General features: G+C 51.1%; 73 protein-coding genes and 5 tRNA genes (1 of these 78 cut by a window edge). 31 read left to right on the top strand and 47 right to left on the bottom strand.

Translation table 11 applies throughout. The annotated features are described in order from the left end of the window. From OGX67_RS23265 to OGX67_RS23110, 32 genes are all read right to left on the bottom strand, one after another. Positions 1–117, bottom strand: partial view of a packaged DNA stabilization gp4 family protein gene (locus OGX67_RS23265; RefSeq protein ID WP_343362046.1) — the 5' end (the start) only. 345 nt of this gene lie to the left of the window's left edge; only the first 117 of its 462 coding nucleotides appear in the window; its start codon is at positions 115–117; the stop codon falls past the left edge of the window. Then, positions 98–346 (bottom strand): hypothetical protein, encoded by a 249-nt coding sequence (locus OGX67_RS23260; protein WP_286527509.1) that lies wholly within the window; start codon positions 344–346, stop codon positions 98–100. Before OGX67_RS23260 ends, OGX67_RS23265 begins: the two co-directional genes overlap by 20 nt. 39 nt (positions 347–385) lie before the next feature. After that, positions 386–1645: a P22 phage major capsid protein family protein gene (locus OGX67_RS23255; RefSeq protein WP_286527508.1), complete on the bottom strand. Its 1260-nt coding sequence runs from the start codon at positions 1643–1645 to the stop codon at positions 386–388. A 20-nt stretch (positions 1646–1665) separates the two neighbouring features. Further along, positions 1666–2556: a scaffolding protein gene (locus tag OGX67_RS23250; RefSeq protein ID WP_286527472.1), complete on the bottom strand. Its 891-nt coding sequence runs from the start codon at positions 2554–2556 to the stop codon at positions 1666–1668. Positions 2557–2644: 88 nt separating this feature from the next. Further along, on the bottom strand, positions 2645–4852 hold the full coding sequence (locus OGX67_RS23245; RefSeq protein WP_286527598.1) for a portal protein: 2208 nt from the start codon (positions 4850–4852) through the stop codon (positions 2645–2647). Further along, on the bottom strand, positions 4852–6348 hold the full coding sequence (locus OGX67_RS23240) for a terminase large subunit domain-containing protein (protein ID WP_286527469.1): 1497 nt from the start codon (positions 6346–6348) through the stop codon (positions 4852–4854). Before OGX67_RS23240 ends, OGX67_RS23245 begins: the two co-directional genes overlap by 1 nt. After that, positions 6326–6814, bottom strand: a complete 489-nt coding sequence (locus tag OGX67_RS23235; protein WP_286527466.1) for a DNA-packaging protein — start codon at positions 6812–6814, stop codon at positions 6326–6328. The genes OGX67_RS23240 and OGX67_RS23235 overlap by 23 nt, the downstream gene beginning before the upstream one ends. Before the next feature lie 251 nt (positions 6815–7065). Continuing rightward, entirely contained in the window at positions 7066–7455 is a 390-nt protein-coding gene (locus tag OGX67_RS23230; RefSeq protein WP_286527463.1) for a hypothetical protein, read from the bottom strand. A gap of 99 nt (positions 7456–7554) precedes the next feature. Continuing rightward, a complete protein-coding gene (locus tag OGX67_RS23225) occupies positions 7555–7890 on the bottom strand; it encodes a Gp49 family protein (protein WP_286527461.1) in 336 nt (111 codons plus the stop codon). Between the two features lie 41 nt (positions 7891–7931). After that, positions 7932–8393, bottom strand: coding sequence for a lysis protein (locus OGX67_RS23220; RefSeq protein ID WP_286527455.1), 462 nt, complete (start codon positions 8391–8393; stop codon positions 7932–7934). Next, positions 8390–8884: a lysozyme gene (locus OGX67_RS23215; protein ID WP_410028852.1), complete on the bottom strand. Its 495-nt coding sequence runs from the start codon at positions 8882–8884 to the stop codon at positions 8390–8392. The genes OGX67_RS23220 and OGX67_RS23215 overlap by 4 nt, the downstream gene beginning before the upstream one ends. Then, the gene (locus tag OGX67_RS23210) at positions 8856–9050 is read right to left on the bottom strand and encodes an HP1 family phage holin (RefSeq protein WP_457809861.1); all 195 of its coding nucleotides are present in this window, start codon (positions 9048–9050) and stop codon (positions 8856–8858) included. Before OGX67_RS23210 ends, OGX67_RS23215 begins: the two co-directional genes overlap by 29 nt. A 373-nt stretch (positions 9051–9423) precedes the next feature. Continuing rightward, positions 9424–9498 (bottom strand) — tRNA-Asn (locus tag OGX67_RS23205). A gap of 298 nt (positions 9499–9796) precedes the next feature. Next, positions 9797–10411 carry a hypothetical protein gene (locus tag OGX67_RS23200; RefSeq protein ID WP_149691275.1) on the bottom strand — a complete coding sequence of 205 codons (615 nt, stop codon included), beginning with the start codon at positions 10409–10411 and terminating at the stop codon, positions 9797–9799. After that, positions 10408–10554 (bottom strand): YlcG family protein, encoded by a 147-nt coding sequence (locus tag OGX67_RS23195; protein WP_286527447.1) that lies wholly within the window; start codon positions 10552–10554, stop codon positions 10408–10410. Before OGX67_RS23195 ends, OGX67_RS23200 begins: the two co-directional genes overlap by 4 nt. Next, positions 10551–11177, bottom strand: a complete 627-nt coding sequence (locus tag OGX67_RS23190) for a recombination protein NinG (protein WP_286527445.1) — start codon at positions 11175–11177, stop codon at positions 10551–10553. The genes OGX67_RS23195 and OGX67_RS23190 overlap by 4 nt, the downstream gene beginning before the upstream one ends. Continuing rightward, complete coding sequence (locus OGX67_RS23185) at positions 11170–11838, bottom strand: metallophosphoesterase (protein WP_286527442.1); 669 nt, start codon at positions 11836–11838, stop codon at positions 11170–11172. Before OGX67_RS23185 ends, OGX67_RS23190 begins: the two co-directional genes overlap by 8 nt. Beyond that, the gene (locus OGX67_RS23180; protein WP_286527440.1) at positions 11835–12014 is read right to left on the bottom strand and encodes a NinE family protein; all 180 of its coding nucleotides are present in this window, start codon (positions 12012–12014) and stop codon (positions 11835–11837) included. Before OGX67_RS23180 ends, OGX67_RS23185 begins: the two co-directional genes overlap by 4 nt. Continuing rightward, on the bottom strand, positions 12011–12433 hold the full coding sequence (locus OGX67_RS23175) for a NinB/YbcN family protein (protein WP_286527437.1): 423 nt from the start codon (positions 12431–12433) through the stop codon (positions 12011–12013). Before OGX67_RS23175 ends, OGX67_RS23180 begins: the two co-directional genes overlap by 4 nt. Positions 12434–12471: 38 nt before the next feature. Next, positions 12472–12726 (bottom strand): hypothetical protein, encoded by a 255-nt coding sequence (locus OGX67_RS23170; RefSeq protein ID WP_134884919.1) that lies wholly within the window; start codon positions 12724–12726, stop codon positions 12472–12474. After that, positions 12719–13432 carry a DUF551 domain-containing protein gene (locus OGX67_RS23165; RefSeq protein ID WP_286527432.1) on the bottom strand — a complete coding sequence of 238 codons (714 nt, stop codon included), beginning with the start codon at positions 13430–13432 and terminating at the stop codon, positions 12719–12721. Before OGX67_RS23165 ends, OGX67_RS23170 begins: the two co-directional genes overlap by 8 nt. A gap of 3 nt (positions 13433–13435) precedes the next feature. Further along, complete coding sequence (locus OGX67_RS23160; protein ID WP_286527429.1) at positions 13436–13615, bottom strand: hypothetical protein; 180 nt, start codon at positions 13613–13615, stop codon at positions 13436–13438. Positions 13616–13625: 10 nt separating this feature from the next. Beyond that, positions 13626–14381 carry a hypothetical protein gene (locus tag OGX67_RS23155; protein ID WP_088583037.1) on the bottom strand — a complete coding sequence of 252 codons (756 nt, stop codon included), beginning with the start codon at positions 14379–14381 and terminating at the stop codon, positions 13626–13628. Position 14382: 1 nt separating this feature from the next. After that, a complete protein-coding gene (locus OGX67_RS23150) occupies positions 14383–14799 on the bottom strand; it encodes an ead/Ea22-like family protein (protein WP_343361524.1) in 417 nt (138 codons plus the stop codon). Beyond that, positions 14796–14966, bottom strand: coding sequence for a hypothetical protein (locus tag OGX67_RS23145; RefSeq protein ID WP_286527426.1), 171 nt, complete (start codon positions 14964–14966; stop codon positions 14796–14798). Before OGX67_RS23145 ends, OGX67_RS23150 begins: the two co-directional genes overlap by 4 nt. Positions 14967–15087: 121 nt before the next feature. Beyond that, a complete protein-coding gene (locus OGX67_RS23140; RefSeq protein ID WP_286527423.1) occupies positions 15088–15387 on the bottom strand; it encodes a hypothetical protein in 300 nt (99 codons plus the stop codon). Then, positions 15384–15788 (bottom strand): hypothetical protein, encoded by a 405-nt coding sequence (locus OGX67_RS23135; protein ID WP_286527415.1) that lies wholly within the window; start codon positions 15786–15788, stop codon positions 15384–15386. The genes OGX67_RS23140 and OGX67_RS23135 overlap by 4 nt, the downstream gene beginning before the upstream one ends. A 5-nt stretch (positions 15789–15793) precedes the next feature. Beyond that, positions 15794–16564, bottom strand: coding sequence for a replication protein P (locus tag OGX67_RS23130; protein ID WP_284093793.1), 771 nt, complete (start codon positions 16562–16564; stop codon positions 15794–15796). A gap of 2 nt (positions 16565–16566) precedes the next feature. Beyond that, entirely contained in the window at positions 16567–17253 is a 687-nt protein-coding gene (locus tag OGX67_RS23125; protein WP_286527584.1) for a helix-turn-helix domain-containing protein, read from the bottom strand. After that, entirely contained in the window at positions 17222–17431 is a 210-nt protein-coding gene (locus tag OGX67_RS23120) for a ClpX C4-type zinc finger protein (protein ID WP_160956438.1), read from the bottom strand. The genes OGX67_RS23125 and OGX67_RS23120 overlap by 32 nt, the downstream gene beginning before the upstream one ends. 21 nt (positions 17432–17452) lie before the next feature. Next, the gene (locus OGX67_RS23115; RefSeq protein WP_003833662.1) at positions 17453–17752 is read right to left on the bottom strand and encodes a CII family transcriptional regulator; all 300 of its coding nucleotides are present in this window, start codon (positions 17750–17752) and stop codon (positions 17453–17455) included. Between the two features lie 108 nt (positions 17753–17860). Further along, entirely contained in the window at positions 17861–18076 is a 216-nt protein-coding gene (locus tag OGX67_RS23110; RefSeq protein WP_071701411.1) for a helix-turn-helix domain-containing protein, read from the bottom strand. A gap of 102 nt (positions 18077–18178) precedes the next feature. Between OGX67_RS23110 and OGX67_RS23105 the strand changes: the two genes are divergently transcribed. The 20 genes from OGX67_RS23105 to OGX67_RS23010 all read left to right on the top strand — a co-directional run bounded on the left by OGX67_RS23105 (position 18179) and on the right by OGX67_RS23010 (position 28434). Further along, positions 18179–18811, top strand: coding sequence for a LexA family protein (locus OGX67_RS23105; protein WP_071701410.1), 633 nt, complete (start codon positions 18179–18181; stop codon positions 18809–18811). After that, complete coding sequence (locus tag OGX67_RS23100) at positions 18808–19215, top strand: hypothetical protein (RefSeq protein WP_241656764.1); 408 nt, start codon at positions 18808–18810, stop codon at positions 19213–19215. The genes OGX67_RS23105 and OGX67_RS23100 overlap by 4 nt, the downstream gene beginning before the upstream one ends. Positions 19216–19539: 324 nt before the next feature. Next, positions 19540–19788, top strand: a complete 249-nt coding sequence (locus tag OGX67_RS23095) for a transcriptional antitermination N peptide (RefSeq protein ID WP_137397778.1) — start codon at positions 19540–19542, stop codon at positions 19786–19788. Positions 19789–19808: 20 nt separating this feature from the next. Next, positions 19809–20069: a hypothetical protein gene (locus OGX67_RS23090; RefSeq protein WP_286527407.1), complete on the top strand. Its 261-nt coding sequence runs from the start codon at positions 19809–19811 to the stop codon at positions 20067–20069. 44 nt (positions 20070–20113) lie between these two features. Further along, entirely contained in the window at positions 20114–20386 is a 273-nt protein-coding gene (locus OGX67_RS23085) for a hypothetical protein (protein WP_286527404.1), read from the top strand. A 158-nt stretch (positions 20387–20544) separates the two neighbouring features. Beyond that, positions 20545–21141 carry a hypothetical protein gene (locus tag OGX67_RS23080; RefSeq protein ID WP_286527403.1) on the top strand — a complete coding sequence of 199 codons (597 nt, stop codon included), beginning with the start codon at positions 20545–20547 and terminating at the stop codon, positions 21139–21141. Positions 21142–21288: 147 nt separating this feature from the next. Further along, a complete protein-coding gene (locus OGX67_RS23075; protein ID WP_191228937.1) occupies positions 21289–21447 on the top strand; it encodes a hypothetical protein in 159 nt (52 codons plus the stop codon). After that, positions 21447–21656: a cell division protein FtsZ gene (locus OGX67_RS23070; protein ID WP_410028854.1), complete on the top strand. Its 210-nt coding sequence runs from the start codon at positions 21447–21449 to the stop codon at positions 21654–21656. Before OGX67_RS23075 ends, OGX67_RS23070 begins: the two co-directional genes overlap by 1 nt. Positions 21657–21726: 70 nt before the next feature. Then, on the top strand, positions 21727–22011 hold the full coding sequence (gene gamL / locus OGX67_RS23065) for a host nuclease inhibitor GamL (RefSeq protein WP_286527383.1): 285 nt from the start codon (positions 21727–21729) through the stop codon (positions 22009–22011). A gap of 18 nt (positions 22012–22029) precedes the next feature. After that, positions 22030–22776: a phage recombination protein Bet gene (bet, locus tag OGX67_RS23060; RefSeq protein ID WP_286527380.1), complete on the top strand. Its 747-nt coding sequence runs from the start codon at positions 22030–22032 to the stop codon at positions 22774–22776. Beyond that, the gene (locus OGX67_RS23055) at positions 22773–23396 is read left to right on the top strand and encodes a lambda exonuclease family protein (protein WP_069219605.1); all 624 of its coding nucleotides are present in this window, start codon (positions 22773–22775) and stop codon (positions 23394–23396) included. The genes bet and OGX67_RS23055 overlap by 4 nt, the downstream gene beginning before the upstream one ends. Next, on the top strand, positions 23393–23854 hold the full coding sequence (locus OGX67_RS23050) for a hypothetical protein (protein ID WP_286527601.1): 462 nt from the start codon (positions 23393–23395) through the stop codon (positions 23852–23854). The genes OGX67_RS23055 and OGX67_RS23050 overlap by 4 nt, the downstream gene beginning before the upstream one ends. Next, entirely contained in the window at positions 23851–24402 is a 552-nt protein-coding gene (locus OGX67_RS23045) for a phage N-6-adenine-methyltransferase (RefSeq protein ID WP_286527377.1), read from the top strand. The genes OGX67_RS23050 and OGX67_RS23045 overlap by 4 nt, the downstream gene beginning before the upstream one ends. Before the next feature lie 95 nt (positions 24403–24497). Next, positions 24498–24761 carry an XkdD/Y8K6 family phage-associated protein gene (locus OGX67_RS23040; RefSeq protein ID WP_286527374.1) on the top strand — a complete coding sequence of 88 codons (264 nt, stop codon included), beginning with the start codon at positions 24498–24500 and terminating at the stop codon, positions 24759–24761. Between the two features lie 2 nt (positions 24762–24763). Then, positions 24764–24979: a TraR/DksA C4-type zinc finger protein gene (locus OGX67_RS23035; protein ID WP_286527372.1), complete on the top strand. Its 216-nt coding sequence runs from the start codon at positions 24764–24766 to the stop codon at positions 24977–24979. A gap of 198 nt (positions 24980–25177) precedes the next feature. Next, entirely contained in the window at positions 25178–25417 is a 240-nt protein-coding gene (locus OGX67_RS23030; protein ID WP_286527369.1) for a DUF4222 domain-containing protein, read from the top strand. A gap of 9 nt (positions 25418–25426) precedes the next feature. Continuing rightward, the gene (locus OGX67_RS23025; RefSeq protein WP_286527366.1) at positions 25427–25636 is read left to right on the top strand and encodes a hypothetical protein; all 210 of its coding nucleotides are present in this window, start codon (positions 25427–25429) and stop codon (positions 25634–25636) included. A 121-nt stretch (positions 25637–25757) separates the two neighbouring features. Then, positions 25758–25976: an excisionase gene (locus OGX67_RS23020; RefSeq protein WP_060682554.1), complete on the top strand. Its 219-nt coding sequence runs from the start codon at positions 25758–25760 to the stop codon at positions 25974–25976. Next, positions 25954–27024 (top strand): tyrosine-type recombinase/integrase, encoded by a 1071-nt coding sequence (locus OGX67_RS23015; RefSeq protein ID WP_286527358.1) that lies wholly within the window; start codon positions 25954–25956, stop codon positions 27022–27024. Before OGX67_RS23020 ends, OGX67_RS23015 begins: the two co-directional genes overlap by 23 nt. Before the next feature lie 126 nt (positions 27025–27150). Continuing rightward, a complete protein-coding gene (locus OGX67_RS23010; protein WP_054528678.1) occupies positions 27151–28434 on the top strand; it encodes a putative acyl-CoA thioester hydrolase in 1284 nt (427 codons plus the stop codon). 53 nt (positions 28435–28487) lie between these two features. Here OGX67_RS23010 and OGX67_RS23005 read toward each other — a convergent pair whose 3' ends face one another. From OGX67_RS23005 to OGX67_RS22995, 3 genes are all read right to left on the bottom strand, one after another. Continuing rightward, positions 28488–30749 carry a hydratase gene (locus tag OGX67_RS23005; protein WP_257651725.1) on the bottom strand — a complete coding sequence of 754 codons (2262 nt, stop codon included), beginning with the start codon at positions 30747–30749 and terminating at the stop codon, positions 28488–28490. A gap of 188 nt (positions 30750–30937) precedes the next feature. Then, a complete protein-coding gene (locus tag OGX67_RS23000) occupies positions 30938–32371 on the bottom strand; it encodes an anion permease (RefSeq protein WP_257651726.1) in 1434 nt (477 codons plus the stop codon). A gap of 83 nt (positions 32372–32454) precedes the next feature. Then, complete coding sequence (locus OGX67_RS22995) at positions 32455–33507, bottom strand: 4-oxalomesaconate tautomerase (RefSeq protein ID WP_268043597.1); 1053 nt, start codon at positions 33505–33507, stop codon at positions 32455–32457. A 178-nt stretch (positions 33508–33685) separates the two neighbouring features. Here OGX67_RS22995 and OGX67_RS22990 point away from each other — a divergent pair, with 178 nt between their 5' ends. Next, positions 33686–34636 carry a LysR family transcriptional regulator gene (locus OGX67_RS22990; protein WP_096889509.1) on the top strand — a complete coding sequence of 317 codons (951 nt, stop codon included), beginning with the start codon at positions 33686–33688 and terminating at the stop codon, positions 34634–34636. Between the two features lie 57 nt (positions 34637–34693). Here the strand turns inward: OGX67_RS22990 and pgl are convergent, their stop codons facing one another. Then, the gene (pgl, locus tag OGX67_RS22985) at positions 34694–35689 is read right to left on the bottom strand and encodes a 6-phosphogluconolactonase (protein ID WP_086503856.1); all 996 of its coding nucleotides are present in this window, start codon (positions 35687–35689) and stop codon (positions 34694–34696) included. A 165-nt stretch (positions 35690–35854) separates the two neighbouring features. Here pgl and OGX67_RS22980 point away from each other — a divergent pair, with 165 nt between their 5' ends. After that, on the top strand, positions 35855–36673 hold the full coding sequence (locus tag OGX67_RS22980) for a pyridoxal phosphatase (protein ID WP_257651727.1): 819 nt from the start codon (positions 35855–35857) through the stop codon (positions 36671–36673). Here OGX67_RS22980 and modC read toward each other — a convergent pair whose 3' ends face one another. From modC to OGX67_RS22960, 4 genes are all read right to left on the bottom strand, one after another. Further along, positions 36674–37732, bottom strand: a complete 1059-nt coding sequence (gene modC, locus OGX67_RS22975) for a molybdenum ABC transporter ATP-binding protein ModC (protein ID WP_286527352.1) — start codon at positions 37730–37732, stop codon at positions 36674–36676. It lies immediately after the preceding gene. 2 nt (positions 37733–37734) lie between these two features. Beyond that, complete coding sequence (modB, locus tag OGX67_RS22970) at positions 37735–38424, bottom strand: molybdate ABC transporter permease subunit (protein ID WP_003023032.1); 690 nt, start codon at positions 38422–38424, stop codon at positions 37735–37737. After that, on the bottom strand, positions 38424–39197 hold the full coding sequence (gene modA / locus OGX67_RS22965; RefSeq protein ID WP_003023029.1) for a molybdate ABC transporter substrate-binding protein: 774 nt from the start codon (positions 39195–39197) through the stop codon (positions 38424–38426). Before modA ends, modB begins: the two co-directional genes overlap by 1 nt. Positions 39198–39396: 199 nt before the next feature. After that, on the bottom strand, positions 39397–39546 hold the full coding sequence (locus tag OGX67_RS22960) for an AcrZ family multidrug efflux pump-associated protein (RefSeq protein ID WP_003023026.1): 150 nt from the start codon (positions 39544–39546) through the stop codon (positions 39397–39399). 130 nt (positions 39547–39676) lie between these two features. Here OGX67_RS22960 and modE point away from each other — a divergent pair, with 130 nt between their 5' ends. The 7 genes from modE (at position 39677) to gpmA (ending at position 47465) form a co-directional block, all read left to right on the top strand. After that, a complete protein-coding gene (modE, locus tag OGX67_RS22955; protein WP_003023018.1) occupies positions 39677–40465 on the top strand; it encodes a molybdenum-dependent transcriptional regulator in 789 nt (262 codons plus the stop codon). Between the two features lie 67 nt (positions 40466–40532). After that, positions 40533–42005 (top strand): molybdate ABC transporter ATP-binding protein ModF, encoded by a 1473-nt coding sequence (gene modF, locus OGX67_RS22950; RefSeq protein WP_257651728.1) that lies wholly within the window; start codon positions 40533–40535, stop codon positions 42003–42005. Positions 42006–42222: 217 nt separating this feature from the next. After that, positions 42223–43239: a UDP-glucose 4-epimerase GalE gene (gene galE / locus OGX67_RS22945; protein ID WP_003837100.1), complete on the top strand. Its 1017-nt coding sequence runs from the start codon at positions 42223–42225 to the stop codon at positions 43237–43239. A gap of 9 nt (positions 43240–43248) precedes the next feature. Then, positions 43249–44295, top strand: coding sequence for a galactose-1-phosphate uridylyltransferase (gene galT / locus OGX67_RS22940; protein ID WP_192465509.1), 1047 nt, complete (start codon positions 43249–43251; stop codon positions 44293–44295). 3 nt (positions 44296–44298) lie between these two features. Beyond that, a complete protein-coding gene (gene galK / locus OGX67_RS22935; RefSeq protein WP_200002887.1) occupies positions 44299–45447 on the top strand; it encodes a galactokinase in 1149 nt (382 codons plus the stop codon). After that, complete coding sequence (galM, locus tag OGX67_RS22930) at positions 45441–46481, top strand: galactose-1-epimerase (protein ID WP_048219294.1); 1041 nt, start codon at positions 45441–45443, stop codon at positions 46479–46481. Before galK ends, galM begins: the two co-directional genes overlap by 7 nt. Before the next feature lie 231 nt (positions 46482–46712). After that, a complete protein-coding gene (gene gpmA, locus OGX67_RS22925) occupies positions 46713–47465 on the top strand; it encodes a 2,3-diphosphoglycerate-dependent phosphoglycerate mutase (protein WP_003022999.1) in 753 nt (250 codons plus the stop codon). 107 nt (positions 47466–47572) lie between these two features. Here the strand turns inward: gpmA and aroG are convergent, their stop codons facing one another. Further along, on the bottom strand, positions 47573–48625 hold the full coding sequence (gene aroG, locus OGX67_RS22920; protein WP_003022997.1) for a 3-deoxy-7-phosphoheptulonate synthase AroG: 1053 nt from the start codon (positions 48623–48625) through the stop codon (positions 47573–47575). Between the two features lie 317 nt (positions 48626–48942). On the opposite strand from aroG, the gene OGX67_RS22915 reads away from it, so the two are divergent. Then, positions 48943–49317 carry a YbgS-like family protein gene (locus tag OGX67_RS22915; RefSeq protein WP_003022994.1) on the top strand — a complete coding sequence of 125 codons (375 nt, stop codon included), beginning with the start codon at positions 48943–48945 and terminating at the stop codon, positions 49315–49317. A 113-nt stretch (positions 49318–49430) separates the two neighbouring features. After that, entirely contained in the window at positions 49431–50372 is a 942-nt protein-coding gene (zitB, locus tag OGX67_RS22910) for a CDF family zinc transporter ZitB (protein WP_003022992.1), read from the top strand. Here zitB and pnuC read toward each other — a convergent pair. From pnuC to OGX67_RS22880, 6 genes are all read right to left on the bottom strand, one after another. Continuing rightward, on the bottom strand, positions 50369–51088 hold the full coding sequence (gene pnuC / locus OGX67_RS22905) for a nicotinamide riboside transporter PnuC (protein WP_071696415.1): 720 nt from the start codon (positions 51086–51088) through the stop codon (positions 50369–50371). The genes zitB and pnuC overlap by 4 nt on opposite strands. A gap of 26 nt (positions 51089–51114) precedes the next feature. Then, a complete protein-coding gene (gene nadA / locus OGX67_RS22900; RefSeq protein WP_003837113.1) occupies positions 51115–52158 on the bottom strand; it encodes a quinolinate synthase NadA in 1044 nt (347 codons plus the stop codon). A gap of 281 nt (positions 52159–52439) precedes the next feature. Beyond that, positions 52440–52515, bottom strand: a tRNA-Lys gene (locus OGX67_RS22895). A gap of 133 nt (positions 52516–52648) precedes the next feature. Beyond that, a tRNA-Lys gene (locus OGX67_RS22890) sits at positions 52649–52724 on the bottom strand. 45 nt (positions 52725–52769) lie between these two features. After that, positions 52770–52845, bottom strand: a tRNA-Lys gene (locus OGX67_RS22885). Positions 52846–52848: 3 nt separating this feature from the next. Continuing rightward, positions 52849–52924, bottom strand: a tRNA-Val gene (locus tag OGX67_RS22880). Between the last annotated feature and the right edge of the window lie 169 nt (positions 52925–53093).

The following is a 53093-nucleotide window of genomic DNA, read 5'->3' as shown; positions in this document are numbered from 1 at the left end:
GAGGTCGTTTACGGCGTCTTCAATTGCCTGCGGATCTGCATCCGTCAGCGTGGCATTGGAGTAAAGCCCGGCTTTGCGCAGGGCCTTGAGTACCAGATCACCCTTTGTTTTCGCCATCATCTGCCGCCTTTGGTTTTGGCCCAGGCTTCTTCTTAGCTACTGGCTCTGGCTCTGGCTCTGGCTCTGGCTCTGGCTCTGGCTCTGGCAGGACAGTATCGTCTGGATGTTTCACCCAGCCTTTACCCAGATGCTCATCCACATCGTCTTCATCAACGATGATGTAATCCAGCGAGTGAGGGCCGCAGGTGATCATCGAGCCCAGTTTATAAAGCATGATTTGAGACATTGCTTTCTCCCAAAAAAGAAGGGGCCGAAGCCCCTTAGATTACTGGTTAGCCAGTACCAAGCCCGTGAATTCCGGGACAAGTACGCTTGCCCCAGCCAGAGTAGTGAAGCGCGTCCACGTCTTACCAGCCTTGGCGTCGAACTGGTACGCCATGATGATGGTCGCACCCTGCTCGGTAGTTGCAGTCATAACCTGCGGGCCCTGGCCGGTAGGGAATGCCAGCTTGCCGTACATCAACTCAACAGAACCCTCAGCGAAGAAGATGTTGGAAGCCGCAGCCTTCTTGTTGAGGATGGTGATCGCCGCGTTATTCGCCGGATTGGCGGTAACGTTCTGGTAAGGAATGGAAGGTGCATCAGCGTTGTTTGGTGGCAGAATTTTCGGGCTGATGGTAACGGTGGTGCCATTTACCGCCAGGACGCGGAATACCTGCGGCTGACCTGTATCCACCTTCTTGATCATGTGGACACTGTTAACGCCTGCGATAGTGAATGCATCACCGACAGCCAGTACGCCAGCAGTAGACACAGTGATGTCTCCCTGGCGGTTATCGGTAGGTGCACCGTTGGAATCCATCGCGGTAACTTTATGTGCTACTGCGCCGCCGAGAGTTACGGCGGTAGCTGAACCAGCCTTCATAGCGCCAGCATAATCAACGCGGAAACTGTCGAAGGATGCCACTGGTGGGATCTGAGCTTTCTCATAGGCCGACAATGTTGCGCCAACCGCATATGCACGAGAGCCAAGTTCCTTAGCCAGGTCTTTATAGTTGAACGGGTTGTAGAACGCCTTGCGCTGACCACCCTGAGGCACACCAATGGAGAGCATCATAGCGTCAATGCCTGCGGATGCATTCCAGAGGTCTTCACCGAGAGTGTTGCCGGTGGACGCTGAGCCAATGGTGACCATGTTGGTGGCGCGGGCGGCCACTTCATCGACGATCAGGTTATCAACCCACGCTGCCAGCTGACGACCTGCTGCCTTACCTGCCTGCTCCTTATGCCATGGATCGCGCATTTCTTTTGCGTCCAGCTCATAGATAACGTTCTCTGGCTCGCGGAAACGCGCAGGCACCTGGCGCTGAACGAGTGAGTTTGCAGTTGCCGCAGTCAGATCAAGGCCGCTTACGGTTTTCAGGTGGTAACCCTGAGGGCGATAAACAACGTCGCCAGCGCGTTGCATTTCAGTGTCACCCGGGCGGAACTTGCTGCACTCGCGGGACACTACGTTTGACGCTTCAAAACCATCAATGACGTTTTCAAAGAGGATTTCAAGGTCTTTGGTTAACTGGTTAGACATAGGTATTTAGCTCCGATGGATTATTTTTTAGCTTTGTTCTTCGCCGCTCGGTATGCGGTGTAATCACCGGTGGCGCGCGCTTTTTCGAGAAGTTTGTCGAGATTGTTAATTGCCGCGCCGTTGCTTCCCTTCACTTCCGGGGTGGTGGCGGCGGTTGTTTTTGCTTTTGGCATGATCCGGGCCTTTGCTTCGATTCGTTCGAGAAGACGGCCAATGGCTACGGGGTTGGTAGCCTCTGCCAGTTGTTTGCGGAGATCGGCGTTGCGACCAAGCGCCAGGACAACCATCTCCGGCTTTTCCGATTCGTGGAGAATGGCGTTCTGGATCATGAGCGGGATATCATCAAGTACAGCCTGCTCAGCTTCCTGATAGCCCTGCACCTTCAACGCTTTTACGCGCTGCTGGTAGTTAGCCACCTTCTGCTGATGTACTGCCTGCAGTTGTTCTTGCTGCTGCTCCTGGGCGCGTTTCTGTTCAAGGTATTTGCCGTTTTCCTCGGCCCACTTGGTCATACGTTCGTGATAAACGGCCTCGTCGTATTCGATATCGGCGTCATCAAGCTTTGGCATGCGCGGTGGTTGAGTAATAACTGGCTGCTGCGGTACTGATTGCTGAGACTGGCGGAGAAGCTCTTTCAGCTCTCGCTCTTTCTCTTTAATCGTGCCTCGCAGGTGCTTGACCAGTGCCGGATCTTTATCTTCTTCGCTGGGCGGCGAACTCAGCTCTTCGTCACCGTAGAAAAACGCCTGCTCTGCATCTTCTTCTGAGCCTTCAGGGTCATTGCCACCGTTGCTCTGGTCGCCTTCATCGCCTGGCTCATTGTCGGTATCCAGCTCAACATCATCAGGAATTTGCTCTGATGCGTTGTCCAGTTCGTTTTCTGGTGCGTTGTTATCTGCCATTTCGTACATAAATACCCCTGGTTACTCGATGCTTATGCCCATCGGAGGCAATAGGGTGCCCGGCCTCATAAAGACGGCCATGACGTGATAGGTTGAATTACTGCTGCTGTGGTGGTTGCTGCGGCGCGGCGCTCTGGAGGACGCTTGCCACATCCATACGCTGCGAATGACCCTGGGCCTGACCTTTCAAGACAAGTTCAGCATCAGCGCGGGCATTGTCTCCGCTCTGTTGCTGGAACTGGCCTAACAATTTCAGTGCCTCACGGATGTCTGACTTCTGCTGGCTGTCAGCCGATGCGAGGATCTTCACGACATTAGCCGCTGCGACCTGCGCGTCAGTCTGCGCCTGGAAGGCTTTAACCTGGATTGCTGCCTGCTCGTTCTGCGCTTTCTGCAGTTCTGCCTGACCCTGCATGAGAACGCCCTGAGCCTGCACCATTGCCGGGTCTGGCTGATTGGCCTGCTGCTGCTTAGCCTGCTCAACCATCTGCTGCTCTTCCGGTGTGCGCGGCTTGATTACCCCGGAGAGTAACAGTTGATTGCGGTTGTACTCTTTCAGGTCGTCGATACCCTCACCGTCCATGTTGTCGAGGATCATGGAGGAGACAAGGTCATGCTTCGGCGTGCCTGGTGGGATAAGCGCCAGCATATCCAGCAGGGATTTAACCGTCGCATCGCGGCGAGTAGAGAACGACTGGCCCACGTCTACCGTCACTTCGTACTTGCCTTGTGACAGGTCGTTAAGCGCTACCTCCTCGCCAGTCTGCCGGTCGATAACCGCGCAATTCATCAGCGCTACGTCATCGGTGCCATCCTCGTTAACGATGCGCATCGGCGTATCGCTTCCGTATACCTCACGGGCCATGGATAGCCAGACTACGCCAGCGCGGCGCATGGATTTCGCCATGTTGTCCATGTAGATATAGGACTGCGTATCCATGCGGTTAAAGATGCTGTCCACAGTGTCAGTGGCGACGTTGCTTGGCATGTTTTCGAGCTGCGATGCGCCAGTGATCTGCTGAATAGCGGTGCCGGTGTACTGCAGCAAGCCAGCCAGTGCGGGTGGCATTTGTGTGGGTGGAGTCCACCCGGCAACCTGCGCCTCCCGAACAACATTCCCATTTTTGTCTTTCATGCTGGTCATTGGTAACGCAGCAGGTCTCTTCTTGTTCCTTTGGCCCCAGAACTCCATGAGGGGGCCAGGAACAAAATCTACATCCACGATCGGGATGCCATCACCGCCAGCCTGCGTGGCATTATCAGCAATCATGGAGACCATAAGGTTCTCCAGTCGCTGAGCATCCATCGCTTTCGCTGCGTGACCCTCGATGCGCTCCTGGTTATCCACGAATGACCGGCGACCATAGACGGGGATCAGCGGGATGTGTTCGCCCGGAATGCGCTCGGGCTCTTTTAGCCATTCAGCACCAGACAGGAGCCCGCAGTAAACGCGACGGCGCTTAACCTCACGCTCGCCCAGCATCTCGAACTCACCGGCCGCCAGTTCATCCTCGATGTCTTTGATCTGCTCATCGTCGTAGATAGCCGTGGCACCGGTGACCGGATTGCGCCATGCACTGAGCTTGGCCTTCTCGATCCGCACTTCGTAGTAACGCCCGACATAGATGGCATCAGGAGTTGACCAGTCATACTGCGTGCCGGAATCATCTTTACTCAGGCTGGCGGCGATTGAATCAGGATATTCAGCCTCAAATGCTTTCGGGGTCATGGAGAACATCTCCATCGCCCACATCGCATCAGAGCGGTCGTACTGTTTGCTGTCCTGATCGAAGAATACACATGTCGCCGGGTCGTAAACTGGCAGCAGGCTAACGCGGCGCTGATCGTTGCTCGGGTCCATCTCGTCTTCGTAGTCAGCGCACATGCGCCAGCACCCGAATCCGCCGGTTACAGCATCATCGAATGCGTTATCACAGGCCTCTCCTCCGGATGTTTCCTGATAGTCGGCGCGGAACTTGCCATTCATCTTCTCGGCCAGCGCCTCAGATGCCTGACTGTCTTTCGGCCTGAACTTAACGCTGATGCGATTCTGTCGGTATTCACCAATGATGCGGTCACACTCACGGGCGATCTTGTTCAGCTCGAAGCGCGGGTAGTGCTCAAAGCGGCCCTCGTCGAATGAGTAGCCTGCGTTGGTACTGCCTTCCCACTGCGCCCCGGACACCCTGACGAATCGTTGCGCCTCGATGATCTGCTCACGCATATCCTGCGTCGCTGACCAGGCATTGTCGAAGTTGCATAGCGCCTTACGATGCCAGTCATCCATCTTTTTATCGTCTGCCATCATCCAACTCCGCAGGGTATGTTGTAGTTTGAGTAGTCGACCTCTTTAGGGTCTTTGATATCGCGCATCTGTATTGCATAGCGCCTCATCATGTAGCCATAACGCGCAGCCGACAGAACGTCGTCATTCAGCTTGACGATCTTCCCGTTCTCATCGCGGTGGTACAGGCGAAACTCTTCGAAGAATGGCTCGCAGGTATTGAAAACCTTGAAGCGCCCATCAAGCATCATGTCGCGAATCTCTGCTATTCCAGGCTCGACTGCATTTCCGCCATCGGGCCATGTCGCATGATCTGACAGCATGTCGAACCCAGCATCGGCATATTGCTCCTTGAGCTGTTCGCCCCCACCTTTTTCGTGTTGGTGCCCGTCGTGAGGCCATGCTGTAGGAGTGTTTTTGCTCCACGCTTTGACTGCGCTCCATGCCTCAGTAGCCGTCTTCTGCTTGGCCTTCCAGACGCGAGGCAGATAAATCACATCCTCGTCTTTATCCCACCACAACTGGATATGCGCCTGAGGGTGATCCCAGCCAAAGTCCATTGCGTTGATGACGTAGAAATGCTCCGGGCATTCGAACGGTTGGCACTTGATGGTCTCTTCCGGAATCTGGAAGATGCGACCACTACCCATCGTCGGAATACCACGGGCCCGAGCTTCACGCTCATGCTCAGGATACGAAGCGACGATCTGCTCTTTCTGTTCGTCGCTGTAGTGGTCAGCGTCGAAGATTGTCATGGTGACAACCTTCTGCGCCTTGCTCGGGTTCTTCAGGAATTTGGTAACGACGTCTGACATGCCCATCAGCGGGGTAAACGTCAGCATTGAGAACTGGCCGTATTTGTTGGTACGGGTCAGGCCTTCGCCGTAGATGCTGTATGGTGGCTCTTCATCGAACCAGACGCCGTGGATCGTGTCACCCTGCCAGCGTGCACGGCCCTGCGAGTACGGCTTGAAGTAGCAGATTGATATGCCGTCTTCTACACCGTCAGCATTGTGGTGCTTTACCAGCAAGTGGTCGACAAGGTTCGGGAAGAATGGAGACTTCTTCCAGCTGATGATGTCCTCTTTCGGGATTGACCCGTAGCCAGGCTCATCATTCTCTTCGATGCGACCGCACAGGATGCGCTGTGTCGTCTTCGTTACGGTTTCGTTGGTCTCGCCACCAACCCAGAACACGACAGGCTCATAGAAGCGTTTACCGCCCCACGATTCGCCATATGCACCATCATCGGGATAACCTTTAGTGCCGGGATAGCGGCCGGTGAGATGGAATGCCACCTCTGCGCCGCCAGTGTAGGACTTGCCCAGCTGGTTACCGGCCATGAAGCAACGCTCGGGGAACTCAGATCCAGCGTCGATAAACTCGCGCTGTTTGCCATATGGTGTGAACTCATACAGCAGGTGCGTTTCCCGGTACCGCTCCTCTTCCTCCAGAAGCTCAAGCAATTCGATCTGCTCGTCTTCTGTCAGGTCATCAAGAATCGCTTCGGCTTCCACGGTTGAGTAACTCCTGAATGCGAGAGCGGCGCTTATCGCGATCTCCCTTATCAGGTGTCACGTCTTCAACTTGCGACTGCTCTTTGAGGCCCAAATCACGGGCGATGATGTTGGCGTTCAGCAGGTCAGCAGCTGCGCCGGAGAATTTCTGGTCGTAGATGATTTCCTCTGCTCTCGTAGTGACCGTAAGAAAATCTTCACGGGCCTTGTACGTCGCCCATGTCTGCCTGGTGATATCGAGGAAAATAATCATTCCCCCGAGTGTCATTGCTCGCATCTTGGCGATCGGCTCTTGTGTAACCTCGCCCTGATATGAGAATGCTTTCATCTCCCACAGCGGATGGTCTTCCACCCACTGAAAGTATTCACAGCAAGCGGACCACAGCACCTCAGGCGATTCGAATTTCGGGTTGCGCCCGTGACTGCTGCGGGCCTCCCAGAATCGGTTACCCTTTGGTGCTGCCATGATTACTTCCCTTCTGTTTGCTTATCCCACTCATCGCGGTATTTTGATGGGTTGTCGAAACCTTGAGCTGCCATCACTTAGCTCCTTCCTGCTTGTCGGCTGTTGATTTTGTCTCTGCCGCGGATCCTGAGCAATTAACGCTACCCGCAACACCATATCCATAACCAGTCTTGAAGAAATTGTTGCCAGTAAATTGGTTAACAATCTTCCCGCAGCATGGGCAGCGTTGGCATTGGCAATAGGGGGATTGATTATTCCAGTGATACACTTTGTTTCTCCTGAATGAATGGCAGGAAGTGACTGAACATGCGATCAAGCATGTAGCAGTACGTTTCGTTGGCGTCTTCCGGCTTTGTTGTCACACCCACATCAGAGCAGACGTAAAAGCACACATGAGCGCATTCGTGAACGAGCGTGGCGAGCTGATTATCAAACACTCCGATCAGGTAGCATCGCTCACCCGTATCAGTGTTTTCATAGTTGCTTGCCAGGCCAAGGTTGAATGGCCTCTCGTCGCCGCTGCCGCCAAGGAACTTATCAGCATCCTGATATTGTTCTCTGGTCACGGCGAGGTAGACATTTGCACTCTGGAATAGCGGGATGGTGAACGCCGGGAGTTTGTGCCACTTGGCCTTTGCCATTACGGGCTCCGTCATTATCCGTTGCAGGGGTTATTTTTGATTTATCCGCTCAGGGGGATATCCATTATCAAGCGCCCGGGATAGGACGCTTTGGAATGGCTACAGCCCGGCGAGTTTGTCTTTCAGGGCATAGCCCATCAACGCCCACAACTCGCTCTCTGCGTTTTCGATAGCGATCTTCTCGCCAATCTCAGCGTTATCGTTGGCAGATGAGACGGAGCATGACGGTTTACCTGTAACCGCAAACCCGTTTTGTGTAGTGATGACCGCCCAGCGCAGAACTTGCCCAGTTACAGAAACGTGCTTCACGATGTCGGTATGCTTAATATTTGCCTTCAGATCGGCCAGAGTTACTCGCGGCGCGGTTAGACCTTTGGCCTGAATTTCATGTTCTATGGACACGAATACTGGCGCAGGAGCTGCTGTTGATACCATGGATTGCTACCTCAAAAGGTGCTCGCTATTGTGAGACACGGTTATTTCTGGCACTGCTCACGCACATACGCTTGCAGGCCGGTCAGTTGCTTTGTGACGGTGGCGATCCCGTCTCTGAGACGCCAATAATTGAGTTCAGCATCTGCTGTAAGTCGAGGGCTTGAGCCATCAACCAGGCCGGAGGATCCGGTGGTTTCGTCTTTGGAGCAGGTGGCGGCGATTTGCAGCCGACGCTTACCAGCGACAACATCAGCACGAAGCCTGTTATTCTCAGCATTCGCATCTGCCAGTTCCTTCGTGTATTTGGCATCCAGTGCAGCGACATCGCGCTGCCGGGTCTGCATGTCTTTGATGGTGGCGTTAGCCAGGCTGAGTTTCTCAGTGGCTTTGTCGCGCTGGTCTTTGTAGGTGATGGCGTTGTCGCGGTAGTGATTAACAGCCCAGCCAAGAGACACGATGATGCAGACGACAACAGCAATGATGATTGCGGTTAACCGTCTCATTTCTGACTCCAGGTACAAACCTCATACTCAACGTCGCGCCGGTTCATCAGGCCTTTCCACTTCTTGCCACCTGCATATACCCAGCGCTTTAGCTCAGAGCATGCTCCGGCGTAATCTTTCGCGTTTAGTTTCTTCAGCAGAGTGGAGTTGATGGTTGCGGTAGCGCCGACGTTGTAAGCAAAGCTGTAAATTGCTGCTCGCTGCGTTTCAGTGGTCTGCACTTTGATGTGCGGATCAACCTGAGCGGCAATGCGTGTTAAATCTTTCCGGGTTAGTGCATCGCATTCTTTATCGGTATATCGCTTGCCGGTGATGATGTCGGATCCGGTATGTCCATCACAGACAGTCAGCACTCCAACAACATCTCGATAGGCAACATACTCACGACCTTCAAGTCCATCCTTTCCGGATAGCATCACGGTGGCAATTGCGATCGCCCCGCCACCGATACTGGCAGCGATTTTATTTCTGAGCGCCGGTGACATTCCCATTCAATCTGTCCTCGCGCTCTTTGCGCTTGTAGTACCAGTTGATTCCGAATGTGCCGACAGTACAAAGAATACCCACGATTAGAGCCCAGTCATTTAGGGAGAGAACTCCGCCCATTGCAGTAAGTCCTCCAAACCAGTAACTGAACCATTCTCTGATTTTGTCCATACGGTACATGCTCTACCCCCAAGAGGATGGGGATCTGTTCAAATTAGGAATAGGGATGATGGTCGATTGAACAAATCCAGGATACATTTATCAGTAACGTGGCTTGTTCGTGGCTAAAGGCATGGCAAGTCAGGCAGGAGGCTGTTAGCGCAGTCTCTTGCCGCGCAGTCTCTTGCCGCCCATTTTCACGAAGCCCAGCCATGTGCTGGGTTTTCTTTTTTGAAGCGCACTAATCACCGTAGCCACAGATATTCAGCAATGAGTTGGTTGGGTCTGGTTCTTGGTGGTAATGCGCTTTAAAAAAGCCCACGGCGAAGTGGGCAAGATGATGGTAGTGCGTTGAGCTTTCGCTCTTATGGTCCTGGTAGGTATTTGGCGGGACAGGAAGGATTCGAACCTTCGACCAATCGGTTAACAGCCGATCGCACAACCTCTGTGCTTCTGACCCGGAAATAAAAAGCCCCGAGCTATTAACTCAGGGCTGTTTTTTGATTGTTAGCTGGTAACCAGCCAGAACGCAATATGTCTTCACGATTCATACTGCGCCACTTCTAACAAACACAAACCTCTCAGCTTGCGATGGTTGGAGTACCAGACGATGCGTCGAAGATACCAACTAGGCGGTTCAGTGGTGAGCGCCGCCTCGCTTATCTCACCACCTCGCTCTTTCGCCGTTGACGTCCGAGCATACATGGAAATATACACTTCCATTTCCCGAAATCAAGATATTTACAAAATATTTCTACTTATGCTGCAATTTCTGGAATCTCCTTCTCTAATTCGCGCTTCATTGCGTAAAACATTTCCGCATCGAGGACGTTCTCGCACCACACAACGCGCTTACGGCAATATTGAATATCAGCACCAGTGTGGTATTGAATTCGTCGAGCGATGTCTTGCGTGTTGTTGCAATCACAATATCGTCTAATAGCTACATCACGAACTGGGCTTTCCCGGTGGAGCGTTTTAATCATCACGCGTTCAACGAAAGCGGCATCATCTGATTCTTTGGCGAGAGCGATGATATTGCTGAACGATGATTGAGGGATAACCAGTTCTCTGGCTTTCTGATAGAGAACATCACCACGCAGGCCATCCTCTTCATAAAGCCGCATAACAACTCTTTCTATCTGGTTGGCTTTATCCTCACTCCAGTGACTGCGAATCATCAGGCGACCGATAACGTTGATAGCACCTGCAGGAGAATCATCACCACGATTAACGCGCCCCCAGACTGACAGCATGTAATGCACCCATGCCTGCTGTTTTTTGGTGATGGTCTTTTTTGGATGGCGCCACACGCGCCGGAAATGAGCGTCATCAACAAAGTTTACCATTGAGAATATCGGCGTTATCTTCATGCTTCTGCTCCTGATGTTTTATAGCGACTGATGTAATTGCGTAATATCCGGTAGTCAGTGGCAAATGAGCCCGGTCCACGATAGATGCGTAACTGTGTCCAGCGAAGTCGAAGGTGATCAGCAAAGTAGGATTCGAATGTCATGCGCCCTCCAGTTTCTTTTCCATCTCACGGCATTTGCGCCGGTACTCATCGCGGATCCGGATGAAGTCTTCGCGCCGGTATCGGGTCATTTCATGCGGGCCATTCAGCCAGTCGACCAGCTCCTGCCCAAATCGCTCAACCAGAGTTGCTTCATATTGCTGGGCTACCGTTGCGGACTTAGCTCCGTGTTTTGCGGATCCGGCGTTACATGATTTGCATTGCCGATAAGCATTTCGCTCTTCAAACCGCAGTTCAGGAAAACCGCCAACCGTCTTAAAGTGCCCACAATCCCACTGTCCGCCGTGCAGGTCTGGGGGATTTGTTTCTCCGCAACTGATGCATGGCTGGTCACGGTCACGAAGGCGAATGAACTTGTTGAATGCTTGCTGGGCTTGGGCTTTGAAGTAACTATCTGGCTTGAGGGCTAACTTGCGGATTTTTAGGGATCGTCTTTCTTGCTGGGCTTCTTTCTTTCTCTGCTGCTCCTTCTTAACTTTTTCCTTTTCTCTAAGCATTATTCCATATTCTGCTCCATGCTCCGGGCAACACCACCATTCATTTGGGAATCGATGGTAAAACCACTCACGGCATATTTTGCACCGTCGCCTCGGTTTCTTAGCCATTTTCTTCTCCCTGAACCTGTACCAGCGTTAGGTTTCCGCAGAAAACTGCGCCAGTGTCGATGTACATCTGGTTGGCGTATTTCAGTGGCTGACGTGCAGGCGTGTGACCAAAGATGAAAAGGTCTGCACCGATGATTTCGTGATGATATCCGTCCTGCGCATTGGCTATTCGTTCTCTGTTCCAGATGACCATTTCCTCTGGCACTGGCTTGTCGAACTCATATTCATTGCGCGGGTAGTCAGCGTGGCAGATGACCACTTTACGGTCGCCGGTCACCAGTTCGATGATTAGCGGCAACTCTGCTGCTTTATGGACAAGCGCCTTAGCCAATACCTCTTTTTCGTAGTCGAGATAAAAGAACCATCCACCACCATTTACCAGCCAGTGATTGACGTTTCCATGCTCTGACAGGCCATCGATCATCATCTGTTCATGATTACCGCGAACCGCCCGGAACCACGGCATCATGATTAACTCCAGGCATTCTACGTTTTCAGATCCGCGGTCGATTAGGTCACCAACGGAGATAAGCAGGTCTTTCGCCGGGTCGAATTTCATTTCATCAAGCCGGTTCATCAGATTGGTGTAGCAACCATGCAGATCGCCGACTACCCATATGTTTTGCCAGTTTGAACCGTCTATTTTTTCATAAACATTCACGCAGTTCTCCTCCTCACCTTAACGCGTAACCAACGTTTGGCTATAAGTGGATAGGTCGGGTCGTAGCTTTTTACTTCGGATGCCGAGGGGATCGGCTTGGGTTTGTTTCGACTTCGTTTGGTGGGAGTGAATATCAGATTATCCAGTGCAATTTGAGTTGTGCTTTTTAGCCTCACTCGTTCTGCCTCCGCTGTAATTCCCGGTACTCGCACTCAGACGGAATGGTTAGTCGCAATCCCTTCTGATGCGCCCACTGGTCGATATCTGTGAGGTATTTGTGCATCTCACCGATATCGAGTCTCCGGGTTGATTTAACGTATCTGGTCATTCCTGAGATAGTTACCGGCTTGGCTGGGCAATACATATCCTTGAGCCATTCGTGGACTTCCTCGTCAGTGAATTTGTCAGCACCGGTAGCGGTTAACTGCTCCGCTACTTCGGTGTTCCATTTCCACAAAAGGTTGTTCTGCGAAAGGCTTCGCTTTTCACGGTACTCAGATATTTTTATGCGCCAGCGTTTGCCGGTAGAGAGGATTTCTTTGAGGAGTAACCAGAGTTGAGTTTTATTCGTTTCGTGCAGGATGAACTCTTGCACTTGTTACCTCCTGCGCTGCTTTGCGTTCTGCTGCGGATTTAGCCATTGCTCACCGCCGAAGTAATCGTATTGAACGGACAGGCAACGCCGATTGGGTGGCGACCGTTACAGATAAAGCAACGGATAGTGTTTAGCGGTTCATAAGTGCTTGTAACCTGCTCACGCTCTTCCTGCTCGCTTAGTGCATCACGGAAGGCCACTGCAACAACCTTGCCGCCGAACGCCTCCATGTGAGCATGTACAGGAGGTTCTTTGCCGTCTTCAAACTCAATGACGAAAGTTAGCTTAGACATTCTTCACCTCCCGCTTCGGTGCTGCTGGCAGAGCAGGCATGGGCATCCAGTGCGATACGGTTTCAATCGCCCGGCATCTTGAGCAATCGCTGTCCCACAGGAATGCGTCTTCCTGGTTGTCATACCAAACTCCCTCGTCAACGCCATAATCTGGATGAAATATGTAGATAGGTTCATGCGCTTCAGGCATCCGCTCGCTTACTGCAATCCATGTATCCGGAGTTACCGGAGAGTTGCCAGCCTGAAGCATGGCGGCGCGGCAGGTGTCTTCGTTATCGCCAAATATAGCTGCTTCCAGCACATCGATAGCCTGCGAAGGCGAATGAGCGTATTTATCAAATGACGGCCCTTTGATGCGCTGAGCAAGTTTGAATAATCGCTTTTCCTGTGAGTGATACAACTCGCTCAGGTGACGATATTCATCTGGCACTACCGGCGCTGGCGGTGTGGCGTAAAGCTTATCTCCAGCCTTTAAAGTTGAAGGATGGATTATTTTGACAAATAAACAGCCTAAATCTTCACGTATTTCAGCTGCCGGATCCGCACCAAACGATGCAATAGCCCCATCAATCACCTTCACAGCATCAGCCATTGCGTAGCCGAGATTACCGCCGTCACTTTGTGCTGCTGCTTTGCTGAGTATTTCGCTTATCTGGTGCAGGCGATCGAGTGATACAGGACCGTGCGCCGGGTGGTTAGTTGTCATGGGTTAGTCCTTACCGATAACCGCGTTAATTTGATTGAGAACGATATCTGTCATCAGGCCTTTCCCGTTTACGCCGACATGAGCCAGAATTTCACTGCGAGCGGCTTTGAGCGTTCCGACGCTCACCATGACCATTCTCTGATTCTCTTTGTTTGCAGCTTTTAAGCGTTCTAAAGGTGTCATGGGTTAGTCCTTAAACTGCTAATTGCAGTTGCATGTCGAACCGGTCACGCTGCTCGCAGTACGCAAGAGAGCCGGGGCTGTTATGCGATTCAATGCGCTCTACCATTAATGCGGCTCGGGTTTCTTTTGAAGCTGGCGCGTAAGCACCAGACCATGCTTTATCGATGCCGATGTTACGGGCGACATTTGTACTATCAGCGCTGGCTAACGGTAACTTTGTGAATATCAGTGGGTTTAACATGCGCAAACCGTGCAACTTCGTGACAGGCTGGCTGTGAGCATCAACAACATGACGAATCAGGTCTTTCATACGAGCTACAGCAAGGTTAGGACGCTTAACGTCATAGTCACCGCATGAACCGATTGCAACGCGGGGATACTCATTGCAGAGCCTGATAAAACGCTCGTCGCTTTCATTCATGTGCCAGACAGGAACGCCGAAAAACTCCCCATGCGGCCACTCATCAAGAAGCGCTTCGTTCTCTTCCTCGCCGCCGTCGATAACATCCGGGATGATGGCGAAATCAAAGCCGGGATGATTTTTCCAGCGGGCCACAAACTCGTAGTAATCGCTCCAGTCGATTTTGTTTTTGCCAGCTGCTTTCCACGCAGTGAATGCACCGTTGTCCAGCGCGAATGACTGGCAGTATTCAGCTGCGAGGTTAATTTGCCCGGAGTGCGCGAAACTGATAAACGCATGGCGTCCTTTCCACGCTTTCATGGCGCACGTATCCGGCGTTATTGGTCCGCCGTGATAGTGAATCATCTCACTCCCCCTTCACGCCAATGCCAGCGGCGGTGGCTGAGTCTTCATGTGCACGTTTAGCAGCGTTAAGGATTGCTGCCAGTGGCGTATAGCCGCCATCCATTCGGATTGTGTTGTGGATGGCGGCTATCGTGTCACACAGTTTGCTGTGGCTCGCAGAAAGTTCATCTATGCGCTTCTCTGCGGCTTCCAGCTTTTCACGCGCTTCCCGCATATCGTCACGCATAGCAATCGCTGCCGCTTCAAGAGAATCTTTGTCGCGCTGTAGTTGGAGATTCTCATCCAGCAGCGACAGCACCCGTTGCGCCAGCCAGCGCTTTTCTTCATCGCTATATGCGTTATCAGCAATCTCTTTGAGACGACCAATTCCAATATCACCGCCATCAGCGCGGTATGACTGTTTGTTGAGTGCTGTCATTGGGCGGCCTCCCCTTTTTTCACGCACATAACCAAAACGTTCATCCTGTCGTGCTTACGAACCTCTTCTCTGGCCTCGATGCATGCGCTCTGAGAATTGAACTCAACGCCGGAAATATTTCCGGCGTTGTAGTAACCAGCGCTTAATGACAAAAGAATCCATACCATTTGCTTACCCTCATAAAAAAGGCCCTCATTCGGACCTGTTAATCGATGTTTTTGCGTATTACATAAAAAAGGCCGACTATCACGACCACGCTTGCAGATAGCTCTGCTATGTAAGGTTCAGTCATGCTCGCTTCACTCCGAATGTCTTAACCAGCGCCGACTCCATGCGACCTACACAGGAGCGTATACGGGCTATCTCTGTCTCTGGAAACATGCTGGATGCCATCTGCTCCAGCGCGCCTTTAAGTGGTTTGCTCTCAACCTTTTCGATCCGTGCCAGTGCAAATGCCTTGAGCGACTTCTTGATGCTGCGACCGTCTACGCGAGCACATGCCCGGCATAGTTCTGCGTGGAGGATGGTTTCAGGAAATTCCGGGTATTCAGCTTCGATGATTTCCCTTGCGTTACGTGATTCAGTCATGCTCGTCTCCCGTAAACCATCATCAGCCGCTTGTGTGCATCGCTCTGCATAAACTCAGCGACAACTCCGTTCTTTGCCGGGTCGTATGGTGCAAACATCTTCGGATCGTCTTTTCCTGATGGCTTCTTAGTGCCTTTAGCTTCCTGGCTGCTCAGATTAGCCTCGACAGCACGACGCCGGATTTCATCGTAACCACCACTTTTCAACCAGCGCTGATAGTCATCTTCTCCAGTGAATACGCCGATTCCCGGTACGCTGCGCAACTTACCCATGAAGCGGAGTTGCTTGGCCTCTTCGTAATACCGGTTGCGGCAGATACCAAGCTCCTTGTAAATCAGATCAACCTTTGCTGGCTGGTTGGCTGATACGTAGTTGAGAATGCGTTTCTTTAAACTATCCATCGTCTTCACCTGATAAGGCCGGAGGCCTTCCCTTTGAGATATTCATCCCATAACCATTGAGCTGGGGTGAGCGCACCTAAAGTTGCGGCGTTCGGCATGCAGCCGAATGTTTTTCCTTCAGGGTGGTAACCTATACTTCTGCTCTCATGGGTTACTGGAATGACGTCTGAGTTGCATTCAATAGCCATAACTGGTGATGGAATCTGCTCGCCTCCAGCTACTTTTAACGCCCAATCTTCTAGCTTTTTAGCTGCAAACTTTTCAGTCTCAACCTCACTAAGTTGCCGTTGGTACATGGCCCTGCGCGTATCGGTGATAATCCAGTACATGACGGGATGAGACCATGGGAACCTTTCAGCGCCGCCAGTGTGAACGCCTTTTTCTCTGCTGTAGCGATGAAACTCATTCATCACATCTGCCAGGTTAATACCAAGAACGGTGCTACTGTCCTTGCACCACTTGATAAATTGCCCAGGAGAAGGCCAGAAAGGTGACTCACTGGCTCTGGCATGTCTTACCCCTGCAGAAAGCTGTTCTCTACTGCGTATCCCGTTTTCAGAAAATGCGGCGATCCATTGTCGCTTTGCGGTTTTTTCATCAGAGTCAGTCTTGAGATTGGTTTGTGATGCTGCGGGGAAGATTTGCTTTAGTTGCCGGAAAAGAGAGTCGACCAGATTTTCAGCTTCGATGTTGATTACGTTCTTCGGATCATGGCTGCCGGACATCCGGGCCATTGCTTCGCCATCACGGTTCTGAATGGCTGTCATCAGTTGCATTGTCACAGGAAGTCCTCCCAGCCCTCTCGGCTGTTCCAGTGTGGAGTTTCGGGTTCACTACGTTGCTTTCTGGTGAGCGGGTTAACACGCGCGTTTCTGATCCAGACGCGGAATGCTGAATTCCAGTCAAGAAGCATGGTTCCTCTAGCAGTGTGATAATCCTTGAAGTTGAGCAGTTCAGTTTCAATGCTCACCCCTTTCTCTCTCGCCATCGCTATGTGTTCTTCGTTTGGCTTGAACATCGGAGGAAGAGGTATTTCTCCACCTGGTGAAATCCCGATCCGACGCTTTGCAGCTTCGCTCATAAATCCTTCGCGCCCAGAGAGAGAGTTAGGTTCATTGACTGGTTCAAAAGAGTGACTGATTCTGGGTGCAGCTCCTGCACCATCCCCTAGTGAATCTCCTGCACTAGGTAGTGAATCTCCTGCACTAGGTAAGGTGAGGATGTAGATATTTGTAGAATTGCCTTTCGGCCCCTTCCTGAAGACTTTTTTCAGCAATCCTGACTGACAAAGATCATCAATGTGACTCATTACTGATCGCTTGCTAATTTCGCACTGGTCAGCGATATATTGGTAGCTAGGCCAGCACTCACCCTGATCGCTCGCGTTATCAGCAAGCTTCAGGAGAACTAGCTTGCGTAATGGGTTGCCGACCTTAATTTGCATGGCTTTCACCATTAACATCATGCTCACTATGAGTTCTCCTGTTCTGCTTGAAGATAATTTCCACACACAAACAAACGCACTCATCACAGATGCATACGCCATCTCCTGTGATGAGAGTTGCAACGTCGTTATTGGTTTTCCCGCAAAATGAGCATTTGTGAGTGGGATGTGGATTTGCTTTTCCTAGTTGGTTTGGCATAATTAACCCCGCAAATAGTTGTTAAAAATCCATCGTGATTTGGTCTGATCGCTCGGTTGCCGCCGGGCGATTTTTCTTTGTAAGCACCGCAGCCACTTCTCTTGCCAGCCGCGCCATATCGTCATCAACGACACCCCATTCCAGAACCGCTAAGAGCATTGCCATCTTCGGCAGCCAGCTTTCTTTCCAGCGGGTGATCTGCGCTTTATCCACGCCGATCTCTTTAGCTACGTTGCTTCCACCTTTCATGGCGATACGGTTTAGCAACCAGGATTCAATGCGACGGGCATTGACCTTGTTGCGGTTAATTGAGTTTTCCATTTGTTAAATTCCTAGTGTGTTAAATAGTTAATGCGCATCCTGTGATGCGTAGTTGTTATCTCCACAAGGGCGGAGAGGATGAGCAGCAATGTTAAAGAGCGGTGGTAATTAAGCGGCTTTGCCGTCTTTCTCTCCGTACTGCAGCCATACAGGGTCGCAGTTAAGAGCCGTTGCAATCTCAAACAAGAAACGAGGACGCTTTGTGACTCCAGCTTCAATCAATTGGATTGACTGCTGCTTTACACCGGCTTTTGTAGCAAGCTCGGTTTGGGTCATTTTCAGTGATACTCGTTTGTTTTTGAGGCGTTCAGATAATGTTTGCATAATGCCTCCTTCTACAAACTTTCTTGTATTTTCATACAAAGTAACTTGTTTGTCAATTACAGTTTTTCTTGTAACCATGGAGGTAACTTTACAGAGGTGTTTATGAGTATTTCTTCCAGGGTAAAAAGCAAAAGAACTCAGTTAGGACTTAACCAGGTTGAGCTTGCCGAAAGAGTAGGAACAACACAGCAATCAATTGAGCAGCTTGAAAACGGAAAAACAAAGCGCCCAAGGTTCCTTCCTGAGCTTGCTGTTGCGTTGGGTACTAGCGTTGATTGGCTTTTGAATGGATCTCCTGAAGCCAATGTAGAATATGCTGGTCCAAATAACCCAAAGGGAAAATATCCATTGATTAGTGCGGTAAGTGCCGGATGCTGGTCTGAAGCATGCGAGCCATATAATCTGAAAGATATTGAAGAATGGTATGACAGCGACATCCACATGCTAGGCGATGGCTTCTGGCTTAGAGTTGAAGGTGACTCAATGACATCACCGGCAGGTCAAAGCATACCTGAAGGCCATCTTGTTTTGGTGGATACTGGCAGAGAGCCATCTAACGGTAGCCTTGTGGTAGCCAAACTGATCGATGCTAATGAGGCTACATTTAAAAAATTAGTCATAGATGGTGGCATGAAATACCTGAAAGGACTGAATCCTGCGTGGCCGATGATTCCCATAAATGGGAACTGCAAGATCATCGGTGTCGTGGTGGAGGCAAGGGTAAAATTCGTATGAGAAATTACATAATTGCTATGGCATTGCTTTCACTATCTCCGCTATCAAATGCTGATTGCTGGATTGTGTCTGGACTTCAAGGTAAATCTTCATTTAGCGATGACGGGTATGCATTCATTGATGATGCGATGACCGGCGTTGCTTTCAAGCTAACCATCAATGGAGACATAGCGTCATTAACCAATATGGATGGATCATCTGTTTCTGATCTTTCTTACGTTCCGCTGTCTAGCAATACCATGGTAGGAAGTTACCAATCAGGCGGCGGAATAACAGTTGAAACATGGTCCGTAACCAAGGACAAAAAGGTTATGTACTCCAAAGTCATGAACATACCTGGCTATCAGAAACTCACATCGACCAAGGCATTTGTTGGTGATGTAGCTGGTACATGCACCAATTAATCCCCCCTCAAACACCATCTCCTAAAATATAAAAACAAATTATTTTCCGTTTAAAAACAACGGAGTTTGTTTTTATTGCCTAAAAATACAATATTCCTTGTAGACACAATACAAACTATCTTGTAAATTTATCCCATCAGCAGGACGCACCACCGAGACAAGGAATTGAGTCTCAGCTCTTTAACACTGATGGGGTTACTTCTCCCGCCCTTGTGGGAGACCAAAGGAAGTCGCTTTGGAGTGTGACGAAATGCAGCTGCATAGACAGCAACTCAGAAGATAAGCACCTGAGCGTCACACCCTAAAGCAACCACTGGAGGACATATGACCAAATTTATCGCAAGCAACAGCGTTACACGGCGTTATCTGAAACGTGGCGAGCTGATGGCTAAACGACGCGCTGAGGCTGCTCAGAACGCGTTACAGGGAGTTAAGCATGACACGAGTCGCGTCGACCGGGCCACTTCGCTCGGTAGTCTGCGTGACAGCAATACAGGCGGATCTGCATGTTTGCCCGATGTGGCGCTTTACGCCGCCGGTCATCGCAGCAGCAAATCGGTTACGGCGCGTTAATTAACTTATGAGGTGAGGCAATGGGAAAGGTTCTGGCTCCAAATTATAAGGTCTGCTACCGCACAGCAGATCAGGTATCGCGGGTAAAAAATGAGTTGGCTGGTAGCTTTATGTATTTTGCTGAAGCTCAGGATGCGATGGATACCGGTCTGTTCTGCCAGAAAATACTAATTCCGGTTTGGGAGCTTTCCATTGAAGAGCGATCGGACTTTCTCGGTAAGCGTTACAAGACGCTAAGCAAAGATAGCTTATCTCCATCAGATTATTCACAGGTCGCTTAGGCGGCCTTTTTTATTAGCTCACGATACAAACAGAGGGTAAGGCGATGGAAGTGCAAGTCAGCTTCAAAAAAGAGGTAAATGTTAAGCGCATAAAAACCTGCATCAAGGTGTGCGACAGGTTTACGGCAGATGTTCTCGATGAGACAGGGAATACAGTTCGAAACATTGAGGATGAGTATGTTCCTGACTGCTTTCCCGGACAGCACTATGGAGATTATCTGGAGCTTGATATCGATATCGAGACCGGGAAAATCCTTAACTGGAAAAAGCCTACGCCAGAGCAGCTAAGTCAACTGCTCGGTGAAGAAGAAGAATAACCCGCTACGGCGGGTTTTTTATTGCCTCATACCTCAGCGGCTTCTCAGAGGACGCTTAGTTATGAATGGCGGCTATCCACCGCTTAATTTCTTGCAGCGATGAAAATTGCATGCAGAGGTCTTTAGCTCAGCGGCGCGGCTTAAGCGCGGAGATGATTATGAGTAATCCAGTTATTGATTGCTCGGAGAGAGAATGCGGAAAAGCAGAATGCAATGAGGTGGCAGTAAGGAAGCAAGGCCATCAGTTTTTATGCGCCAAGCATTATCGATTCGGACAGATGAGGTCTTTAGCTAAGAGGAGAGGACTTGCCATACCTTCTCACGAAGTTTTGCATGGGCTTTGTGATGATGACCTTATTTGTCCAGATTGCGGCAGGCAGATGAATTGGTTGTCAGGTGATGGGATGTCATCAGTCGCATCACTTCAGCACTACAGGGATGGCTCGTTTGGAATAGTGTGCCGTTCATGCAATACCAGACACGCTTACATGCAGGGAGATAGCTTTCGAGATATCCCATCCGACCACAAATATTGCCCCTGCTGCAAAACACCCAAAAGCCGAACTGAATTTTATGCGGATACCGGCAGATCTGGCGAGCTGAAAACCAAGTCGCATTGCAAAAAATGCAGCGATGAAGCCATCAACAACTGGAGAAAATCTAACCGTGAAAAATACAACGAGCAGCAACGAAAATATAGAGAAAAACGGAAAGCCGAAGGGAATCCCATTCGTAGAAGAAGTCAATCTGCGTGACTACTTTGCGGCTAAAGCTATGGCAGCCATTGTGCGCAGATGGGATGGACACTCATTTGGTGGAGGCCCGGACTCACCACAGTACAAAGAATTAGCCGAAGATGCGTATTTCATTGCCGACGCAATGCTCCGCGCCCGGGAGGCATCATGACAGTCACCCACAACGGCAAGCAGTACACCGCCAAAAAGCTCAACGACAACGAGTGGCAGCTCTCATCAGTCGATAAACCTCGCGAGAAAATCACAATGAACCGCTGGCAGATGCACATTGCCGGGTTATTGCAGCAGGTGGAGGGTAAGTCATGATCGGCTCTCACTACGGCACCGCCCCTATCATTCGCCAGTGTATTGAGCCTGGCATGATGGCGCTGCATGAAGGCCGCACCTACCGCGTATCTGCCGTCATCCGCGAGCGCAAATGGGTGTACCTGCACACTGACGCCGAAATCATCCGGGTCAGTGACTGTGTTATCGACGTTCTGCTCGACGGCACCGGGCAACCCATTCAGCACTAACCCTCACCCATTCAACCATCTGGCAGCACATCGGTGCCGGGTGACGTACGTCAATTTTCAGGAGTAACCCATGGCCGCATATCGCGCATACGACCACATAGAGGATCGTCGCTGGGTCGAGCAGCAGTTAACTGACGAGAAAGAGAAGTGGATCGACGACCGGGCGCAGCAAATCATTGACATGATGCCAAAAGAGCCGTCCGGCCTCTTCCACTTCACGGTCCCGATTGATTCCAGCCCATACGAAGGACTTCGCAGCGATAAAGCTGGCGAGGTCTACAACGATTTCATTTCGGCAGTTGCTTACGCCCAGGCGGAGCACGACTGGGAACACCGTACCGGCTGCCCGTTTTAATTTTTGAGGGGATTAACAATGAGCACTGCACTTTCCACCATGGCTGGGAAACTGGCAGCACGCCTCGGAATGGATGCCGGTACAGACCTGATGAATACGCTGAAGAATACAGCGTTTAAAGGTGGCAACGTAACGGACGAACAGTTTACAGCCCTGCTGATCGTCGCCAACCAGTACGGTCTGAACCCATGGACCAAAGAGATTTACGCCTTCCCCGATAAAGGCGGGATTGTCCCGGTAGTCGGCGTCGATGGATGGGCGCGTATTATCAACGAGCACCCGCAGTTTGACGGCATGGAATTCTCTTACGACAAAGAAGAAGGCGCATGCACCTGCAAGATTTACCGCAAAGACCGTAAGCACCCGACCATCGTCACCGAGTACATGGGCGAATGTAAACGTAATACTCAACCCTGGCAGTCCCACCCTACCCGCATGCTTCGCCACAAGACGCTTATCCAGTGCGCGCGCATGGCCTTTGGTTTCGCTGGCATCTTCGACCAGGACGAGGCAGAGAGAGTTATTGAAGGAACAACGGCAGAGGTTCACGTGGGCTATGAATCAGATAGCCGTCGCCCGGAACTAATCGCAAAAGGTGAGTCTGCCGCGCGTCTTGGTACCGTCAAGTATCAAGAGTTCTGGGTGGCGTTAAGCGGAGAAGAGAAACAGGTGATCGGCGCAGTTGAGAAGCGCCGCATGTATGACATGAGTCTTGCAGTCGACAGTGCCGAACCTGTCAATGTCGCAGAGATGGAGGCTGAATGATGGAACAACGCACCCCTGAATGGTTTGCTGCGCGCTGCGGCAAGGTCACAGCCAGTCGCCTGGCTGATGTCATGGCCCGTACTAAGTCTGGCTACTCCGCCAGCCGCCAGAACTACATGGCAGATCTGATTTGCCAACGGCTGACCGGGAAGATGGAGGAAGGGTTTTCGAATGCCGCGATGATGCGAGGTACCGAACTGGAGCCAGTAGCCCGTGAGATGTATGCGCTAAATGAGTTCGATGCTGAAATCACTGAAGTTGGACTCATCGATCACCCAGCCATCTATGGATTCGCAGCCAGCCCGGACGGACTTGTTAACGACGACGGGCTTATCGAAATCAAATGCCCCAACACTTGGACCCATCTTGAAACGCTGAAAACAGGTGAGCCAAAGCGCCAGTACATGCTGCAAATGCATGCACAGATGATGTGCACCGGGCGGAAATGGTGTGATTTCGTTAGTTTCGATGATCGCTTGCCGCCTGATCTCGCGTATTTCAAGAAGCGTATTAATTTCGATGAAGAACTGGCGCGAGAAATCGAATCTGAAGTTAAGAGCTTTCTTGCGGATCTGGAATCTGAGATCCAGAAAATAAAATGCCATGGTAAAGCGGCATGAGCAGCGTCGCATGGCAACCGTGGGAAAACCTGTTCCTGCATGAAGTTGGCAGAACAATGCCGGTTCAGGTTATCGCAGAAAAACTTGAGCGTTCCGAATCGGCAATCACTCGCCAGGCATCACGTATCGGCGCACCACTTATCAGCAGGATGACCGGCAGACCATGGACGCCAGCCGAGCTTCATCTCTTTGGCCGCTTCTCAGAGGAAGAGATAGCCACGGCAACCGGTCGCTCCATTTCCTCAGTCAGAAGCAAGCGTAACGCACTGGCCCGCTCCGGAGGATTAACTATGCGTGAATGGTCAACGGAAGAGTTAGCAATACTCATGCGCTACACCAACGCAGAAGTAGCAGAGATTACCGGTAGGAGTATCGAAGAGGTCGGAGATAAGCGACTGCAAACCAATATTGAGCGTAATGGCTGGGATGTTAACGATCCGGAACGGGAGGATTCATGACCGATTACACCGGAAGTAATACCCCAGCGGATCAGCGCGACCTCTGGCGCACTCCACCAGCCCTCTTCGCCTCCCTTGATGCTGAGTTCTGTTTCCAGTTGGATGCCGCCGCAGCGCCGAATAACGCGCTGTGCAGGAAGTTCATCACCGCCGAGCAGAACACACTTGAAACACCATGGACTGATTGCCTGAGCATTCCAGGATACGTCTGGCTAAACCCACCATACAGCGACATCACGCCGTTCGTTAAGAAGGCCGCTGCCGAGAGCACCAATCAGATCGGCACGGTAATGCTTGTTCCGGCTGATACGTCCGTCGGCTGGTTCCGTGAGGCAATCGAGACAGCCAGCGAGGTTCGCTTCATCACCGCCGGGCGGCTGGCATTTATCAACCCGGTCACCGGTAAGCCGGTCAGCGGCAACAATAAAGGATCGATGCTCATCATCTGGCATCCGTACCCGCGTACACACTGCCACTTCGCAACTGTTGAGCGGGACGAGCTAATGACTTTCGGAGCGAAACTTCTCGCTCGACGGGAGGCTGCATGACGCTAACCAAACGAATCACAAGGTCGCTAATGCGGCCTTTTTATTTTCTCGCGTTCACCTTCAACCGAATTAACCGACAGTTCATGGAGTGAGATATGAAAGATGCAAAGCATTGGGATGTTGATGAAGATTACATCGTTGATGTAACGGAAGGTCACATCCTGTTTTCTACTGAGAACGCAACCAAACAAGAAAGGAAATTAGCCAGCGCAGCGCCTGAATTACTGGAGGCATGTATTCGGATGAGAAATCAACTTTATGCAGCCGGATACAACAGCAAAGAAAAGTCGTTGAACCCCACTGAAGAGCTTCTGTACCAGACAGAGCGTGCAATCATCAAGGCTACCGGTGAGGAATAGCTATGACATCAGAAATCATCGATCAGGCCAGCGCTCTCGAAGAGATGATGCGCGACCATGCTATTCAGGCTCACAGACTCAACCACTCAGCAGTATCAGCAACGCACTGTGAGGAATGCGGTGATTCGCTAATTCCTGAGCGTCGAGATGCGTTTCCGGGCTGTAAGAAGTGCGTGAGTTGTCAGGAAGACGAAGAAAAGCGGAATCGGAGGATGTGATGAATAATCGCAAAGCAAGGCGTTTGCTTGGTGTTCATATCAGAGACACGTATCGGATAAGCAACAGGCGCTGGCTGGTTTGGGGAAGCAATTACCCATTTGTATGGGAGCACGCAAAGCCATCGCCGAGACAGAAAAGGAAAGCGAGAGAGGTTGCAGCATACCGAGAGGAATTAAAGCGCACTCAGGAGTTAGCCAATGTTCAGACTGATTCTACCCGGTAGCTTTTATGCGGATCTCCACGGCGCACCCTGCAAAATCATCCGCGCCACTCACGAAGTCATCCACTACATCCGCAACGGTCGCACCTGCATCGCCAGTATGGGACTCTTCCAATCAGAGTTCGAGCCGCTGACCAAAGCACAGGCAGAGCGGATCGCCGAAGAAATAGAAACAGCAGAACACTTAAAACGCCTTCGCGCTATGCGTGCGGCATGAGGAGAGATTATGAACTTAACGACTAAGCAGATTTACGAAATTGCCTGTTTCGCCGGGCTGATGTGTAGCTCGCCGGAGGAGTCCCAGATTGATGAGGAAACAGAGATCAGCATCGACAACGGCGTAATTCATGGCGATGACGGCCAGGTTCAATATGAAGGGCTGCGAGCGTGCTGCGCTGATTACCCGGAAGAAGGCTACATCCAGCTTGAAGATTGACGCAACTGATAGCCAGTTACGAGCTGGCTATTGGGTGCGAATGCACTGCCACGTTATCCCCCATTTTCCCTCCGGTGTGAGGGCATTATTTTTTGTTGCGTGATGTTTACAAGGAAAAGCTATGTACTTAACCCTACCTGAATGGAACGCCAGACAACGCAGGCCAAGAAGCCTTGAAACAGTTCGCCGATGGGTTCGCGATTGCCTTATCTACCCACCACCTGAAAAGGATGGAAGAGAATACTTGTTCCATGAGAAGGCTGTGAAAATTAACCGCAATAAAGTTGCAACAGGAAGTCTTGTTAAGAGGATAAAGAATGGGAAGGCGCAGAAGCCATAGCCGGAGAGATTTACCACCAAACCTGTACATCAGAAACAATGGATACTATTGCTTCAGAAACCCGCAAACGGGCAAGGAGTACGGGCTTGGTAGAGACAGGAGGATAGCTATATCTGAAGCAATACAGGCTAACATGGACTTGTTTTCTTGTCAGGAACGCAACTCATTGTCAGTAAGAATCAACGCTGAAAATGTTGTAACAATGCATTCCTGGCTAGATCGTTACGAGGTCATTCTTTCAACCAGAGGGCTCAAGCAAAAGACGCTTACCGATTACGGAAGCAAGCTGAAGGCAATACGAGAAAAGATACGTGATGTTCCGGTATCTGAAATCACAACAAAAACCATAGCTGAGGTTTTGAACGGCTATGTTGAAGAAGGTAAAAATGCAACAGCAAAGCTAATCAGGTCAACTCTGAGCGACATTTTCAGAGAGGCAATAGCAGAGGGACACATTAGCACTAACCCTGTCACCGCAACGCGGGCGGCGAAATCAGAAGTCAAACGAACGCGACTCACTACTGAAGAGTATCGACAGATACGCAACGCGGCAAATTCGTTGCCAGCGTGGGTTACTCTGGCTATGGATTTGGCGGTGGTAACCGGTCAAAGGGTCGGTGATTTGTGCAGGATGAAATGGGAAGATATCAGGGATGGATACATTTATGTTGAACAGGAAAAAACGGGTTCCAGGCTTGCCATTCCGGTAAAGCTACATGCCGAATCGCTGGGGATATCTCTTGATGAAACCCTTAAAAAATGCAAAGAATCACTGAAAGGTGAAACCATTATCGCATCAACACGTTGCGAATCTCTTTCATCGGGAACGATATCACGGTATTTTATGCGCGCACGAAAAGCGTCTGGACTCCTGTTTGATGGAGAGCCACCGACTTTTCATGAATTGCGTAGTTTGTCAGCCAGACTCTATGAGAAGCAGATTGGCAAGGATTTTGCTCAGCACCTTCTCGGGCATAAGTCGGACAGCATGGCATCACAATATCGCAATGACAGAGGCAAGGAGTGGGACAAGATTGAAATGCGATAATGATTTAATTTTGACTGATTGTGACCTTGCCATCGTAACAACTTGATGTAGCTTGCTTTTTTTTAGGTTCAACTTAGTATAAAAAAGCAGGCTTTAATGGATAACTTTCAAAGCCCGGAGCAACCTGTGAACATATCATCAGTTTCCCGTCTGGCGCTGGCAATGGCTTTTGGCGTGACGCTGACCGCCTGTAGCTCTACGCCGCCCGATCAAATTCCTTCCGATCAGACCGCGCCAGGTACCTCTTCGCGCCCGATCTTGTCGGCCAATGAAGCGAAAAACTTCGTTGCTGCGCACTATTTTTCCGCGCTGACGCCAAACACCGCGCCATGGAGCCCTTCTTCAATTTCTCTGCCTGCACAACCTGACTTCGTCGTTGGCCCGGCAGGCACTCAGGGCGTAACCCATACCAGCATTCAGGCTGCGGTGGATGCGGCAATCATCAAACGTACAAACAAACGTCAGTACATCGCGATTATGCCGGGCGAGTATCAGGGCACGGTATACATCCCGGCAGCAACGGGTAGCCTGACGCTGTACGGTATGGGCGAAAAACCGCTGGATGTAAAAATTGGCCAGGCCATTGACGGTGACATGAGCACCGCAGACTGGCGTCGTACGGTGAACCCAGGCGGTAAATATATGCCGGGTAAACCTGCGTGGTATATGTTTGATAATTGCCAGAACAAACGTGGCACAAATATTGGTGTGATGTGTTCTGCCGTCGTCTGGTCGCAAAACAACGGTCTGCAATTGCAGAACCTGACCATCGAAAACAACCTGGGTGATAGCGTTGATGCAGGCAACCACCCGGCCGTTGCACTGCGTACCGATGGTGATAAAGTGCAGATCAACAAGGTCAATATTCTGGGTCGTCAGAATACGTTCTTTGTAACCAACAGCGGCGTACAAAACCGCCTGGAAAACGATCGTCAGCCGCGTACGCTGGTTACCAACAGCTACATTGAAGGCGATGTGGATATTGTTTCCGGTCGCGGCGCCGTGGTGTTCGATAACACCGATTTCCGTGTAGTGAACTCCCGTACCCAGCAGGAAGCCTATGTGTTCGCACCGGCTACTCTGTCAAACATCTACTACGGTTTCCTGGCGATTAATAGCCGCTTCACGGCAAGCGGCGATGGCGTGGCGCAGTTAGGCCGATCGCTGGATGTCGATTCCAACACTAACGGTCAGGTCGTTATCCGTGACAGCGTGATTAACGAAGGCTTTAACATGGCAAAACCATGGGCTGACAGCGTTATCGCAAAACGCCCATTTGCCGGTAATACCGGTGCGGAAGATGACAAAGGTGAAATCCAGCGCAACCTGAACGACACCAACTTCAACCGCATGTGGGAATACAACAACCGCGGTATCGGTAGCAAAGTGGTTGCCGAGCCGAAGCAGTAATCCCAGAGTAAAAAAAGGTCGCCATATTTACGCTGGCGACCTTTTTTATGGCGTTACACCAAACGCGATTTATTAAAGTTAATCAAACTCCCCGCTTTAATAATCTCACGCTCCTCGGCGGTCAGGCTTTCCATATACAAGCTGATTTCACGCATCGCGCCATCAGCATGAAGAACGTACGCTTTTATCTCGTGGCTGCACTCATCCAGCGCACGGCGAATACCAGGAATATAGATATAGTCACCGACCTCAAAAGAGGGTTTCTCAGCCATTTGTAGCGGTAACATTCCCCAGTTAATGACATTGGAACGGTAACGCTTGGTGGCATATTCCTCGGCGATGTTTGCCAGCCCACCGATCACTCGCTGACAGCTTGCCGCCTGCTCGCGCGCAGAACCATCACCAGGCTTGACGGCATAAATCATGCTGCCAATCTCAGTCTCCAGTGGTTGCGTGTTTTCCTGACCGGTAATCTGCTGGATGCGTGCGAAAACGGACGCCAGTTCGCTAACGTCACCCGCCTGACGTTGTTTTTCCCGTTCAGCGACCGCCTTGCTTCTGCCAACATAGCCGGGATCGCGTCGGGAAAGGGTAAATTCCGCCAGCCCCAAAGGATTGGAACGATACGAAGAGGTTTCTCCGGACGGGATAAGCTCATCCGTTGTTGTCACGTCATCAAGTATTTTTGAGGCCACTTTCAGCAGAATATTTTCTGTTAACGCGCCCAGTTCCGGCCAGTCTTTAATATTCGGGCCGTAAATGAGCGGCTGTTGCGTGGCCCCTTTCACAAACCCCTGGTATACGCGGCTCTTATATGGCGCAGGATTAAACGCATAGTCAGGTACAGCCTCCCAGCAGTCCAGATCCGTCGCGGCAGTGAGAAATCCTCCATTTGCTGCCGTAGCCGCAATTGATCGCGCATCCATCAGCGCAACGGCTGACATTTGACCATTGCCCGGTTTCGAGCCTTCACGGTTAGGGAAGTTGCGCGTGGTATGGCGGATGCTAAGACCGTTGTTGATTGGCGTATCGCCCGCACCAAAGCATGGACCACAGAATGCGGTTCTGATGACGGCCCCCGCTCCCAGTAAATCCGTTACGACACCTTTCTGCGCTAAATCCATAAACACCGGCTGTGATGAGGGGTAGACAGCCAGCGAGAAAGCATCATTACCGCAGGATTGACCACGTAATGCCTGCGCCGCAGCAATCACGTATTCAAAGTTGCCGCCCGAGCATCCAGCAATGATCCCCTGCTGTACTTTTAAGCGTCCGTTCTCCACTTTATCCAACAACGAGAGGCTGGCTTTACCTTGCGCGATTCGCGCAGATTCAACTTCAATCTCCCGGAGAATATCCGTCAGATTTTCATTGAGTGTAGCAATCTCATAGACATTACTTGGATGGAATGGCAGCGCAATCATCGGCTTAACCGCACTCAGATCGACATAAATACACCCATCGTACCAGGCCATCGGCTGCGGGTTGAGCGGGCGATAATCCTGTTCGCGACCGTGTAATGCCAGCCAACTGCGAGTTTCATCATCCGTTTGCCAGACAGAGCTCAGGCAGGTGGTTTCGGTGGTCATTACATCAACGCTGTTGCGAAAATCCGTTGAGAGATGGCGAATGCCAGGGCCGACAAACTCCATGACCTTATTTTTGACGTAGCCATTTTTAAACACCGCGCCAATGATAGCCAAAGCCACATCCTGCGGGCCGATGCCCGCAACAGGCTTGCCGGTCAGATAAACGGCCACAACGCCAGGATAATCAATATCCCAGGTATCGTTTAACAGCTGCTTGACCAGCTCACCGCCCCCTTCTCCTACCGCCATCGTGCCTAATGCGCCGTAACGCGTGTGGCTGTCTGAGCCGAGGATCATTTTGCCGCTCCCGGCCATCATTTCACGCATGTACTGATGGATGACGGCAATATGTGGCGGCACAAAGATTCCGCCGTAACGCTGTGCCGCAGACAGACCAAACATATGATCGTCACCGTTAATTGTTCCCCCTACCGCGCATAATGAGTTATGGCAGTTCGTCAGAACGTACGGTAAAGGAAAGCGCTCCATTCCTGATGCTTTAGCGGTCTGAATAATACCGACAAAGGTAATATCGTGTGAGGCTAATGAATCAAACTTAATTTTTAGCTTATTCATGTCACCGGACGTATTATGCTCTGAGAGAATCGACCACGCGATAGTTCCTTTCTTCGCCTCTTCTTTACAGATTGGTTCAGACACCCCATCCTCAGCGATAATTTCATTATTACCGGAGAGGTAAATCCCTTTCTCATATAATTTAATCATTAGATACTCCACATTGCTGTGCTCCAACCAGAGCACAGACAACCAATGAACGATGTAATTTATACCCTAAATAATTCGAGTTGCAGGAAGGCGGCAAGGGAGCGAATCCCCAAGAGCTTACTCCAGTAAGTGACTGGGGTGAGCGAGCGCAGCCAACGCACATGCAACTTGAAGTATGACGGGTATAGTTAGAGCATGTTCCAGCCAATCAACATATTCCACCACCAAAGACCCAGCGTAATATGGACGAGGAACGTCAAGAACGTCAGCATTGCGCCGACCAGCCACCACGATTTGATGTCGTTATATCCAACGCCAAAAATAACCGGTCCCGCGGCGCCGCCATAATGGGTAACCATACCGCCGTAAGAGTTAGAAAAGAGTAATGCCAATGCAGTTAACATCAGTGGCGCACCAGAAACGTTCGCCAGCATGGCAAATACCGGCATCATTGCCACAATATAGGCGCTGCCAGAGGCAAAGAAATAACGAACAATAATGCTCAAAAAGAGAATAACAAAGAACGCAACATTGCCGTGGTTACCAAAGTCGAGGTTATTCTTGAAGAGTTCGGCTAACCAATCGAAGAATTTCACTTTCGATAACAGCGAACTCAAACCGATAATACCACCGTACCAGATTAAGGTATTCCAGCCGCCCTTATTTTTAACCACATCATCCCAGGTGACTACGCCAAACAAAAGCATCGTCCCCATTACTACAATGGCAACCGTTGATTCATCAACGCCGAGAGTTTTACTAAAGATCCATCCTAATAGCGCGAGGACGAAAATGCCCAGCAGCATTTTTTCGCGCCCTTTCATTGGCCCTAAATCCTGAAGCCCGGCTTTTGCGATAGTTTTGTTATCAACCTTTTTAATTTCAGGTGGATACATAAAATAGATGACTAAAGGCGTTACCAACAGCATAACCAGTCCAGGCAAAGCTGCTGCAAGAGCCCATCCTCCCCAGCTTAGTTGTAACTGACAGATATCGTTGATCATCTTCAATGCCAGAATGTTTCCTGCCATCGCAGTAAAAAACATATAGCTGGTCGTTTTAGTGACCATATACACCGTCATCATCAGGTAGTGGCCGACGCGTCGGGGGCTCTTGTCCGGCTCAGAGCCTAACGCCACCGCCACGCTATTGATGATGGGCAAGACAATGCCTCCCGCACGCGCCGTATTTGACGGTGTTGCCGGGGCTAATACCAGGTCAAGAAATACGGTCACGTAGCCCAGTCCAAGCGTGGTGTTACCTATTTTACCAATCAGAATATAGGCAATTCGCTTGCCCAGTCCCGTCGTCACAAAAGCAGCGCTTAAAGTAAACGCGGAGAACACCAGCCATGTCGTACCGGAAGCATAGCCACTCAGCACGCTGCTGGTTTTAAGTACGTCGCTGCCTAAATTTCCGACAACCACCATTGAAGCGGCAACAGCAATCAATAATACCACCGGTTCAGGAAACGGTTTGATCACCAGCCCGACAATCGCCGCAAGATAAATACCAAACAACACCCACGCTAGTTCACTTAACCCCGCCGGGGCGGGAATGAAACCGATAATACAGGGGATCGCTAATATTAATATTAGCTTCCATAATGATTTAACGTTCATTTTTTAATCCTGGGTAATCTGTATATTAAGTACAGAATGTTTTTCCGATTTTCCGTAATCACAGCAAAATGAAGTCAATGCTGTCAGGGAAGGTAAACGTCACCAGCGAATATTTTTCTGGCGGTACGAATAACCGAAGCTCTGAGGGCTGCAGGTTCATCCCCTTCATTGGTTAAATGAATATCAAGAGTGCCGCCAGGATGTTCGATAGTGATATTCCCGTAATGTGCACCTGCCGTTACCTGACGCGAAACAGTACCATTAATGACACAACTACTGGCGATAGCTATCGCCCCAGTAATTGCCAGTGCTTTATGGCAAGAATGCGGCATAAAATAGCGAACATTAATTGCGCCATCGTGCTGAGGCGCCGAGATGAGAATAGGTTTAGGGATAACCTTATTACTGACATTTCCCAGGCCCATAGCTTCACCGGACTGTAAACGAATAGACTCGATGCGCGCTAATAATTCGCGGTCTGCATCTAAATCTTGCGCGGATTCATAACCCGTTTTCCCCAGGTATTCGGCAGGAATAATTACGACAGGTGTCGCCATATCCATACAGGTCACGGGAACGGTGTTGATATAATCGATGTGTTGGCCCGTTGGAAAAATATGCCCGGTTTTAGAACCTGCGGCATTCAGGAACGTCAATGCAATCGGGGCCGATGTTCCCGGGACACCGTCAATTCTTGCTGTTCCTTCATACTCAACAACGCCGTTTGGTGTCTGTATATCAGCTTCGATAAACGTGTTGGTGTTTACATTGCGAATACGAACGCGGGTGGTCGGCGTTGCGGCATTAATTAATCCCTTTTCAATAGCAAACGCGCCAACGGCGGAAAGCATATTGCCGCAGTTCGGCGTGGTATCGACCCGTTGCTCATGCACCAATACCTGAGCAAATAAATAATCGATATCAGCTTTCGGGTCGTTTGAACGACTAATGATCGCTACTTTGCTGGTTAACGGATTGCCACCACCAATGCCGTCTATTTCCAGCGCATTGCCAGAACCCATAATTTTAATCAATACTTCATCACGCAGTTTTTCTTCTTGCGGTAGATCTTGTGCTAATAAAAATGCGCCCCTGGAGGTTCCTCCGCGCATCATAACGCAAGGTATTTTTTTCATGATTATGATCTCGATATTATTTTCACTATGTACATAGTTGCATGTCATGATTAGGGTGACTAATGACTTCATTTTCGTAATTAGTGATTTATTTTTATTAATTAAAAATTATGAATTGCAGATACACTGAACACTTTCATCTTAGACAGGGGCTTCCCCGATTTAGTCCGGAGTCAGAATGAAACACGAATTATCAAGCATGAAGGCGTTTGTCACACTGGCAGAGTCCGATTCTTTTAACAATGCCGCCAAGTTACTTAATATTACGCAACCTGCATTAACACGCAGGATTAAAAAGATGGAAGAGTATTTACACACTCAACTCTTTGAAAGAACAACCCGCAAAGTCACATTAACAAAATCAGGAAAGATGCTCTTACCTGAAGCCAGAGAATTAATTAGGGCATTAGATGAAACTATTTTTAATATTAGTAATGTGAATGTTCATCATCATGGCATAGTGACATTATCCTGTATTCCTACCGCAGTTTTCTATTTCTTGCCGTTGGCAATAGGAAAATTTAATGAGCGGTATCCCAATATCAAAGTGCGAATTATTGAGCAAGGTACGAATAATTGTATGGAATCCGTACTTTGCAATGAGGCTGATTTTGGAATAAATATGAACAACATCACAAATTCCTCTATCGAGTTCACTCCACTGGTTAATGAACCGTTTGTTCTGGCCTGTCGGCGCGATCATCCACTCGCCAATAAACAGTTGGTGGAGTGGCAGGAATTGCTGAATTACAAATTGATAGGCGTTCGCTCCTCAAGCGGTAACCGATTATTGATTGAACAACATTTGGCCGATAAACCGTGGAAGTTGAACTGGTTTTACGAGGTTCGTCATCTGTCCACTTCGCTGGGACTGGTTGAAGCTGGACTGGGCGTTTCTGCGTTACCAGGGTTAGCAATGCCGCAAACGCCGCATCCCACCCTGACAGGTATCCCACTGGTTGAGCCTGTTATTAGACGCACACTGGGAGTTATTCGGCGTAAAGACGCTATTCTCTCACCTCCCGCTGAACGTTTCTTCTCTCTTCTGCTTAATTTATGGGCAGATGACAAAGACTGTCTTTGGACATCCGTTGCTGAACGTCATGAAAATCTACCGCTTGTTGAATAAACATAAAAAAATCCGCAATCTTCACAAGATTGCGGATCGTTTGTAACACCTGACGTTTTAGTACGCGTTAACCACCACCCACATCGGGCCTTGTCCTACCGCGTAACGACCGTTCTCTGTCAACAGTCCTTGTTCGCCTGCAATCTTATACACCGCGATATGGTGCGATTTTTGCCCGGCGGCAATCAGGTATTTTCCGCTGTGATCGATATTAAAACCACGTGGCTGAGTTTCGGTAGGCTGGAAACCCTCTTTAGTCAGTACGCTACCGTCTTCAGACACACTAAAGACCGTAATCAGGCTGGCGGTGCGATCACAGGCATACAGATGACGCCCATCAGGTGTGATATGAATATCTGCTGCCCAACGGGTATCAGCAAAATCTGCAGGCATCATATCCAGCGTCTGTACACACTCAATTTTGCCGTACGGATCTTTCAGCTCCCAGACATCAACAGAGCTGTTCAGTTCGTTCACACAGTAGGCATATTGCTTATTCGGATGGAACGCCATATGACGCGGGCCCGCGCCTTCCACGGTAGTCACTTCAGCCGGTTCCTGCGCGACCAGATGGCCATCATCGCTTACATCAAACAGGCAGATACGATCCTGTTTCAACGCCGGAACCCACAGGGTACGGTTATCCGGAGAGATGTTGGCTGAGTGGCAACCATCCAGACCTTCAATCACGTCAACCAGTTCCACCGGCAGACCATCTTCCAGACGCGTGACGCTCACGCTGCCAGCGTTATAAGAACCCACGAACACGAAACGTCCCTGATGATCGGTAGAAATATGCGTCGGGCTACCCGGCAGCGCAGACTCTGCCGCGAAGGTCAGCGCACCGTCATCAGGCGCAATACGATAAGCCAACACGCGAAACTCCGGGCGCACGCCAACATAGAGGTAACGCTTATCCGGGCTGACGACCATCGGCTGTACCTGACCCGGCACATCAACCACCTGTGTCAGCGTCAGAGAACCATCGTGATTCAGGCTCCAGACGTGGATTTGCTGACTTTCAGGGCTGGCGGTATAAACGGTTTGCTTCATGAATACTCCTTTGCTTTTTGGCAGGTGGCTGCAATTGCCTGACACACGCCTAAGGTAGACGCTTTTAACGGTGAATGCTTAATTAAGGCTCAGAATTTTGTCCGGCTCCCGTCTCGGTGTACCATTCCAACAGACATAATTCTCAACCTTAATCTGGATAAACCTATGACCGCACGCGTGATTGCCCTGGATTTAGACGGTACCCTCTTGACCCCGAAAAAAACCTTGCTGCCATCCTCTCTCGAAGCGCTCTCGCGCGCCAGAGAAGCAGGCTACCAACTTATCATTGTCACAGGTCGCCATCACGTTGCTATTCATCCTTTTTATCAGGCACTGGCGCTGGATACACCTGCAATTTGCTGTAACGGTACCTATTTGTATGATTATAAAGCAAAAAAGGTGCTGGAATCCGATCCCCTTCCGGTAGACCAGGCATTACAGCTGATCGAAATGCTGGATGAACATCAGATCCACGGGCTGATGTATGTGGATGAGGCCATGCTGTATGAGCGCCCTACCGGGCATGTAGTGCGTACCGCTAACTGGGCACAAACGCTGCCGCCGGAACAGCGCCCGACCTTCACCCAGGTTCCTTCGCTGGCGCAGGCGGCGCATGACGTTAACGCCGTCTGGAAATTTGCTCTGACCGACGAAGATATTCCGAAACTGCAGCAGTTTGGCCGGTATGTCGAGCAACAGCTGGGGCTGGAGTGTGAATGGTCCTGGCACGATCAGGTCGACATTGCCCGTAAAGGCAACAGTAAAGGACGACGCTTGACCCAGTGGATCGAAGCACAGGGCGGGTCAATGGAAAACGTGATTGCCTTTGGCGATAACTTTAACGATATCAGCATGCTGGAAGCCGCAGGCACCGGCGTAGCCATGGGCAACGCGGATGACGCGGTCAAAGCCCGCGCCAACATCGTGATTGGTGATAACACCACCGACAGCATCGCGAAATTTATCTACTCTCACCTGCTGTAATCAGGCGGTAATCGATACGCTCTTAATTTGCGCGTACAACCACAGGCCAGGTTTGATACCCAGTTCATCCCTGGCCCATGGGCTGATCTTCGCCCACAGCGTCTTACCGCCCACCTCAAGCTGAACTTCCACCTGACCGTTATCGTCATAGCATTGCGCGACTTTTGCCCGGAGAACATTACGAATACTGGTCTGTTGCGGCGGTTGCAGTACCAATGAAACATCAGAGGCCTGAATACGAATACGCAGCGCGGTTTGCAACGGTTGCTCCAGCTTGTTGACCCACAGATGCTGATCGCCAAGCGCCAGCGCGGTCATCGCGTAGTGTGGATGATGTTCCAGCACGCTGACTTTCAGAATACTGCTTTGCTGTTCCTTAGGCAGCCAGGGGTGCATCACGCTGCTGCCCCAGACATCTTCCAACGAACCAAACGCTTTGACCTGCCCGTTTTCCATCACCATCACTTTATCTGCCAGGTGCAAAATCTCATCAAGCGAGTGGCTGACGTACAGCATCGGAATATTAATTTCCCGCGCCAGGCGTTGCAGATAAGGCAGCAGTTCGCGTTTACGCGGTATATCCAGCGAGGCTAACGGCTCATCAAGCAGCAATAACTCAGGCGCGGTCAGCAGCGCCCGACCGATGGCGACACGCTGCTTTTCACCGCCAGAAAGACCGCCTGGTAGACGGTCAAGCAGCGGTTCAATGCCCAACAACGCCACCAGCTTATCAAACTGTCCGGCCATGCTTTTCGCCATTCCGTAACGCAGGTTGCCGCGCACTTTATAGTGCGGGAACAGGCGCGCATCCTGGAAAACATAGCCCACCCGGCGTTTTTCCGGCGTTAAACAGATACCGTTCTCGACGTCGTTTAAGACCCGACCGTTGAGCACGATGCGCCCGGACTGCGGCTGCGTCAGACCACTGATGGCGTTAATCAGTGAGGTTTTGCCCGCACCGGAAACGCCAAAAATAGCGGTGATGCCGCTGGCTGGCAGCGTTTCGTTGAGCGTCAGACAATGCGTCCCCAGCGTCTGGGAGAAATTAAGTTCAAGCATGATTATCGCCCCGTCCGCTCACGGCTAATACGCGCCAGCCATTCAGAAATCAGCAGCGAAATCAGCGCCAACACAATGGAAATGATACATAATCTCGCCGCCGCGCTTTCGCCGCCGGGGGTTTGGATCAGGGTATACATCGCCGAAGGAATGGTGCGGGTTTCGCCAGGAATATTGGAAACAAAGGTAATGGTTGCACCAAATTCCCCAAGGGAACGCGCAAACGCCAGCACCGTACCAACAATAATGCCGGGCAGCATCAGCGGTAACGTAATGGTCATAAAGACGCGCCAGCGTCCGGCTCCCAGCGTGCGGGCCGCCTGCTCCAGCTTGACGTCGACACCTTCCAGCGCCAGACGAATAGCCCGCACCATGAGCGGGAAGGACATCACCGCAGCGGCCAGCACCGCCCCACGCCAGCTAAAGGCAAAAGTGATGCCAAACCAGTCGTACAGCCATTCGCCAATGAATCCGCGCCGTCCCATAGAGACCAACAGCAGATACCCCACCACCACAGGCGGCAGAACCAGCGGCAAATGCAGTACGCTGTCGAGCAGCGCTTTGCCTGGGAACTTGCATCGCACCAGTAGCCAGGCAAAGAAGATCCCAAATGGCAGACTAAACAACACGGCCAGGGAAGAAACTTTCAGGCTCAGTATAACGGCCTGCCATTCAGGATCGGTCAGTATCATTACTTGGTCGTAAATCCATAACGTTTAAAGATTTCAGCAGCCTGCGGTCCTTTCAGGTAATCATAGAACGCGCTAACCGTTGCGTTTTTGTGCCCATCAACAATCGCGATAGGGTATTCCACTTTTTTGTGCGAATCTTCCGGGAAGGTCGCCACAACTTTTACGCCCTTGCTGGCGACGGCATCAGAACCATAGACGATCCCCAGCGGCGCTTCGTTACGCTCTACCAGCGCCAGCGCACCGCGCACGTCTTCAGCAGGAGCCAGTTTCGGGGCCAGGGTATCCCATGCACCCAGTTTTTGCAGCGCTTCTTTGGCATAAATGCCTGCCGGAACATGTTCCGGATCGCCAACAGCCAGGCGCCCACCGTTCAACAGACTGGTCCAGTTGGTTTTGCTGTCGATGGTGAAGTCTTTCTGTGCGCTGGCTTTCGGCGCAACCACCACCAGGCTGTTACCCAACAGCGTTTCACGCGTTGCGGTATCAATCGACTTCTTGTCTACCGCATAGTCCATCCATTTCTGATCGGCAGAAATAAACAGATCGGCCGGTGCGCCTGCTTCAATCTGACGCGCCAGTGTGGAAGAAGAAGCAAAAGAGGAGACAACATCAACGTTCTTCTCTTTTTTATATTGCGTTGCAATGTCCTGCATCGCGTTGGTCAGCGAAGCCGCTGCGAAAACGGTAATCTTTCCTTCATCCGCCAGCGCATGTCCGGCAACAGTAAGAGAAAGTGTTGCCCCTGCAAACAAGCGTAACCATGTACGTGCCATCTGTAACTCCTTTGCGTTTCGTTATGTAGGCGCAAATATAACGAGTAAACCAGGATTTTCCCAGTGGTTATTGATACCAATTAGAGGTTACACAAAGAAAATATCGGCAGGGAAAGCAGGATCTTGAGAAACTGTAGCGAGAGAAAACGAGTAGGAAGGCTAAAAATATAAACGCCCGACTGAGCGGGCGTTTGGGGAATCAATGATTCTGTCTGGACTGGTCTTTCTGACCGATACCGGAGAAAATGTTGAACACTTCACCCAGTCCGTAAATCAGACCCAGAATGATGGCCATTACCACAGGTACCATGATTACGGCGAATACCAGACTTTTCAATAACTCTAACATGGTCAACTCCAGATATAGTCCTTAGTTGTATTCTAACCACATAACGCAGAAAAGCACTCCCCTTTTGTGCGGTCGGCTTTGCTCAGGCACGGTTTTCCGTCACAATACCCTTTTTTGCCAGGAGCTTGTGATGCAGGCCGAAATCCTTCTTACGCTGAAACTTCAGCAAAAACTGTTTGCTGATCCCCGTCGCATTTCTCTGCTTAAGCACATTGCGCTTTCCGGTTCCATCAGTCAGGGCGCGAAGGATGCAGGTATCAGCTACAAAAGCGCCTGGGATGCGATTAACGAAATGAACCAGCTCAGCGAGCAGACGCTGGTTGAACGTGCCACAGGCGGTAAAGGCGGCGGTGGCGCGGTGTTAACGCGCTATGGCCAACGTTTAATCCAGTTATATGATTTACTGGCGCAAATCCAACAAAAAGCTTTTGATGTGTTGAGCGATGACGATGCGCTACCGCTCAACAGCCTGCTGGCAGCTATCTCGCGTTTTTCACTGCAAACCAGCGCCCGTAACCAGTGGTTTGGCACTATTACCGCTCGCGACCACGATCAGGTTCAGCAGCATGTTGACGTCCTGCTGGCCGATGGTGAAACGCGCCTGAAAGTGGCAATCACTGCGCAAAGCGGTGAGCGTCTGGGTCTTGAGGAAGGCAAAGAAGTACTGATTCTGCTGAAAGCGCCGTGGGTGGGAATCACTCAGGACGACGCCATCGCTCAGGCTGCCGATAACCAGTTGCAGGGCACGATTAGCCATATTGAACGCGGTGCGGAACAGTGTGAAGTGCTGATGACGTTGCCAGACGGCCAGACGCTCTGCGCGACGTTGCCGATAGATCAGACCCACACATTAACTGAAGGCGCTAACGTCACAGCATATTTTAATGCGGACAGAGTGATTATCGCCACACTGTGCTGAGTTAATTGACATCAGCCTGAAGAACACGTATCCCTGTTATTCATCGCTGCAAATAATGGGATACAAAATGTCATCGTTGCAAATTTCGCAAGGCACGTTTCGTCTTAGCGACATAAAAACGCTCCAGTTAGATGCGTTGACGTTAAACGCGGGTGATAGCTGGGCGTTTGTTGGCTCTAATGGTAGCGGGAAATCTGCGCTGGCCCGCGCGCTGGCGGGCGAGTTGCCGCTCCTGAAAGGCGAACGCCGCTGCCAGTTCACACGTATTACCCGACTCTCCTTTGAGCAGCTCCAAAAGCTGGTCAGCGACGAGTGGCAGCGGAACAACACCGATCTTCTTAGTCCCGGTGAAGACGACACAGGGCGCACCACCGCAGAAATCATTCAGGATGAGGTCAACGATCCCGCCCGCTGCGCTGCGCTGGCGCATCAGTTTGGCATTTCAGCCCTACTCAACAGGCGTTTCAAATACCTTTCCACCGGTGAAACACGCAAAACTCTGCTCTGCCAGGCATTAATGTCCACGCCAGATTTGCTGATCCTTGATGAACCGTTTGACGGGCTGGACGTCGCGTCCCGCCGCCAGTTAGCAGAACTGCTCGCTGAACTACACCAGGCCGGTTTAACGCTGGTACTGGTGCTTAATCGCTTTGATGAAATTCCCGAATTCGTGCAGTTTGCCGGCGTGCTTGCCGATTGCACACTGACGGAAACCGGCGCAAAAACCGACCTTCTGCAACAGGCATTAATCGCTCAGCTTGCCCATAGCGAGCGGCTGGAAGGCATCCAGTTACCCGAGCCGGATGAGCCTTCAGTGCGCCACACATTGTCAGATAACGAGCCGCGCATTGTGCTTAACGATGGCACCGTCTCGTATAACGATCGCCCTATCCTGCATCATCTGAGCTGGCGGGTAAATCCGGGGGAACACTGGCAAATCGTCGGCCCCAACGGTGCGGGGAAATCAACCTTGCTAAGTTTAATCACCGGCGATCATCCCCAGGGATATAGCAACGACCTGACCCTGTTTGGCCGACGCCGGGGCAGCGGTGAAACTATCTGGGATATCAAAAAACACATTGGCTATGTCAGCAGCAGCCTGCATCTGGATTACCGGGTAAGTACGACAGTTCGCAACGTTATTCTCTCCGGTTATTTCGATTCAATCGGCATTTATCAGGCCGTCTCCGACAGGCAGCACAAGCTGGTACAACAGTGGCTGGATATTCTTGGCATCGATAAACGTACCGCGGATGCGCCATTTCATAGTCTTTCCTGGGGACAGCAGCGGCTGGCGTTGATTGTTCGTGCTCTGGTGAAACATCCTACATTGCTGATCCTCGATGAACCCTTGCAAGGATTAGATCCGCTCAACCGCCAACTGATCCGTCGGTTTGTGGATGTCCTGATCGGTGAAGGCGAAACTCAGCTTTTGTTCGTCTCTCATCACGCCGAAGATGCCCCAGCCTGCATTACCCATCGGCTAGAGTTTGTACCCGAGGGCGATATCTACGGCTATCGACAAACCTCTCTGCGTTAATTTTCATGCCAGGGCGTTTATCACGCCCTTTTTTCTGCTTTTTTTTCAGACAATCGCTGTAATAACAACCTAACATAATGATTTATAATAAAGTAACCAGCAGCATCGAGTGAAAACCCTGGAGTGTAAACGATTCCACTAATTTATTCCGTGTCACACTTTTCGCATCTTTGTTATGCTATGGTTATTGCATACCATAGGCTTAACGGAGCGAATTATGAGAGTATTGGTTACAGGTGGTAGCGGTTACATTGGAAGCCACACTTGCGTGCAGTTGCTGAAAAACGGTCACGAGGTGGTGATCCTGGATAATCTCTGCAACAGCAAGCGCAGCGTACTGCCCGTCATTGAGCGTTTAGGCGGCAAGCATCCGACCTTCGTGGAAGGAGACATCCGTAACGAAGCGCTGATAACCGAAATTCTGCACGATCATGCCATTGATACGGTCATCCATTTTGCCGGTTTAAAAGCCGTTGGAGAATCCGTTGCCAAGCCGCTGGAGTACTATGACAACAACGTCAACGGCACTCTGCGTCTGGTGAATGCAATGCGCGCAGCCAACGTGAAAAACTTCATTTTCAGCTCCTCCGCGACCGTCTATGGCGATCAGCCGCAAATTCCTTACGTTGAAAGCTTTCCCACCGGCACGCCACAAAGTCCGTACGGCAAAAGCAAGCTGATGGTGGAACAGATCCTGACCGATCTGCAAAAAGCTCAGCCCGACTGGAGCATTGCCCTGCTGCGCTACTTTAACCCTGTTGGCGCTCATCCGTCAGGAGATATGGGGGAAGATCCGCAAGGTATTCCAAACAACCTGATGCCTTACATCGCGCAGGTTGCCGTTGGCCGCCGCGAGTCTCTTGCCATATTTGGCAATGACTACCCTACTGAAGATGGCACCGGCGTACGCGACTACATCCATGTGATGGATCTCGCCGACGGCCACGTTGCCGCCATGGAAAAACTGGCAGGCATTCAGGGTGTGCATATTTATAACCTCGGTGCAGGCATCGGCAGCAGCGTGCTGGACGTGGTCCACGCCTTCAGCAAAGCCTGTGGTAAACCGGTGAATTACCACTTCGCCCCGCGCCGTGAAGGCGATCTTCCGGCCTACTGGGCTGATGCCAGCAAAGCCGATCGCGAGCTCAACTGGCGCGTGACCCGCACATTGGATGAAATGGCACAAGATACCTGGCACTGGCAGTCACGCCACCCACAGGGATATTCGGATTAAGGACCAATCATGACGCAATTCAATCCTGTCGATCATCCACACCGCCGTTTTAACCCGCTCACCGGGCAGTGGATCCTCGTATCACCGCATCGCGCCAAACGCCCGTGGCAAGGGGCGCAGGAAACTCCGTCTAAGCAGGTACTACCTGCACATGACCCGGACTGCTTCCTGTGCGCTGGCAATACGCGCGTTACCGGCGACAAAAACCCGGATTACACCGGGACCTATGTCTTTACTAATGACTTTGCGGCGTTGATGTCCGATACCCCGGACGCGCCGGACAGTCACGATCCGTTGATGCGCTGCCAGAGCGCGCGCGGTACCAGCCGCGTGATTTGCTTCTCACCCGATCACAGCAAAACGTTGCCGGAACTCAGCGTCCCTGCACTGACAGAAATCGTAAAAACGTGGCAGGAGCAGACCGAAGACTTAGGGAAAACCTATCCCTGGGTGCAGGTATTTGAGAATAAAGGCGCAGCGATGGGGTGCTCGAACCCGCACCCACACGGACAAATTTGGGCCAACAGCTTTTTGCCTAACGAAGCCGAACGTGAAGATCGCCTGCAGAAAGCGTACTTCGCCGAACAAGGCGCGCCAATGCTCGTTGATTACGTCCAGAGAGAACTGGCGGATGGCAGCCGTACGGTCGTTGAAACCGAGCACTGGCTGGCGGTTGTACCTTACTGGGCCGCGTGGCCGTTCGAAACGCTGCTGCTGCCGAAAGCGCATGTGCAGCGTATTACCGATTTGAGCGACGAACAGCGTGCTGACCTGGCGCTGGCGTTGAAAAAACTGACCAGTCGTTACGACAACTTGTTCCAGTGTTCATTCCCCTACTCCATGGGCTGGCACGGCGCACCGTTTAACGGTGAAGAAAACCAACACTGGCAGTTGCATGCTCACTTTTATCCGCCGCTGCTGCGTTCCGCGACCGTGCGTAAATTTATGGTCGGATATGAAATGCTGGCAGAAACCCAGCGCGACCTGACGGCAGAACAAGCGGCTGAACGACTGCGTGCGGTCAGCGACATCCATTTTCGCGAATCCGGAGTTTAAATAATGAGTCTGAAAGAAAAAACACAATCTCTGTTTGCAGAAACATTTGGCTACCCTGCCACCCATACTATTCAGGCACCGGGTCGTGTAAACCTGATCGGCGAACATACCGATTATAACGACGGCTTCGTTCTGCCTTGCGCCATCGACTATCAAACCGTTATCAGTTGTGCGGCACGCGACGATCGAAAAGTCCGCGTGATCGCCGCTGATTACGACAATCAGGTTGATGAGTTCTCGCTTGATGCGCCGATTATCGCCCACGACAGCCAGCAGTGGTCAAACTACGTGCGTGGCGTAGTGAAACATCTGCAAAAGCGCAATAACGCCTTTGGCGGTGCTGATCTGGTGATCAGCGGTAACGTCCCACAGGGCGCGGGGTTAAGTTCTTCTGCCTCGCTGGAAGTCGCTGTGGGTACGGTATTCCAGCAGCTCTATCATCTGCCGCTCGACGGCGCACAGATTGCCCTGAACGGTCAGGAAGCTGAAAACCAGTTTGTCGGCTGTAACTGCGGCATTATGGATCAGTTGATCTCGGCACTTGGTAAGAAAGATCATGCGCTACTGATCGACTGCCGAACGCTTGGCACCAAAGCAGTTTCTATGCCTGAGGGCGTAGCGGTGGTGATCATCAACAGTAACTTTAAACGTACGCTGGTCGGTAGCGAATACAACACCCGTCGTGAACAATGTGAAACCGGCGCACGTTTCTTCCAGCAGCCAGCGCTGCGTGATGTTAGCCTTGAAGCGTTTAACGCCGTCGCCCACGAGCTGGATCCGATTGTCGCCAAACGCGTTCGCCACGTGATCACGGAAAATGCGCGTACCGTTGAAGCAGCACAGGCGCTGGAAAAAGGCGACCTGCTGCGTATGGGCCAACTGATGGCGGAATCTCACGCCTCAATGCGCGATGACTTTGAAATTACCGTGCCGCAAATTGATACGCTGGTTGAGATTGTCAAAGCGACCATTAGCGATAAAGGCGGTGTACGCATGACCGGCGGCGGCTTCGGCGGCTGTATCGTGGCGCTGATCCCGCAAGACTTGGTGCCTGCCGTACAGCAAGCTGTCGCTGAGCAGTACGAAGCAAAAACTGGAATTAAAGAAACATTCTACGTCTGCAAACCTTCTCAAGGAGCCGGACAATGTTAAACGAAATCCCCGTGCAGGCTCCGGACGGTCAGCCGTTTCGCCTGCTCACCCTGCGTAATGACGCAGGGATGGTGGTCACGCTGATGGACTGGGGCGCGACCCTACTCTCTGCACGTATTCCGCTCAGCGATGATAGCGTGCGCGAAGCATTACTCGGTTGCGCCAGCCCGGAACAATACCCGGAACAGGCTGCATTTCTGGGGGCTTCGATTGGTCGCTACGCGAACCGTATCGCCAACAGCCGTTATACCTTTGCTGGCGAAACCGTTGAATTAATACCAAGTCAGGGCGACAACCAGCTGCACGGCGGGCCGGACGGTTTTGACAAACGTCGCTGGCAGATAGTCAATCAAAATGACCGCCAGGTGCTGTTCGCCTTAACGTCTGACGATGGCGATCAGGGCTTCCCTGGCCATCTTTGCGCTACCGTGCAGTATCGCCTGACTGACGATAATCGTATTTCGATAACCTACCGCGCCACGGTCGATAAGCCCTGCCCGGTGAATCTGACGAATCACGTTTATTTCAACCTCGACGGTGACAAAACGGATGTGCGCCAACACAAGCTGCAAATCCTCGCCGACGAGTACTTGCCGGTTGATGAAATGGGCATCCCGCACGACGGACTGAAATCCGTCGCTGGTAGCACTTTCGATTTCCGTACGCCTAAGATCATCAGCAGTGAATTTCTTGCCGATGACGATCAGCGCAAGGTAAAAGGTTACGATCACGCCTTCCTGCTCCAGGCACAGGGCAATACGCATACGCCGGTCGCTCGACTGTGGTCCCAGGATGAAAAACTGCAGATGGAGGTCTACACCTCCGCCCCGGCATTACAGTTTTATTCCGGGAATTTCCTCGGCGGTACGCCATCCCGTGGTCCTGATGCCTACGCCGACTGGCAAGGTCTGGCGCTGGAAAGCGAGTTCCTGCCGGACAGCCCGAACCATCCGGAATGGCCGCAGCCAGACTGCTTCCTGCGTCCTGGCGAAGAGTACGCCAGCGTGACGGAATACCGGTTTATTCCAGCCTAATCGTTCCCCTCCCAGGCCCGATGACGTAACGTATCGGGCCTGTTGCTTGTTTATCACAGTAGAACCGCTCAAATCCCCACCGTTCAAAGACAAAATCGCAACCTTGGGTTCACAAGAACCTTACACTGTGGCGCTATTTTCGCTATGGTTATGCGTAAGGATTGCCGCTGACGCATTACGGCAATATAATGAGAATTATTATCATTCAATATGATTTATAGGAGTGAGTGTATGGCTGTAACTAAGCTGGTTCTGGTACGTCACGGTGAAAGTCAGTGGAACAACGAGAACCGTTTTACCGGTTGGTATGACGTTGATCTGTCCGAGAAAGGTGTGGGCGAAGCAAAAGCGGCAGGTAAACTGCTGAAAGAGGAAGGCTACAGCTTCGATTTTGCTTATACCTCTGTGCTGAAACGTGCCATCCACACCCTGTGGAACGTACTGGACGAACTGGATCAGGCCTGGCTGCCGGTTGAGAAATCCTGGAAACTGAACGAACGTCATTACGGCGCGCTGCAGGGTCTGAACAAAGCTGAAACCGCTGAAAAATACGGTGACGAGCAGGTTAAACAATGGCGTCGCGGCTTTGCGGTAACGCCACCGGAACTGACCAAAGATGACGAGCGTTATCCGGGTCACGATCCGCGTTATGCGAAGCTGACCGACAAAGAGTTACCGGTTACCGAAAGCCTGGCGCTGACCATCGATCGCGTTATCCCCTACTGGAACGAAACCATTCTGCCGCGCATGAAAAGCGGTGAGCGTGTGATTATCGCCGCTCATGGTAACTCTCTGCGTGCGCTGGTTAAATACCTGGATAACATGGGCGAAGATGAGATCCTTGAACTGAACATTCCGACCGGCGTACCGCTGGTATATGAGTTCGACGAAAACTTCAAACCGATCAAACACTACTATCTGGGTAACGCTGACGAGATCGCAGCAAAAGCGGCCGCCGTTGCGAACCAGGGTAAAGCGAAGTAATTTTCATCCCGGGTCAAACGAAAAAAGCGTGGAATGCTCCACGCTTTTTTATTGCCAGATAGTGGCGTTGCCTTATCCGGCCTACCGAGCGTAGCCCGGATGCGTTATTACCCGCGGCGTGCTTTTACTGCTTCTGCCAGCTGGCGTAAGACCGCATCGGTGTCTTCCCAGCCAATGCAGGCGTCAGTGATGCTCTTACCGTAGGTCAGCGGCTCGCCGCTATCCGGGTTCTGATTACCCTCGACCAGATGGCTTTCGATCATCACGCCAATAATCGCTTTTTCTCCACCAGCGACTTGTCCGCAAACGTCTTTCGCAACATCCATCTGCTTTTTGAACTGCTTGCAGGAGTTGGCATGGCTAAAGTCGATCATCACTTGTGCAGAGAGCCCTGCTTTGATCAGACCTTCTTTCACGTCGGCAACGTGCTGAGCGCTGTAGTTAGGTTCTTTGCCGCCGCGCAAAATAATATGGCAATCGCCGTTACCGCTGGTATTCACGATCGCTGAATGACCCCATTTGGTCACAGACAGGAAGCAGTGTGGCGCCCCTGCTGCGTTGATTGCATCAATCGCAACTTTGATCGTGCCATCGGTACCGTTTTTAAAACCAACCGGGCAAGACAGACCTGATGCCAGCTCGCGGTGTACTTGAGACTCGGTGGTACGAGCCCCAATCGCGCCCCAACTCATCAAGTCGGCGAGGTATTGCGGCGTGATCATATCGAGGAACTCACCCGCAGCCGGCAATCCGCTATCGTTGATATCCAACAGCAATTTACGTGCAATGCGCAGCCCATCGTTGATTTGGAAGCTGTTGTCCATGTGCGGATCGTTGATAAGCCCTTTCCAGCCGACGGTGGTTCGCGGTTTTTCAAAATAGACGCGCATGACAATTTCAAGCTCGCCTTTTAACTCTTCGCGCAGCGCCAGCAGGCGGGCGGCGTACTCTTTAGCGGCTGCCGGATCATGAATAGAACATGGCCCAATCACCACTAACAGGCGATCATCGCTCCCTTTCAGAATTTTATGAATCGCCTTACGGGCATGAGCCACCGTGTTTGCGGCATTTTCAGTAGCGGGGAATTTTTCCAGCAATGCGACTGGCGGTAATAACTCGTTGATCTCTTTAATGCGTAAATCGTCGTTCTGATAATTCATGATTATTCCAGCGTTGCCATACTTATATAAATGAATGCAATCCCTCCAATCTATATCTTCAGTCATAAAGTGTAAACGGGGTTTTACACTTTGGACGGATTAATCCTGGAATTGGCCAAAAAAACGCAATAAAGTAGCGAAAAACGAGATCCAACCTACAATTTATAACTGTAACAGCTTTAATTTCCATAAATTTCAAGATTCTATGCTGGGTTTAATTTCTCAGGCAAAACTATTAACCACATATTGATGATGTAACTGGCACATGCACTGTTGGAAGACGTTATCCGACATATCGACCATAACAGGAGCATATTATGCATATGACAAAGCTGGCTTCACTCTTTCTTACCGCTACACTCAGCCTCGCCAGCGGCGCGGCGCTGGCTGCTGAAACCAATACGCAGTCCAATAACGGCCAGGCAAATTCCTCGGCGGATGCCGGTCAGGTCGCCCCAGACGCACGCGAAAACGTGGCACCAAATAACGTCGACAACAGTAACGTGAATTCGGGTGGCACAATGCTGCACCCGAACGGTTCATCAATGAACCATGAAGGGATGACCAAAGACGAGATGCACAAGAACACCATGTGTAAGGACGGTCGCTGCCCTGATGTGAATAAGAAGGTTGAGACCGGGAACGGCATTAATAATGATGCCGAGACAAAAACTGATGGCACTACGCAGTAACGCTGAAAATAAAGCTAATAACGGGAGAGCAATAGCTCTCCTTTTTAATTTTATCATCCCAAAAACGGTATGATGGCATACAGTAAAGATGAGAATAACAAAGGGATGGCATAATGGCGCACTCGCATACTCATAATTCCTCTGAGCAACCCAAGGACAATAATGCCCGCCGCTTGATGTTTGCATTCTGCATTACAGCCGGATTTATGTTGGTTGAAGTGGTAGGTGGAATACTTTCAGGTTCACTGGCCTTGTTGGCTGATGCCGGACATATGCTCACTGATGCCGCAGCGCTCCTTTTCGCGCTGCTGGCCGTCCGGTTTTCCCATCGACCGCCCACAATACGACACACCTTCGGCTGGCTGAGGCTCACGACACTGGCCGCGTTTGTTAATGCCATCGCATTGGTCGTGATCACTATTTTAATCGTCTGGGAAGCCATTGAGCGCTTTCATACGCCCCGCCCCGTGGCAGGCGGCATGATGATGGTTATAGCTGTCGCGGGTTTACTCGCCAACGTGCTGGCTTTTTGGGTTCTACACCGCGGCAGTGAGGAGAAAAACCTGAACGTCCGCGCCGCGGCACTACATGTGATGGGCGATTTACTCGGCTCGGTCGGAGCGATCATCGCTGCGCTCATTATTATCTGGACGGGCTGGACGCCTGCGGACCCGATTCTCTCGATTCTGGTTTCCGTGCTGGTACTGCGCAGCGCCTGGCGACTGTTAAAGGATAGCGTTAACGAATTACTGGAAGGTGCCCCGCTGACGCTGGATATTGCCGCACTGCAGCGCCATCTCAGCCGGGATATCCCCGAAGTCCGCAATGTGCACCATGTCCATGTCTGGATGGTGGGTGAAAAACCGGTAATGACGCTGCATGTGCAGGTGATCCCGCCGCACGATCATGACGCCCTGCTGGAACGTATTCAGCATTTCCTTATCCATCACTACCAGATTGAACACGCGACGATCCAGATGGAGTATCAGCCGTGCAATGGGCCGGACTGCCACCTGTACCAAGGCGTGTCCGGCCATTCACATCATCACCATTAATGGGACAGCGCGCGGGAACCCCGCTCACGCGCGCTGTTAATCCACATCCTGCTACCATTCAGGGCGATAACCGTCAGGATCATATACTCCAGCGACATGGCATATACGCCTTGTCGGGCGAAAATCACTACGCTTATTACGTTAATGATCACCCACAGCAGCCAGTTTTCGACGTATTTGCGCGTCATCAGGATCATCGCCGCAATCGACAACACCATCATGCAGGAGTCCCAGAACGGGAATGCATCGGGTTGCAACTCAGGCACAACAACCTGTAATCCTAATGCCTGCATAATGTTCACCGCAATGCGGGTCAGGAATGCAAAGACCGGATCGATATAGACCGACATCAGACCGATCGCTACCACGCAAGCCGCCAGCCAGCCGATCGCTTTTGGTAACGGCAGCCAGCGAATTTTCAGTTCTGCTTCATGCTGGTTAGTTTGCCTGGACCAGGCATACCAGCCGTAGATGTTGGCGGCAAAGAAGAAAACTTGCAGCAACAGGCTTGCATAGAGCTGGATCTGAAAGAAGATAATCGCAAACAGCGTGACGTTTATCAGGCCGAAGAAGTAATTGCTTATTTTCTCAAGGCTCGCCAGACCAATACACAGCAACCCGGCGATCGTCCCCACAGCTTCGATCCACGACAGATCGTAACCGCCAGCGCCGATCGGAATATGTACCAGAATGTTCTGCGTGCTAAAAAAGTCCATCTTTTCCCCCAGAGCAAAAAAATTAATTAAGCTCGAAGTGTAGCCGCAAATTCCAACATGCGGTTTAACGGCAACAACGCCCCTTCTCGCAGCGCAGCATCAACATGTATCTCATGAGCCGCTCCGCCTTGTTCCAGGCCCTCAGCAATCGCCTTGAGGCCGTTCATCGCCATCCACGGACAATGCGCACAGCTGCGACAGGTTGCCCCTTCGCCAGCCGTCGGCGCTTCAAGTAATTCTTTATCCGGAACGGCCTGCTGCATTTTGTAAAAAATGCCCCGGTCAGTCGCCACAATCAGCTGTTGATGCGGTAACGATTTAGCTGCGTTGATTAACTGGCTGGTTGAGCCAACCGCATCGGCCATATCAACGATAGACTGAGGGGACTCCGGGTGCACCAACACCGCAGCATCAGGGTAAAGCCCCTTCATGCGTGTTAAAGCCTGAGTTTTAAATTCGTCGTGGACGATACAGGCCCCCTGCCAACAAAGAACGTCTGCACCGGTCTGTTTTTGCACGTAGTTGCCCAGATGTCTGTCCGGAGCCCAGATGATTTTTTCACCTAAACTATCAAGGTGCTCAATAAGTTCTACCGCGATACTGGACGTGACGACCCAGTCCGCACGTGCTTTAACGGCAGCGGAGGTATTGGCGTAAACCACCACAGTACGATCAGGATGCGCATCGCAAAACGCGCTGAAAGCATCAATCGGACAACCCAGATCTAATGAACATTCCGCCTGTAAGGTCGGCATCAGGATGGTCTTTTCCGGGCTGAGGATTTTGGCGGTTTCCCCCATAAACCTCACTCCTGCAACCAACAGCGTAGAGGCAGAATGTTTTGAGCCGAACCGCGCCATCTCCAGAGAATCAGAAATACAGCCACCGGTCTCTTCGGCCAATTGCTGAATTTCAGGATCGGTGTAATAGTGCGCGACCATAACGGCATCACGCTCTTTCAACAGGCGCTTGATTTTTTCACGATAAAATTGCTTTTCATCCACACTCAGCGGGGCTGGCTTCGGCGGAAACGGATAAATTGCTGCTTCTGGATCAAACATCACGCTCATCTTGCTTTCTCGTTTTACTAGCTTAACGAAATAACCGATTAAAAGCGTGACGCACGCCGTATTCGGTTAGATTTGTTTTATATGCTAAACAAGATAGCGGATTGGCGTAAGAAAGTCACAATAATTGCGTGTGATGAATGCCGGATGGCGACTGACGTCTTATCCGGCCTACGTGAATAGTGTCGTCTGTAGGACTGATAAGCGAAGGCATCAGGCAAGCAGGTTCGAATCAAAAAATCCTGCGCATAGCAAAAAAGCGCCTTTAGGGCGCTTTTTTACACTGGTGGGGCGTGCAGGATTCGAACCTGCGACCAATTGATTAAAAGTCAACTGCTCTACCAACTGAGCTAACGCCCCCTTATGGGGTTTACTTCTTTATACTTTCAGGATGGTGGGTCGTGCAGGATGACTCGGCTTTGCCTCGCCCTACGGGCCGTTGCTCACGCAACGTTATCCTTCACGTTTTACAATCGCGTTCCACCTTAGCGATTGGTGGGTCGTGCAGGATTCGAACCTGCGACCAATTGATTAAAAGTCAACTGCTCTACCAACTGAGCTAACGACCCGCTCGGGTATAACCTGAAAATTTTTACTCGGTACCACCAATAAATTGGTGGGGCGTGCAGGATTCGAACCTGCGACCAATTGATTAAAAGTCAACTGCTCTACCAACTGAGCTAACGCCCCGAGTGGTGGGTGATGACGGGATCGAACCGCCGACCCCCTCCTTGTAAGGGAGGTGCTCTCCCAGCTGAGCTAATCACCCGATACTACGCTGGATACTACTTACTAACTGAGTTAGTGGTGGGTCGTGCAGGATGACTCGACTTCGTCTCGCCCTACGGGCCGTTGCTTACGCAACGTTATCCTTCACGTTTTACAATCGCGTTCCACCTTAGCGATTGGTGGGTCGTGCAGGATTCGAACCTGCGACC

This window comes from Citrobacter sp. Cf118 (assembly GCF_030334095.1).
In the GTDB taxonomy this organism is placed as follows: Bacteria; Pseudomonadota; Gammaproteobacteria; order Enterobacterales; family Enterobacteriaceae; genus Citrobacter; species Citrobacter freundii.
This window is presented reverse-complemented; position numbering and strand designations above follow the sequence as displayed.

Bases quoted from the DNA above. Each gene is read 5' to 3' on its own strand.
- OGX67_RS23190 (WP_286527445.1), bottom strand. From the start codon at position 11,177: ATGGCTAAGAAACCGAGGCGACGGTGCAAAATATGCCGTGAGTGGTTT.
- OGX67_RS23025 (WP_286527366.1), top strand. From the start codon at position 25,427: ATGAACTTAACGACTAAGCAGATTTACGAAATTGCCTGTTTCGCCGGG.
- OGX67_RS23200 (WP_149691275.1), bottom strand. From the start codon at position 10,411: ATGAAGATAACGCCGATATTCTCAATGGTAAACTTTGTTGATGACGCT.
- modA (WP_003023029.1), bottom strand. From the start codon at position 39,197: ATGGCACGTACATGGTTACGCTTGTTTGCAGGGGCAACACTTTCTCTT.
- nadA (WP_003837113.1), bottom strand. From the start codon at position 52,158: ATGAGCGTGATGTTTGATCCAGAAGCAGCAATTTATCCGTTTCCGCCG.
- gamL (WP_286527383.1), top strand. From the start codon at position 21,727: ATGGCCGCATATCGCGCATACGACCACATAGAGGATCGTCGCTGGGTC.
- OGX67_RS22915 (WP_003022994.1), top strand. From the start codon at position 48,943: ATGCATATGACAAAGCTGGCTTCACTCTTTCTTACCGCTACACTCAGC.
- OGX67_RS23115 (WP_003833662.1), bottom strand. From the start codon at position 17,752: ATGGAAAACTCAATTAACCGCAACAAGGTCAATGCCCGTCGCATTGAA.
- OGX67_RS23165 (WP_286527432.1), bottom strand. From the start codon at position 13,432: ATGACAACTAACCACCCGGCGCACGGTCCTGTATCACTCGATCGCCTG.
- OGX67_RS23110 (WP_071701411.1), bottom strand. From the start codon at position 18,076: ATGCAAACATTATCTGAACGCCTCAAAAACAAACGAGTATCACTGAAA.
- OGX67_RS23000 (WP_257651726.1), bottom strand. From the start codon at position 32,371: ATGAACGTTAAATCATTATGGAAGCTAATATTAATATTAGCGATCCCC.
- OGX67_RS23015 (WP_286527358.1), top strand. From the start codon at position 25,954: ATGGGAAGGCGCAGAAGCCATAGCCGGAGAGATTTACCACCAAACCTG.
- OGX67_RS23145 (WP_286527426.1), bottom strand. From the start codon at position 14,966: ATGGTATGGATTCTTTTGTCATTAAGCGCTGGTTACTACAACGCCGGA.
- OGX67_RS23045 (WP_286527377.1), top strand. From the start codon at position 23,851: ATGACCGATTACACCGGAAGTAATACCCCAGCGGATCAGCGCGACCTC.
- OGX67_RS23135 (WP_286527415.1), bottom strand. From the start codon at position 15,788: ATGGATAGTTTAAAGAAACGCATTCTCAACTACGTATCAGCCAACCAG.
- OGX67_RS23255 (WP_286527508.1), bottom strand. From the start codon at position 1,645: ATGTCTAACCAGTTAACCAAAGACCTTGAAATCCTCTTTGAAAACGTC.
- zitB (WP_003022992.1), top strand. From the start codon at position 49,431: ATGGCGCACTCGCATACTCATAATTCCTCTGAGCAACCCAAGGACAAT.
- OGX67_RS23055 (WP_069219605.1), top strand. From the start codon at position 22,773: ATGATGGAACAACGCACCCCTGAATGGTTTGCTGCGCGCTGCGGCAAG.
- OGX67_RS23215 (WP_410028852.1), bottom strand. From the start codon at position 8,884: ATGGGAATGTCACCGGCGCTCAGAAATAAAATCGCTGCCAGTATCGGT.
- OGX67_RS23040 (WP_286527374.1), top strand. From the start codon at position 24,498: ATGAAAGATGCAAAGCATTGGGATGTTGATGAAGATTACATCGTTGAT.
- OGX67_RS23105 (WP_071701410.1), top strand. From the start codon at position 18,179: ATGAGTATTTCTTCCAGGGTAAAAAGCAAAAGAACTCAGTTAGGACTT.
- OGX67_RS23195 (WP_286527447.1), bottom strand. From the start codon at position 10,554: ATGACATTCGAATCCTACTTTGCTGATCACCTTCGACTTCGCTGGACA.
- OGX67_RS23150 (WP_343361524.1), bottom strand. From the start codon at position 14,799: ATGACAGCACTCAACAAACAGTCATACCGCGCTGATGGCGGTGATATT.
- OGX67_RS23170 (WP_134884919.1), bottom strand. From the start codon at position 12,726: ATGTCTAAGCTAACTTTCGTCATTGAGTTTGAAGACGGCAAAGAACCT.
- pgl (WP_086503856.1), bottom strand. From the start codon at position 35,689: ATGAAGCAAACCGTTTATACCGCCAGCCCTGAAAGTCAGCAAATCCAC.
- OGX67_RS22990 (WP_096889509.1), top strand. From the start codon at position 33,686: ATGAAACACGAATTATCAAGCATGAAGGCGTTTGTCACACTGGCAGAG.
- modC (WP_286527352.1), bottom strand. From the start codon at position 37,732: ATGCTTGAACTTAATTTCTCCCAGACGCTGGGGACGCATTGTCTGACG.
- galK (WP_200002887.1), top strand. From the start codon at position 44,299: ATGAGTCTGAAAGAAAAAACACAATCTCTGTTTGCAGAAACATTTGGC.
- OGX67_RS23050 (WP_286527601.1), top strand. From the start codon at position 23,393: ATGAGCAGCGTCGCATGGCAACCGTGGGAAAACCTGTTCCTGCATGAA.
- OGX67_RS22980 (WP_257651727.1), top strand. From the start codon at position 35,855: ATGACCGCACGCGTGATTGCCCTGGATTTAGACGGTACCCTCTTGACC.
- gpmA (WP_003022999.1), top strand. From the start codon at position 46,713: ATGGCTGTAACTAAGCTGGTTCTGGTACGTCACGGTGAAAGTCAGTGG.
- modB (WP_003023032.1), bottom strand. From the start codon at position 38,424: ATGATACTGACCGATCCTGAATGGCAGGCCGTTATACTGAGCCTGAAA.
- modF (WP_257651728.1), top strand. From the start codon at position 40,533: ATGTCATCGTTGCAAATTTCGCAAGGCACGTTTCGTCTTAGCGACATA.
- OGX67_RS23035 (WP_286527372.1), top strand. From the start codon at position 24,764: ATGACATCAGAAATCATCGATCAGGCCAGCGCTCTCGAAGAGATGATG.
- OGX67_RS22960 (WP_003023026.1), bottom strand. From the start codon at position 39,546: ATGTTAGAGTTATTGAAAAGTCTGGTATTCGCCGTAATCATGGTACCT.
- aroG (WP_003022997.1), bottom strand. From the start codon at position 48,625: ATGAATTATCAGAACGACGATTTACGCATTAAAGAGATCAACGAGTTA.
- OGX67_RS23020 (WP_060682554.1), top strand. From the start codon at position 25,758: ATGTACTTAACCCTACCTGAATGGAACGCCAGACAACGCAGGCCAAGA.
- OGX67_RS23125 (WP_286527584.1), bottom strand. From the start codon at position 17,253: ATGATGTTAATGGTGAAAGCCATGCAAATTAAGGTCGGCAACCCATTA.
- OGX67_RS23030 (WP_286527369.1), top strand. From the start codon at position 25,178: ATGTTCAGACTGATTCTACCCGGTAGCTTTTATGCGGATCTCCACGGC.
- OGX67_RS23210 (WP_457809861.1), bottom strand. From the start codon at position 9,050: ATGGACAAAATCAGAGAATGGTTCAGTTACTGGTTTGGAGGACTTACT.
- pnuC (WP_071696415.1), bottom strand. From the start codon at position 51,088: ATGGACTTTTTTAGCACGCAGAACATTCTGGTACATATTCCGATCGGC.
- bet (WP_286527380.1), top strand. From the start codon at position 22,030: ATGAGCACTGCACTTTCCACCATGGCTGGGAAACTGGCAGCACGCCTC.
- OGX67_RS23250 (WP_286527472.1), bottom strand. From the start codon at position 2,556: ATGTACGAAATGGCAGATAACAACGCACCAGAAAACGAACTGGACAAC.
- OGX67_RS22995 (WP_268043597.1), bottom strand. From the start codon at position 33,507: ATGAAAAAAATACCTTGCGTTATGATGCGCGGAGGAACCTCCAGGGGC.
- OGX67_RS23090 (WP_286527407.1), top strand. From the start codon at position 19,809: ATGGGAAAGGTTCTGGCTCCAAATTATAAGGTCTGCTACCGCACAGCA.
- galE (WP_003837100.1), top strand. From the start codon at position 42,223: ATGAGAGTATTGGTTACAGGTGGTAGCGGTTACATTGGAAGCCACACT.
- OGX67_RS23100 (WP_241656764.1), top strand. From the start codon at position 18,808: ATGAGAAATTACATAATTGCTATGGCATTGCTTTCACTATCTCCGCTA.
- OGX67_RS23005 (WP_257651725.1), bottom strand. From the start codon at position 30,749: ATGATTAAATTATATGAGAAAGGGATTTACCTCTCCGGTAATAATGAA.
- OGX67_RS23245 (WP_286527598.1), bottom strand. From the start codon at position 4,852: ATGGCAGACGATAAAAAGATGGATGACTGGCATCGTAAGGCGCTATGC.
- galT (WP_192465509.1), top strand. From the start codon at position 43,249: ATGACGCAATTCAATCCTGTCGATCATCCACACCGCCGTTTTAACCCG.
- OGX67_RS23220 (WP_286527455.1), bottom strand. From the start codon at position 8,393: ATGAGACGGTTAACCGCAATCATCATTGCTGTTGTCGTCTGCATCATC.
- OGX67_RS23260 (WP_286527509.1), bottom strand. From the start codon at position 346: ATGTCTCAAATCATGCTTTATAAACTGGGCTCGATGATCACCTGCGGC.
- OGX67_RS23140 (WP_286527423.1), bottom strand. From the start codon at position 15,387: ATGACTGAATCACGTAACGCAAGGGAAATCATCGAAGCTGAATACCCG.
- OGX67_RS23155 (WP_088583037.1), bottom strand. From the start codon at position 14,381: ATGATTCACTATCACGGCGGACCAATAACGCCGGATACGTGCGCCATG.
- OGX67_RS23075 (WP_191228937.1), top strand. From the start codon at position 21,289: ATGACAGTCACCCACAACGGCAAGCAGTACACCGCCAAAAAGCTCAAC.
- OGX67_RS23235 (WP_286527466.1), bottom strand. From the start codon at position 6,814: ATGGCAGCACCAAAGGGTAACCGATTCTGGGAGGCCCGCAGCAGTCAC.
- OGX67_RS23225 (WP_286527461.1), bottom strand. From the start codon at position 7,890: ATGGTATCAACAGCAGCTCCTGCGCCAGTATTCGTGTCCATAGAACAT.
- OGX67_RS23130 (WP_284093793.1), bottom strand. From the start codon at position 16,564: ATGCAACTGATGACAGCCATTCAGAACCGTGATGGCGAAGCAATGGCC.
- modE (WP_003023018.1), top strand. From the start codon at position 39,677: ATGCAGGCCGAAATCCTTCTTACGCTGAAACTTCAGCAAAAACTGTTT.
- galM (WP_048219294.1), top strand. From the start codon at position 45,441: ATGTTAAACGAAATCCCCGTGCAGGCTCCGGACGGTCAGCCGTTTCGC.
- OGX67_RS23120 (WP_160956438.1), bottom strand. From the start codon at position 17,431: ATGCCAAACCAACTAGGAAAAGCAAATCCACATCCCACTCACAAATGC.
- OGX67_RS23230 (WP_286527463.1), bottom strand. From the start codon at position 7,455: ATGGCAAAGGCCAAGTGGCACAAACTCCCGGCGTTCACCATCCCGCTA.
- OGX67_RS23085 (WP_286527404.1), top strand. From the start codon at position 20,114: ATGGAAGTGCAAGTCAGCTTCAAAAAAGAGGTAAATGTTAAGCGCATA.
- OGX67_RS23095 (WP_137397778.1), top strand. From the start codon at position 19,540: ATGACCAAATTTATCGCAAGCAACAGCGTTACACGGCGTTATCTGAAA.
- OGX67_RS23080 (WP_286527403.1), top strand. From the start codon at position 20,545: ATGAGTAATCCAGTTATTGATTGCTCGGAGAGAGAATGCGGAAAAGCA.
- OGX67_RS23160 (WP_286527429.1), bottom strand. From the start codon at position 13,615: ATGACACCTTTAGAACGCTTAAAAGCTGCAAACAAAGAGAATCAGAGA.